Raw genomic sequence first — 57,375 nt, forward strand, 5'->3', positions numbered from 1 at the left:
TGTTGAGGTCTGTTTTCACACGCTGGGTTTAACACCCTCCGCCTCCGATTAACAGCGCCCACGCGGCATCCGCCTAATAGGACTCACTCATCTAGCCGGCATCATCGTGGGAGCTGTCGTCGTGCTGGGCGCCACCTTCGGCGGCGGCGTTCTCGCCGGGTCCGTTCTCGGACACAGTGAGCGCCCCCATTTTCAGCAGGGCCAACGCTTCGGCGGACCTCAGCGTAACGACGGGCAGCAGGGCGACCAACGGAACGGCAACCGGAACGGTCAAGGCAAGACCAACGGCAATCAGAACAACGACGGGCCGAACTCGAACAACAACTAGCGACAGGGTGGGCGACGAGGCAAACAGAATCGAGCTCACAGGCGACGGCGCTAAAATGCAAGGCAGCTAGTGACTCGCGCCGAGACGATCGGTCCGCGAGCCAGGCTCGAAAGATTGGGCCGACACCATGACCGACATCCAGCACCCCGCTGTTCCGAAAGCTCTCCTCTCGCGAATCTCGATCGACCAGGTCGAGCCAGCGAGTGTGTTCCCCGCCTCCCTGATGGCGGCACGGGCAGACCTGGTCCCGAGCAAGGGACAGCTGGCGATCCTCAACGACCGCCTCACGCCGCGTGAGGCGATGATCGAAGATCTGCTCTTCATCCGGCGCGTGCTGGAAGACGCGGATATCGACTACCTCCTGGTGCGTGGGAACGACACCAGGCCAGCGATCGCCGTCGATCGCCGCGCACGCAAGGCGTTGCGTCGTGCGCTCGCCGCGGCGTGCGCGGAGGAGCCCTTCTACTCGAAGCCCGCGGACGGCGTGCTCGGCGCCACCGTTGCTCTCGCCGAGGGCAAACTTGCCGTCGACAAGTCGATGCGCGCCGTCATACTGTTCCGGCCGCGGATAACCTCCAACGGTGAACTGCGCTACGGCGCCGCGTCGGGGGTGCGACTCGAACTCTGGACCTATGACTCCGAATTCATCACCGCCCCCACCGAGAACTCGCTCATGCGACTCGCGCTCCCTCGCGCCGAGGCCGAGCGCGACAGCATTGAGCTCTACGGCGAGACCTGGCCGACGCTGACCGGCATGTTCGATGCACAGGCCAGGGACATCGACTTCGAGATCGACCTGGTCTTCTCCTGGGTCGACGGCGCGGCGATCGAATGGCAGCGCGCGCGGGCACGACGGATGCGCAGCTATGTGATCGGTGAGGGCGACGATTCGCACGCGCGCTTCCGCCAGCTCGACGAACTGAAATATGCCCTGCGCTCCGTCTACCTCTTCGCACCGTGGGTGCGCAACGTCTACGTGGTAACCGATTCGCCGAAACCGGACTGGCTGGCTGAGCATCCGCGGGTCACTTTTGTGACGAGCGAGGAGTTCTTCGCCGACCCCTCTGTTCTGCCCACCCATAACTCGCACGCCGTGGAGAGCCAGCTGCACAACATCCCGGGCCTCAGCGAATATTTCCTCTATTCTAATGACGACATGTTCTTCGGTCGTCCGGTCGGGCCTGACATGTTCTTCTCGCCGGGCGGCATTTCGCGATTCATCGAGGCCACCACCCGCATCGGCATGGGGGATAGCAACATCGAGCGCAGCGGCTTCGAGAATGCCGCGCGTGTCAACCGTCGCCTGTTGCGCGAACGCTTCGGACGGACCATCACCCGACACCTGGAGCACACGGCGGCTCCGTTGCGCAAATCGGTCATGCAGGAGCTCGAGGCCGAATTCCCCGAGGATTTCGCCCGCACGGCCGCCAGCACTTTCCGTGCGGCAACCGACATCTCGGTGACCAACTCTCTCTATCACTACTACGCGCTGCTCACCGGCCGGGCGGTGCTGCAGACCAGGGCGAAGGTGCGCTACGTCGATACGACGATGCGGGTCGGACTCACCGATATGACCCGCCTGCTGAAGCGTCGCGACGTCGACCTGTTCTGCCTCAACGACGGCAGCTTCCCTGAGCTCAGCGTGGAGGAGCGTGCAAGCGCGGTGCGGTCATTCCTGGAGGCGTACTACCCGATCGCTGCCCCGTGGGAGAACCTGCCCGGAACGCTCGTCGCCGAGTAAAAATCGCGGTCTCGAATCGGGCGCGTGCTGTCAGTTGTCACTAGTGGTGGTGCAGTAGGCATCTGGCCACAGTTGGTGACAACTCCCGGCGCAGGGAGCAGGGCGCAGGGAGCAGGTCCCGATCGCGGCGGCCAGGTCCGACGCCATTGACTAGACGGTCGTAAGTTCCCTCGTTGGCGGGTGCAGTTCCTCGTCGGGGGTCAGTGGTGCCGTTCCGCTTTCGGGGATGACCACATTGTTCGCAGCGAGGATCCGCGCGGTCTCCTCTGCCGTCACGTAGGAGATCGGCGAATATTCACCGATCGGCACGACGGAGTGCAGCACCGTGTTCTCGTAGACGTGGATGAGGTTGTAGGCCTGTGCGCCGTCCCGCCCGCGCGTGCCACCGACGGGAACGTTGAGATCCTGCGTGTAACAGGTGGCCGAAGCGACGGACACCGGCACTCCGGCGAAGGTCGCGGTGGTGGAATAGTGCAGGTGTCCGGCGATGATGCCACGCACATCGGATCCGCGAATGACCTCGGCGAGTCCCTTCTGCTCCCGCAACTCCACCAGGACCGCCAGGTCGAGCACACTCGGCACGGGAGGGTGGTGCATGGCGATGATTGTGCCGTGCGGTGCGGGGATCGAGAGCTCCTCAGCGAGCCAGTCGAGCTGGGCATCCGTCACGAGTCCATAGTGTGAACCTGGCACCGTCGAGTCGAGCGCGATGATTCGGAGCCCGTTCACGTGGTGCACGCGGTCGACCGGAGCGTAGGACGGATGCTGGCCGAGCAGCCCTTCACGGAAATGCCCACGGTCGTCGTGGTTGCCCATCACCCAGATGACCTTCGCACCCATGCGCGCCGCCACCGGATCGACGATGGAGCGCAGTTTCGCGTACGCCTCCGGGTCACCGTGGTCGGCGAGATCGCCCGTGAAGACGATCGCCTCCGGCCGTGAGCCAGACGATTCGAGTTCGTTGAAGATCTGACGGAGGTGCCCCTCGCTATCGACTGAGCCGTACAGCGGGTCTTCTCCGGCGACGAAGTGAGTGTCGCTGAAGTGCAGGATGAAATGGTCGGGCCGAGAAAACTGGGCCGTATAACCGGTCATGCACCCATCTCACCACCACAAGCTGGCCAGCGGGTGAACGCAGCACGGCGATCCGCACCCCCAATTAGGAGGCCCGGCTGCGTGCGAAATCGCCTGGAGGGGCCTAAACTGGTTGCAGCACCCGATCAACCCGTTCATCGTCTCGACCCCGGTACTTGAGTAATAACTCAGTATTGAGCTGCTCGAGTCAGGTTTGGTCGAAGCGGGGTTGGTCGAGGCAGCGTAAGCCGCAGCGGCCAGTACACGTTCGCCGACAACCGGTTCTCTCATCCCGAGTGATTCCGTCGCAGCCGGTTCGGTGCCCAGAAGATGCAGGAGAAGCATGGCTCGATCCGGCCAGGGACAATCGGCGCAGGGGCAGTCCGCCCATGGCAAAGCTGCGGGCGGCAAGACGCAGCGCAAGCAGTCGTCGCGCAAGCCGGCGCAGCGCCAGGCGCAACAGCGCCGTTCGCGCGGCACCGACGACGCGGGCGTCATCCCGATTCTCGCTCGCGCCGTGCGTGAGGTGGAGGGCGCTGCGGAACGCGGCAAGGTCGGTCCGTCCAACCGCACCAAGTTCCAAGTGATCGCGTTACTGATGCGCGAGGAGCGTGCCAAGGCGAAGAGCGATAAGGAGATCACGGATGCCGAGCGCACCGAGACCCTCAAGCGACTCGACGGCGTCGCCACCATCCTCGCCAAGACTGCGGCGCGCGATACCTCACTGATCCAGCTGTTGGCCGAGGAGACTGCGGTGACGGATGCCGCCCGTACCCTGCGGCGCGACATGCTCATGGCGGCCGGTACTGAGCTCTCGCCTGACGAGATGATCATCGTGAGGGAGCCGGAACCGGTGGCAGCCGCCACGGAACGCCAGGTCGTTCCCCAGTCCGTTATTGCACGCCAGCTCTCCAATCCTTTCCTCGCCCCGGACTTCAACCAGGCGCCCAAGGCACAGCCGACCAGCCGTCGCCTCGTCAACTGGGAGCTGCTCGAACCGCTGTTCCGTGCCTTCGAATACGGCTCGGGTGGCAACGTCGCCAGCATGGACCTGCCAGAGCCGACAGCCATCGACCGCAGGGTTCCCGACAGCCTCGAGCTTTTCAACCACCAGGCGGCTTTCGTCGCCAGCGCCCGCGAGGGCCACCGCAGCTACCTGCTCGCCGACGAGCCCGGGCTGGGCAAGACCGCGCAGGCATTGCTCGCCGCCCAGGTGTCCAATTCCTACCCGCTGCTCGTCGTCGTCCCCAACGTCGTCAAAATGAACTGGGCGCGCGAGGTCGAGCTCTGGACTCCGAACAAGACCGCGACGGTCATCCACGGTTCCGGCGAGAACCTCGACGCTTTCGCCGATGTCGTCATCGTCAACTACGACGTGCTGGACCGGCACATGGGCTGGCTCGGAACCCTGGGGTTCAAGGGCATGGTCGTCGACGAGGCCCACTTCATCAAGAACCGTGACTCGCAGCGTTCGAAGCACGTGCTGGCCCTGGCCCAGAGCATCCGCGCCCGGTCGCGCAACGCGCTGATGATCGCACTCACCGGTACCCCGCTCATCAACACGATCGAGGACTTCCGTGCGATCTGGCAGTTCCTCGGATGGATCGACGGTGAGAAGCCGACCGCGCTGCTGATGGAGCGGCTCGAAGAAAACGGCCTCACCCCCGCCGACTTTGGCTTTTTCGCGGAGGCGAGGCAGACGGTCATTGACATGGGCATCGTGCGCCGCAAGAAACTGGATGTCGCGGCCGACCTGCCGTCCAAGCGCATCGCCGATCTGCCTGTCGAGCTCGACGACGACCTCGGTCGTTCCATCCGCCAGGCTGAGCACGACCTCGGGATCCGGCTGCTCGCGCGCTACCGGGCGCTGCTCAAGGCGCGCACGGCCATTCCTGCCAGTGAACGCAGCGCGGACATCCCGCATCCGGAACTCGTGCGCATGATAGCGAAGGCCGAGCTCGAGGAGTCCAAGGCCGCCAAGACCGGCGAGAACGTCTTCACCATGGTGCGCAAGATCGGTCAGGCCAAGGCGGTGCTTGCCGCCGACTACACGGCCCAGCTGGCCCGTTCGGTCGGCAAGGTGGTGTTCTTTGCCAAGCACATCGACGTGATGGATATCGCGGAGGAGACCCTCGCCAAGCGTGGGCTCACGACCGTGTCGATCCGCGGTGACCAGACGGCCACTTTCCGCCAGACCCAGGTTGACGCCTTCAACAACGACCCAAATGTCTCAGTCGTCGTCGCCTCGCTCACCGCTGCGGGTGTCGGCCTGAACCTCCAGGCAGCGTCCAACGTCGTGCTGGCGGAGCTCAGCTGGACCAGCGCGGAGCAGACGCAGGCCATCGACCGTGTGCACCGGATCGGCCAGGCCGAGCCGGTGACCGCGTGGCGCATCATCGCCTCGCAGACGATCGACGCGAAGATCGCCGAGCTCATCGACAGCAAAGCGGGCCTTGCCGCTCGCGCGCTGGACGGCGACGACTCGGAGATCACGGCGGAGTCGAGCGTGCAACTCGATGCGCTGGTGCATCTGCTCGAGCAAGCCATCGAAGACGCGCAGTAGCGAGCTCACGAAAGAGCGTCGTCTCGTGCAGTAGCGGTGGCGTGCAGTAGCAGCGTCGTGCAGTTCGAGCGTCTGGTGACAGGGCGGGTCAGCCGACTCGTGAGGCGCGCTCGACCAGTCGCGTGATCGCGGTGGCCGGGATCGAGAGCCAACCGGGCCGGTTGCGTGCCTCGTACACGGCCTCATAGAGCGCCTTGTCGATTTCGAATGCGTCGAGAACGGCGCGGTGCTCACGAAGATCGCGACCCGATTCCTCGATGTAGCCGTCCAGAAACGCGTTGCGACAGTCCGAGGCCCAGTTGCCGGAGGCGTGTTCGCCGCCCGACAGTGCGAAGGACCCTGCGACGTAGTCGAAGGAGCGCAGCATGCCCGCGATATCCCTCAGCGGGATATCGGGCTGTGACCGCTCACGCATCGGACGCAGCGGCTCGCCCTCAAAGTCGAGCACGACCCAACCGCGTCCCGGCACGGCGAGGACCTGGCCGAGGTGGAAGTCGCCATGCACTCGCTGAAGCGGCGGCCACGGGCTCGCCTGGGCCCGCCGATACACCTCTTCGAGCGCATCCCCGTGCTCGGCGAGCGACGGCACTTCCCTTGCGGCCAGTTCAAAGCGCTGCCGCATACTCAAGATGACCTCGGCCATATCGGCCGGAGTGGTCTCGCGCGAAGGGAGAGCAGCAGCCAGGGTTCGGTGCATCACCGCTGTCGTCCGGCCGAGCGCCTGGGCTCGCTCGCTGAAATCTTCGTCGGCAGCGATGGCTCGAAGCGCAACCCGCCATGCGTCCTCCACGCCGGTGAGAAATTCCTGGGCGAAGGCGAGATGCCCCGTGGCGACCCCCTGCACGATGCCGTTATCCCGCCACTGCCCCGTCACGTGACCGATGGCTCTCGGTACCACGGAGGAGCCGGCGGCTCCCAGGACGGCGGTGAGCACGACATCCGGGTTCTCGCCATCGTGCAGCGCGCGAAACATCTTGCAGATGATGGGGGAGGCGGCCAACCCGTCGGCGGTCGCGATGTCGTAGATGATCGAGGTGTTGGACTGCTCTCCGCCGAGCACGCGGGAGGAGCGGATGACCGCGCCGTCCTCGCCGAGATCGCGACGGCCATGCGCCACGACGCGCCCAGAGCCATCTGCCGCCAGCACCTGACCCTCGTACAGGATGAGGCCCAGCAGCGCGGTCGCGAAAGCCGGATCCTGCGGACCGTCGTAGATCCAGACAGTGCCCGACTCGTCTTCGCGAGTGGACACGAGGGCTCGTTCGCCACCATCGAGCGGAGCGCGGCGTTCGGTGAGAGGAACCTGGTAGAGCAGCGGATGCTCGGCATGATCCAGCACGAAATGAACGGTGATCGAGGCTGGTTCGCTCGTCTCGAGGCGGAAACCGCCAATGAGTTCGAATTGCGGGGCACGGCCTTTGCCGGCATACCAGCGCTGCTGCGTCATCCACTCCGCGAGGTATTCGGGAATCTTGTTCACGGCCACCTCCAGCGGTGAGCGGGATCGACCGCCATCATCACCCTACGCAGCGGTCGGCCGGGGGGACACCCCTTGACAGGCTCGGGCAGCCAACTTTCACGAGACACCCAGCCAGCCCCTCGCTCGGGGGCCACCCTCCCTGGGGGCATACAGGTGGCGTCCAGTTCGCATAGTGTCCTAGATAGCACCACCGGGGGACAGATGGGTGGCGGCGGCTTTGCTGAAGTCGAATGCGGGATACGGGGGTATGCCAGCTTCGTCCGACTGCACACAGAAGCCGCCACCGCCCACCCAGTGCCCACCCCGCGCGCTCCCAGAAGTGCCGGAGATAATGGTCAGATGCTTTCAAGAGATCTCGCACTCGCCCTGCAGGATGCAGGAGTCACCTGGCGTCCCGTGTCGGGGGATGCATTCGTCATCAACCGCGAAGGTTTCGAGGGGGACGTCTTCGTCGTCAGCGACATGACCATCGAGTCGCATGAGTTCGAGACCGGCACCATCCTGGGTTTCAACGGAACCACGGAATGGGCGCTCGACTCCATCGCACTCGAGAAGGCCCTGTGGCTTCCTCACGAGCACCAGTTGCGCGAGCTGCTGGCCGGTACCTTCCGTTCGCTCACCCGCACCGAGAGCGGCTATCGTGTCGACTTCGCCATCAGCGGCGACCCGACTTCCGACGAGGCAGCCGAAGTGGCGGATGCCTACGCCAACGCGCTGCTTCGCCTGGTGCGTGCCGCGCTCTAGACATCGCCATTCGGTGCTGCCGGCGGCGAGCGACCCAGCTAGTCGGTCAGCGCGCGCAGGTAGGCGTTGATGCCCGCAGTGAGCGCCGCATCCATGGGGAACGCTGCGCCGTCGAGTTCGCGGATGGGCGCCGCGAGCCGCAGGCTGGAGACCAGCCACGCGGCATCCGCCTTACCCAGTTCCGGTGCGGTGATCTGCTGGAAGCCGGTCGCGAGACCGAGACTCTCCGCGTAGCGAAAGACGCTCGACTGGGTGGTGCCGTCGAGGATGCCGAGCCCGGTGCCCGGCGTGAACACCGTGTCGCCGACCCGGTAGATGACGCTCGAGGTCGGACCTTCGAGTACGAAGCCGTCGCTGGAGACGAAGATCACGTCATCCGCCCCGCGTCGTTTTGCCTCGCGGAGTACCGAACGGTTGACGGCGTAGCTCAGCGTCTTGGCTCCGGCGAGCAGCCATGGCGAGGTCTGTTCGACGTCGTGCCGGTAGCCGCGGTCGAGAGTGACCACGCGAACACCATCGACACGGAGGCGGGAGTAATCGCCGGAATGACTGGCGTAGACCCATCCGGTCGGCCGTCCGTCGCCCTCGACGCCCCTGGTCAGCACGGTCTTCACCGATGCCTCCTGGGCTGGGCCGAGCTCGTCGATCGCGGCGTGGATGGCTGAGCGCCAGACATCCACATCCGGCGTCGGCAGCTCGAGGGTCGCGGCCGAGTGCACGAAGCGGCGCAGGTGATGCTCGAGAGCCTGCGGCATCGAGTTGCCAACACTGATCGATTCGAAGATGCCGTCGCCGCGGGTGGCGCCGAGGTCGAGCGCGCTCAGCAGTGGAGTGGCGGGATCGATGAAGGCCAACGGAGCAGCGCCCGCGTCGTGGGGCGGTGCATCCGCTGAGGGCTGGTTGAGAATGGCAAGGACCTGTGTTGGCACCTCACCATTCTGCAGGGTGCTGCGCTGTGTGCAGTGATCAGCGTGCAACTCTGTACAGGCGGTGAGGATCTCCGGACCTCAGCTCGAAGACGCCATGCTCAGCCCTGGCGTTGGATCGGGATGCTGGCCGTGTTGCCGTAGTCCTTGCCGCGGCGTGGGATGAAGAAGGCGAGAAGAACGCCGGCAAGCGCCACCGCGGATCCCATAGCGAACACCATCTGGAAGGCCTGGGACGTTGGAATCGGCACCTTTCCGGAGAGGGTGAAGTTGGAGGCGAGGATCACTCCGACGAGCGTCGCCGCCACCGTGGATCCGAGCGTACGCATCACCGAGTTGAGACCGTTGGCAGCGGCCGTCTCGGTCGGCGGCACGGCACGCATAATGAGGGTCGGCATGGCGGCGTAGGCGAAACCCACGCCGAAACCGACGATGGTCGACACCAGGATGACGTGCCAGATCTGGCTGTGCAGCACCACGGCGAGCGCGAAGGCGATGGTGATGATGATGCCGCCGAGAATGAGGCTGGTGCGAGGGCCACGCGTGTTCGACAGCCTCGCTGCTACCGGCGACATGAAGAACATGACAAGGCCGAGAGGCATCAGGCAGAGGCTGGAGATGATGAGAGTCTGGCCGAGTCCGACACCGCTGACCGTCGGCGCTTCGAGCAGAACCGGGAGGGATGCCGTGGTGATGAAGAAAGCGAAGCCCACCGAAATCGAGGCGAGGTTGGTGAGCAGCACCGGTCGACGCGACGCGACGCGCAGGTCGATGAGCGCTTCTTTCGTACGTAACTCGACGAAGCCCCAGATCACCAGAATCACGACGCCGCCGACAAAGAGGCCGAGAGTCAGTGGGCTGGTCCAGCCCCAGGTGCTTCCCTTGGAGACTGCGAGCAGGATGCCGACGAGTCCGAGGCCGAAGCCGATAGCGCCCACGAAATCGAAGTGACCGCCGGCCCGCAGCGTGCTGACCGGGATGATCGTCGCAACCAGTACGACCGCCACGATCGTCAGCAGCGCGGCAAGCCAGAACAGGTAGTGATAGTCGAAGTTCTGTGCGATGACTGCGGCGACGGGCAGTCCGACGGCGCCACCCACGCCGAGAGTCGCACTGACCAGCGCTACCGCGCCGCCGAGGCTCTTCGGATGCAGCACATCGCGGAGGATGCTGATGCCGAGCGAGATCACGCCCAGTCCAACGCCCTGGAAGATCCGCCCGATGACCATGGGGATCAGTGTGTTGGACAGCGCGCAGACGATCGAACCCGCCGCCATGAGGATCAACAGGATGAGCACGACTCGGCGTTTGCCGTACATGTCGCCGAGGCGTCCGCTGATCGGAGTGGAGATCGCGGCGGCAAGAAGTGTGGCTGTCAGGACCCAGGTCGTGTCGGCAGTGGTGGAGTCGAGGAGAGTTGGCAGCTGCGGAATAATCGGTGTGACGAGAGTCTGCATGAAGGCGGCGATGAGACCGGTGAGCGCGAGCGTGGTGGTGGTGGCGCGGTCACTCGGGCGCCGGGTGAGGCGAGCTCTTTCCGCCGCTGTCAGGGGACTCTTTGGCGGTTCTTCGTAAAAATTATCTGCGCTCACCTGTCAACTCTAGGCGCGCCCGATAACACGCGGTGTGTCGCTGGAGGCCCGCGACACTAGCGGGTGAGGGTGTAGATGCCCCAGTCGTCCACGCGCCAGTTGATCCAGCCGTTGACCCTCTGCAGGCTCACCGTCACGTCGTAGGAGTCGCCTGAGCTGCTCTTGGCCGCGCAGCTGAACTGCTGTCCGACGAGTACGGGTGGAATGGCAGGGCAGGTGACGTCGAGTTGTGCGCCGATAATGGAGGCGTCGGATGAGACGGACTGCTGCGCCTCCGTGCTGAAAACGTTCGGAATGGCCGAGATGAGCAACCCGGGAACCACGAGCACCGAACCGATCTGCACCAGGCCGAGCGTCGCCCAGACCAGCAGGGGAGCGAGTCCGAGCCGTCCGATTCTGCTGACGCTCATCGAACGTGCGATGAGGTACACCGGTGCCGTGAGCAGGGCCCACGCCCAGCTGGCTCGGTGCTCGTAGCCCGCGCGCCTGAGCTGGGCGCTGTCGACGATCGCCAGGATGACGACCAGCACGTACGCCCCCGCCCACACCCCGGCAGTGACCATGACTCCGAGGGTGGCTCCGAATCCGAGCAGCAGGAGAAGACTCACGACGAGCAGGAGCAGCGGGATCAGCGCGATGATCCACACCGGCGCGGTGTAGACCGGAAGGCGGTTCGGCGTCGCGGCGCGCCTGGGCTGTGGGGCGGCATCCTGTTCACGCTGTCGTGCGGATGCGGATGCGGATGCGGATGCGGATGCGATGGGGCGGAGACCGCGGTCGCTGCCGAACGCGGAACGAAAGCGGAGACCACCTCTTCGTCGGAGTCGAGAGTGTCTTCATCGATGACATGGGGCTCGACAGGATCCACAACCAGGGTCTCGCCGATCGTCACAGCTGCGGCTGCGGCTGTCTCGGCGGGAACTGCTTCTCGGGCAACAGGCGCCGGTTCCTCGGCTTCGACAGTGGCAGGCAGCGGCGGCTCGAGCTCGCGGAGCGTGACGGTCAGCGGGGCCTGGGCGTTCGCGGCATCCCGCGCTTCGCTCTCGTCGGTGGCGAGTCGTGCGTACTGCTCGTCACGCTCACGCTGTTCGCGCTGCTGCCGGCGGGTCGGCAGTTCCTCGTCGGCGTAGGTGAGACGCGTCGGCTGCTGCATCACCAGGGGCGGACGAGCCTCGGTCGTGAGCTCGGTCCACGCGTGGTTGTTCCACCAGCGCAACTGCGGAAGCCCCATCGGGTCGGGATACCAGCCCGCGGGCACGCTCACATCGTCTTCGAACACGTCCGTCCTTCCGAAAACCTTGCTGTGAAGCCTCAGATTAGTGGGAAACCACCTTCCAGCGCATTCCCCCCTTTCTCGTGCCGTGGCGGGACTTGACGACGAGGTGCTGGCTGGCGCGTTAACCTCCTGCTTGCCTCCCGTTCACCTTCCTGTAAGACTCATCCGCAGTGGACATCTCGCTCATGGTCGCGCTGGTCATCGCACTGGCTCTCCTCTTTGACTTCACCAACGGTTTTCACGACACCGCCAACGCCATGGCCACCCCCATCGCGACGGGCGCGCTGAAGCCCAAGGTGGCCGTTGCCATTGCCGCAGTTCTCAACCTCGTCGGCGCATTCCTCTCGACCGAAGTTGCCAGAACCGTCTCCGGCGGCCTGATCCGTGAAGGCCATAACGGCATCCAGATCACACCGGTGATGATCTTCGCCGGTCTGATCGGCGCGATCCTCTGGAATCTGGTCACCTGGCTGCTCGGCCTACCGTCGAGTTCCAGTCACGCCCTGTTCGGCGGGCTCATCGGCGCGGCCATCGTCGGTGCGGGCTTCGGATCCATCGACCTGTCGGTGCTGCTCTCCAAGATCGTCTTCCCCGCGCTTCTGGCGCCGGTCACGGCTGGGCTGGTGGCGTTCATCGCCACGCGTATCGCCTACTCGGTCACCAAGAAGAAGCAGCGCGGGGGATTCCGCTACGGCCAGATGTTTACCTCATCGCTCGTCTCTCTCGCGCACGGCACCAACGATGCCCAGAAGACCATGGGTGTCATCACCCTCACCCTCATTGCGGCCGGATACCAGGGCACCGGCACCGGGCCGGAACTCTGGGTCATCGTGGTCTGCGCGCTGGCAATCGCACTCGGCACCTATACGGGCGGTTGGCGCATCATCCGCACCCTCGGCAAAGGCCTGACCGAGATCGAGCCCGGCCAGGGTTTCGCCGCCGAGGTCGCGACGACAGCGACGATCCTGGCCTCCACCCACCTCGGCTTCGCCCTCTCTACAACGCAGGTCGCCTCCGGTTCCGTGATCGGCACCGGTATCGGTCGTAAGGGTGCATCCGTGCGATGGAAGACTGCGGGCCGCATCGCTATCGGCTGGCTCATCACCATTCCGGCGGCGATTCTGGTGGGCGCGCTCGCCTCCTGGATCGCTCTCTCCGGCCTTATCGGCATCATCGCGGATGCCGTGGTCGCCGCAGGCGTGATCACCTGGATCTTCGTCTACTCCCGTCGCAATCGCGTCGATGCGACTCATGTGCAGGTCGAGCCGACGGCTTTCGTTCGACCGAAGAAGCGCAAGTCGGCCAGGACCGGAGGTGCTGCGCGATGATCGACTGGCTCAGTTTTCTCACGGTTCTCGTGGTCGCCATCGTTTCGGCCAGCGTCATCGTGTTCCTGTTCTCCGTCGGCCTGCGCTTGGTCGCCGTCGAGGGCGGATGGCATCGTCCGGTCGGAGTCGTGTCGTTTGTTCTGTGCGCGCTGCTGATTCTCTTCGGGGTGTATTTGATCATCCCCGGCCTGCACTGATTCGCTCCGACCTCGCTGCGACTTCTCTGCGACGAATTTCTCTCCGGAATCTCTGCCCGGCATCCATTCAGGGCACGGTGCTCCGCACGAGTAGAGTCGTTGTCGTCACCAAGCCACAAGCGATCTGACCAGGCAGTGGAGCCACAAACACCATGACGAATACCGCACCGAACGCCGTACCAACGACCGCAGAACTGCCCGTCGTCGAATCAACCGCGCGCACCAGGACGGAGAGCGATTCGCTCGGATCGATGGAGATCCCTGCCGACGCCTACTGGGGCGTCCACACGGCGCGTGCGCTGGAGAATTTTCCGATCACGCGTCGGCCGATCTCCGTGTATCGGGACCTCATCCGCGCTCTGGCCAGAGTCAAGCAGGCTGCCGCTCGTGCCAATAAGGAACTGGGTGTTCTCGACCCGGCGAAAGCCGACCTGATCGAACGCGTCTGCGAGGAGATCGTCGGGGGAGCGCTGCACGACGAATTCGCCGTCGGGGTGATCCAGGGCGGCGCAGGCACGTCGACGAACATGAACACCAACGAGGTCATCGCCAATCGCGCTCTCGAAATCCTCGGATACGAGTTCGGCGACTACGAGCACTTCCACCCTATCGACGACGTCAACCGCAGCCAGAGCACGAACGACGTGTATCCCACAGCCATCAAGCTCGCCATGGTTTTCGGCGTCAAGCGACTTCTCGAAGAGCACCGCAAACTGACAGTGTCCTTCGCGAATAAGGGCATCGAGTTCGCCGACGTGCTCAAGGTTGGACGCACCCAGCTCCAGGATGCTGTGCCGATGACCCTCGGGCAGGAGTTCAGCGGTTTCGCCCACACCCTCACCGAAGACTTCGACAGGCTGAGCGAGACCGTCCCGTGGCTCAACGAGATCAACATGGGCGCGACGGCCATCGGCACCGGCATCACCGCCGACCCGCGTTATGCGGAGGCTGTCTGCCGGCACCTCACCGAGATCACCGGAATCCCGATGGAGACAGCACCCGACCTCATCGAGGCGACATCCGACGCCGGAATCTTCATGACGGTGAGCGGAACCCTCAAGCGCGCGGCGGTGAAGCTCTCCAAGATCTGCAATGACCTCCGGTTGCTTTCCAGCGGTCCCCAGGCCGGGTTCGGTGAGATCAACCTTCCCCCGCGCCAGGCCGGGTCGTCGATCATGCCGGGCAAGGTCAACCCGGTGATCCCCGAGGTGGTCAACCAGGTCGCCTTCAGCGTGATCGGGGCGGATGCCACTGTCACGGCCGCAGCGGAAGCCGGCCAGTTGCAGCTCAACGCCTTCGAACCGGTGATTGCGCACATGATCCTGCAGTCGCTCGCCTGGATGACCAACGCCTGCTACACGCTCAGGGTCAACTGTGTCGACGGCATCACCGCCAACACCTCGCGACTCACCGCCCAGGTCGAGTCGTCGGTGGGGGTCGTCACAGCGTTGACGCCGTACATCGGGTACGCGGCATCCGCAGCTCTTGCTCACACCGCTCTGACGACCAATTCTTCGATCGCCGATCTTGTCGTGGCGGCAGAACTGATGACTCCCGAGGAGGTCGCGCGGGTGCTCTCGCCCGGTCGTCTGAGCGGACTGGTGCCGGTCACCGGTGTCATCAACATCGTGCGGCCCGCTCTCACCGACCAGGAGTAGCCGGGATTGTTCCCCGTGGCGGCCACGCGTAGGGTCGTGTGCATGCGGGGTAAATGGATCGTACGTGGCCTCACGACAGTTGTCGCGGCCGTTGCTATTGCGGCCCTGATATCGACTGGTGCAGCAGGTGCCGCGCCGGCGGATATCGGCAGCTATCCGGCCTGGACGAAGACAGCGGCCGGGCAGTTCAGCGGTACGTTTCCGGCTGCCGCCGCTTTCCCGAATGCGACAGTGGCAACGAATGACACGGGAGCTTCGGTGGCATCCGGCAAGTCCGCATTCCTCGGTGCGACGACCGGATGGGGGCAGACTTTCGGATCCAGCCGCCTCCAGCCGTACATCACCATCGCGAGTCTCGGTCAGACCAACGCGTCGACGAGCACCGTCACTTTCGATTCGGCGACGCCTGTCGGGTGGGGATTCGCGGTCGGAGATATCGACGCGGACTACGTCACCATCAGCGCTACCGGACCGGGCGGGCCGCTCGATTCGACGCAACTGGGCGCCCGGAACACGAACAACAACCCCGTTCTCAACTACTGTCTCAATGCTTCGCCCAAACCGAGCACGTGCGGACCGGGGAACAACTTCACCGATGTGCCCGCCTGGTGCCCAGCGACCGCAATGGGCGTGCCATGCGATGGCAAGCCGGCCAACTCCGTCGTGGGGCACTCCCTCGACAGCTCTGGCGCCTACGACTGGTTCGTTCCCACGGTGCCGGTGACGAGTATGACGCTGACCTTCACCCCGCTCAGCGGACTGCCGAACTTCCAGCTCTGGATCGTGGCGCCGACACCCGCGACCACCGTAACGGGAACGATTGTGCTACCCAACGAGCCGGCCCCGCCCGCCGGCACGCAGGTCGCGTTGCTCGACTCGACGGGCGCGGCCGTCCCCAACATCCAGGGCGACCCTGTCAGCAGTCCCGTCGCGCCCGACGGCAGCTTCCGTCTCGACACGGCGAATGGTGACTACGAGCTCGCCGCGGTCGTGCCAACGGGCTTCACCGCTCCGGCTCCTGTTCCGTTTACCGCGAACAGCGTCGACGTCGACCTCGGCACTCTCGCCATCTCGGCGGCACCGGTCGTCGTGCCGCCGGTCGTCGCGCCCGCGGGCGACCCTGAACTCGCGCCCACCGGTGCCAATGCCGTTCCGCTGCTGCTCACCGGATCAGGCGTGATCCTACTCGGTCTGCTTCTGGTTGGGGCTTCCCGACGCCGACGGACTACTCGGCAGTAGCGCTGATCACGAAGGCTTCGCCGCCTGTATAGCGGATCACTGTTCCGTCATCAAGTTCGACGACGGGGTTGCCCTCCAGCCAGGTGAGGGTCCAGCGCCACTGGCTGGTATCCACGTCGAGGAGTTCCGCCTCCACGCCAGCGACCGCATCCACGACAACCTGTGGCAGTTTGGATGGCGCCTCAGCGCCCACCGCCCACCGTGTACCGAGTTGCATGATCTAGTCCTTCTTTTCAGCAAGTGAATGTTCGGTGAGTGAATGTTCGGCGAGTACGACATCCGTCACCGCGATCTGGTCACCCTCGACGAAGTTGAGTTGCGCTATGCGCCCCACGGCTTTGAGGTCGTCCGCCGCAAGCTGCAGCAGGGCGGGACCGGTGATTGTGGCGGATATCACTTCGGCTTTCTGGGAAGCCTTGGCATCGGTCTTCGCCCGACGGATGCCGATGAGGGCTTCCCCGACGACGCCGAGCAGTCCGCTCGGTTCCGTCTCGATCGCCACTGTCGGCCACGCTGCTGTGTGCACAGAACCTTCGTGGGTCCATGACCAGACCTCTTCGGTTGCGAACGGAATGAACGGTGCGAACAGGCGCAGCATGGTGTCGATGCCGCTGCGGAGGGCGTGCACAGCCGAGGACTGCTCGGCTGGCGTCGCGGCTCCGTAGGCGCGTTCTTTCACGAGTTCGAGGTAGTCGTCGCAGAAAGTCCAGAAGAACTTCTCCGTCGTCTCCAGCGCGCGCGCATGGTCGAATTCGTCGAGGGCGCTGGTGGCGGCGGCGACGACTCGGTCGAGTTCAGCGAGCACGTCTACATCCAGCGGATTGGTTATTGAGGTTATCGAACCGGCCGCGTTGTGGTCGTGCCCGTCGATGGGCTCGCTCCCGTCGGTGCCCTCGCTCCTTTCGACTGGCTCAGGGAGCGGGAAGGAGTATACGAACTTCGCCGCGTTGAGTACCTTGATGGCAAGGCGACGCCCGATCTTGATCTGCTTCGGGTTCTGCGGATCGAAGGCCGCATCTGTGCCAAGCCGACTGGACGCCGCCCAGTAGCGCACGGCATCCGAGCCATGGTCGTCAAGCATTGCGGCCGGCGTGACCACGTTGCCCTTGGACTTCGACATCTTCTTGCGGTCGGGGTCGACGATGAAGCCAGAGATGCCGGCGTTCTTCCACGGGATCGTGCCGTGCTCGAGCTCCGCGCGCAGCACGGTGGAGAACAGCCAGGTGCGGATGATGTCCTGCCCCTGGCTTCGCAGGGAGTAGGGAAACACCAGGTCGAAGAGTTCAGGGTCGCGCTCCCAGCCGCCAGCGATCTGGGGAGTCAGGGAGGAGGTGGCCCAGGTGTCCATGATGTCGACCTCGCCGACGAAGCCGCCTGTCGCGCCGCGCTGGCTTTCATCGTAGCCGGGAGGGGTCGCGGAGGAAGGGTCGATCGGGAGTGCGTCCTCCGACGGCACGATCACCGCGCCTTTCTCGCCCTCGGAATCGAGTTCGTACCAGACCGGGATCGGCACGCCGAAGAATCGCTGACGGGAGATCAGCCAGTCGCCGGTGAGGCCGCCGACCCAGTTGTCGTAGCGTACCCGCATGAAATCGGGGGCGAAATTGATCTCCCGGCCACGCTCCAGCAGGGTTTCGCGCAGCGTGTCGTCCCGTGCACCGTTGCGGATGTACCACTGGCGCGTCGACACGATCTCGAGAGGCTTGTCACCTTTCTCGAAGAACTTCACGGCGTGGGTGATCGGCTTGGGATCGCCGACGAGTTCGCCGCTGGCCTTGAGTAACTCGACCATCTTCGCTTTGGCGCTGAAAACGGTCTTGCCTGCCAGTTCTGCGTAGGCGGCTGTGGCAACATCCGTCACGATCACGGCGGGTGCGTCGACGACGATGCGTCCGTCGCGTCCGATGATTGTGCGGTTGGGCAGATCGAGTTCACGCCACCAGGTGACGTCGGTGATGTCACCGAAGGTGCAAACCATAGCGATGCCCGAACCCTTGTCTTTCTGGGCGAGGTGGTGGGCGAGCACCGGAACCTCGACCCCGAAAATCGGGGTGGTGACTGTGGTGCCGAACAGATGCTGGTAGCGCTCGTCATCCGGATGCGCCACGAGTGCCACACAGGCGGCGAGCAGTTCAGGACGGGTCGTCTCGACGTGGATGTCGCCATCGGGGTTGTCCGGTGTTGGTGCGCCGTGGAAGGCGAGCCGATGGTAGGCGGCCGGCTGGTCTTTGTCTTCGAGTTCGGCCTGGGCGACGGCGGTACGGAAGGTGATGTCCCACAGCGTCGGAGCGTCGGCCTGGTAGGCCTCGCCGCGGGCGAGGTTGCGCAGGAACGCACGCTGGGCCGCTGTTTGTGCTTCGTCGCCGATGGTGCGGTAGGTCTGCGTCCAGTCGACGGAGAGGCCGAGTTTGCGCCAGACATCCTCGAACTGTTTCTCGTCTTCGATTGTGAGACGCTCGCACAGTTCGATGAAGTTGCGACGACTCACCGGCAGCTGGTCGGCGGCTTTGCTGCTGGCGCTGGATCCGTCGGAATTGGCGCCGCCCTCGAGTGGCGGTGTGAAGGACGGGTCGTGGGGCAGCGACGGGTCGCAGCGCACCCCGTAGTAGTTCTGCACGCGACGTTCGGTGGGCAGTCCGTTGTCGTCCCAGCCCATTGGGTAGAAGATGCTCTTGCCGCGCATCCGCTGGTAGCGGGCGATCAGATCCATGTGGGTGTAGCTGAACACGTGTCCGATGTGCAGGCTGCCGGATGCCGTCGGCGGGGGAGTGTCGATGCTGAAGATGTTCTCGCGTACGGCGCTTGCCCGATCGAATCGGTGGGTGCCGTTGGCCTCCCACGCTGCGTCCCATTTGGCTTCGAGCCCTTCGAGGGCGGGCTTTTCTGGGATGGCAGAGGCCATGATGTTCTCCGATTCGATATATGCGGCACCGAGTCGATGAAGAGGTGCCTGAGTGTAGGTTGCTGGCAATTCTACAGCCGGTCGACACTCGGTCGGGAGTTCGTCCACGGCTGATCCGTCTGCGGGGTGAGGACCGGTCTGCGCCGGAACGGACGATTCATCCACCTGGTCAAGCTAAGCCTCGTGCGTCAGACCACCAGCCGCTCGCTGTCCAGTTGGCGCAGAGCAGCACTCCTGGTTGGCATTGCTCGGAGTGCCTGTGTCGGGTCCTCGCTTTTCGGCGGTCTCAGCCAATAGATTCCGCGTTCGCGCAGTATCTGCCAGTGGTTATTGTGTACGAGCATGTGATGATGTCGACAGAGCAATACACCGTCCGCGATGTCGGTTTTTCCCTGGTCCCGATGCCATTGGTCGACGTGGTGGGCTTCGCACCAGGAGGGCGGTCGATCACAGCCGGGGAAGCGGCATCCACCGTCCCTGGCGCTCAGGCCGACGCGCTGGCGCGTTGTGAACAGCCGCTGGTCTCGACCGACATTCACGCACTGGCCATCGTCGTCGAACTGGATACCGATGACTCCGCGATCGCAGATGTGACGTTCGACAGTCTCTAATGACACCGCGTTCGAGTTGCCTTCGATGAATCCGGGTCCGTTTCGGCTCTCAAGCGCCTCTCGGGTCACCAGCACCCGAACCGATGGTTGGCTTGTCCCGAAGAGCGCCCCGTCGTCTGCCGCAGAAGCGATGCGGACCATGTCGACGAGAGCGTCTGCCGACAGCTGCTCATCGCTGCGTGGATCGGTGAGGATCGCGTCAGCTCGAATCTTCTCGGACCGGTCGATGAACCGGGGTCCACCCCGGCGTGGACTGAGGATGGTGTCGAAGGCGGCAAAGACCTGGCGGCCGTTTTCGGGATCGAGCAGCATCGAGGCCTGATACATGCCGTCGGGTCGGATCCATCGCTTCAGATAGCGGTCGTCGTGCTGCTGCTTCTCGCGACGGGCCACGCCGTCGAAATCCAACTCGTCGCGAAGCTGCCGAGCGCGTCGATAGAGCTGGTCAACCGTGAGGGTTGCCGACTCCTCGATAAGCTGTTCGCTCGCCGCAGCGAGCAATTCGGCGGTGACTGCGGCGTCTGGGCTGCCAAGCCCACGGTAAATCGCGTCGGCGGAATCTGCGGACAGCAAACCGTGCAGTAAGGCGGTAGGGATAGGTGAGTGCGATGGCTCGGTTTCGCCGAGCGAATGGGGCGTTCCGGTCGCCAGCCCAGCCTCATGTTCTGCCATCAGCCCGCCCAATCGGACGAGCTTGCTCGCCTCTGCTCGCGTCGATTGAGCCAGCGACTGGACGAGAGCTTCAGGGCTCGAGTACCCCTTGCGTTGGGCAAGACCGGAGTATCCGATCTCGCGACGAGAACGATGCGCGATCTCGCCTGCGATCAGGGCGCCCAGACGATCGGAGATCCGTCGAAGGGTCGTATGCGCTTGCTGTGCGAGGAGGAGTTGCTCGTCGTCGAGTCGCGAAAATGACGTCGCATTCGGACCGAACGCGACGAGTGCCGCAGCCGGTTCGAGGATGTCTATCGAGGTCAATTCCGTACAATAATTCTCTCGTATTCGAACATATATCGGTCTTACGATTTCAGTGAGATGGGGTTAGCCTGATCCCTTTTTCGAGAGGGCTGCTTGTGAGCGATGATATTGTCGCGTGCTCACGCGGTCATCAGTCGGCCCGCGTCGTCCGGGATGGGGTTCAGCGCTCCGGCGGCCGCGAAAAACCGCGGTGGCGATGTGTGCTCCCAGATGGTTCCTATCACCGGTTTCTTGGGGTGATGAGCAGGACACGCGCAACGGATGAAACGTGTGTGGAGTGCGAGAACCACATCGCTCCGCACCAGGGACCTGTCGCGGCGGCGGAGTTCGAGTATCTCGTGAGAGAGATCGCCGGGCGCTGGTCGATTTGGGCCGCGGTCAGACCTACACGGATGCAGCTAAGCGTGTTCGAGCTCGTGCGAACATTGGCAAGACTGCGAAGTGGCGGGACGTCATCAACGGTCAGACTGTCGCTAAGTGGATGGCGGACTTCGTGCCCGTGGTCGCTACGCGGCACCAGCCAACGGAGTGGCCGGCAGTTCTCATCTTGGACTCGTTGACATTCCACTGGACGGATCCGCTCACCGGAAAGAGCCTGGCCTTGTATTGCATATTTGCCGCGTACGGGTACGACAAGGACGGGTCAAACGGGCGGCTGTGGAAGTTCGAGGCAGTTCCCAGCGGAGACGGTGACGCCTGGGCGGAATTCCTTCGCTCCCTCCCCGGCAGACCGGAGTCGATCGTCTGCGACCAGGACAAATCAATCATCTCGGTGTCAACATCAAATGGGGTGAATGGGCCGCGGTGAATCTCATTCACCACTGCGAACACCATCTCAGCGAACGAGTGAAAGCAGCGTTCAAGAGCGACTCGCTCAAGCCAGGAGATCCTGCCCGAGCGGCATTCAGCGGTGCCTTCAAATCACGGGATAAGTGGGACAAGTTCGAAGCTGAAGTGCATGGCCGGCCGGAGCTGCTGAACACGAACTCGTGGCTGGCACGAAATGCAACATGGATGCGAGGCCAGACGCAAGGGCGATCGAGGATCCCACCGGTGTACTCCAACTCAGCGGTCGAGCAACCGCTTCGAGAGCTTCGCCTGATGCTTCGCCCGAGAGCGTTCGTCTTCCGCAACCGGGCGCGGTTGAACCAGCTCCTCGCCCTCATTCGGCAGGCCTACCTGCGGGTCGACAACGTTGCCGACTATGCCACAGACATAAGGGCATACTTGGATCTGCACCACGGTCATCCCGTGCGAACCTACCGCCAGGCCTACGACGCCCGGACGAACGAGGCCGGAAACACGCTCTTGGCGAGCCTGTGGTCAGCCGAGGCTCAGATCTCGATGCGGGACGCACGCCAACGACGGCAGCTTGCCAAATCCATCCAACAGGGGTGACTGATTCGCACTTGGAATATTGGTGCCGCGCACATGTTGTATTAGGTGTGACGTTGCGGACAAGTGTTTGGTCCGCTATTGTTACATCGGAAACAACGGGAACTGGAACGGCGAAAGCCCTATTCAGGACCCGGGCCCCTTAGGTTCAGCTACGGCACCTGGGGGTTGTTTTGTTTAACCACTGTGGACGGTAAAACCGGGCACTCGCTGCCCCGTCGGTCGATAAACAGCTGTGACTCCGGCGAACGGATCAAACCAGTTTTCGTGCTCGATGAGACGCCGCTGGAAGGTCCAAGCCAGGACATCTGCGCCCCAGAGCAAGGGCTCCGCGTCAGATCCAACATCCCGAATCACGAGATTCGGATACATCACCCTCAACGGTCGAGTCGTCTCATCATCGATCTTCTGCTCGAACGGTCGACGGCGCTCGTACAGCACCGAATCAACACCATGCCGCTCCGCAAGAATCCGGACCATCCCGCGCATGCAAATCCTGCGCGCGTCTTCCAAGCCGGATACCGTCGTCGATTTCAGATCAACCTCGACAACGAGGTCGGCCCGCTCGCGACGTATCCAGAGAAAGCGCGTATCTGCTCAGCATCTCGCTCCTGGTATCTATCCGTCGTGTGCCACTTGCGATAGCCAGCAAGGCGAGCAAATTCGGCTCGAACCGTAGCGACCGCAGCCGAGCCGATCATGAATGCGGTCACCGCATAAAACGGATGACGGACGCCGCTCAGGCGATTTGAGAACGTTTCGTCGACGAAGGCGAGCTTCTTCGGCTTACCGCCGTAATGCCGCTCCAGCCACGAATCCGTGGTTCTCTCAAAATCGGGCACCGGCCAAGACTATCGGCTAGCACAGACACTCCATCCCACCCACAAATGGTCTCAGAGGGCGCAGCCGAACTGGCCATTCACTCGCCAAGGGGATTTCAAAAACTGCGATCTATCTCACTGGAATCGTAAGGCCGACATATATTCGAAGAGAAAGCCAGCAGTCTGTTGAAAGGTTGTCGATGATCACCCTGTGGAGGGGTGGAGGGGTGGAGGGGTGGAGGGGTGGAGGGGTGGAGGGGTGGAGGGGTGGAGGGGTGGAGGGGTGGAGGGGTGGAGGGGTGGAGGGGTGGAAGGATCGCACCTCCATGGGCCTCTGTGGGAATCGGTTTCACAAGACGAGTTCGTTCACCGCGCTGGCAGAACATTCTGCCGCTGCCTGCCGAGACCCTCGATGCCGAGCTCCATCACGTCGCCGGACGGCAGCCAGATCGGAGGGGTGAAGCCCATGCCAACCCCGGGCCGGGTGCCGGTGTTGATGAGGTCGCCGGGCTCGAGTACGAGGAATTGCGATAGATAGTGGACGATGAATAACGGATCGAAAATCATTGTTGACGTCGTCCCAGTCTGGCGGCGAATACCGTTTACGGCCAGCCACATGTCAAGGGACAGCACATCGTCGATTTCGTCGGGAGTGACCAGCCAAGGACCAGCCGGTTGAAAGTCTCGGACGATTTTCCTTTTGACCATTGGCCGTTGCGCTCCATTTGAAAGGCACGTTCGCTTACGTCGTTGACAACCGTGTGGCCGGCGATGACTGCGGCGGCCTCCTCCTCCGTGTCGAGATAACTGGCGCGAGTGCCAATTACGATTCCGAGCTCGACCTCCCAGTCGGGTTTGGTCGATCCGCGCGGGATTCGCACGTCATCATTCGGCCCGATTAGCGTGTTCGGGGACTTTGTAAACAGGATCGGCTCCTCGGGCGCGGCCTGCCCCGTCTCCGCCGCATGGTCACGATAGTTGAGACCGATGCAGAGAATTTGGTGCGGTCGCGCGATGGGCGCACCCACCCGCTGTTCCCCGATCTCAAGCACATCCATGCCATTCGTCAGGCGCTCGGCGACGATCGGGCGAAGACGGTCGAGTCCGCTAACTGTGGGGTCAGTTCCGCCGCTAATCCGGCGCACTTCGATCCCTGCCACCTGTCACGCTTGCCGGTTAAACGACGTCCCGGATTGGATATCTCCCCGCTCGCGAGCGAGTCCTTTCGGTCGCGGGTCGATTGAACTACCTGCGTCGCTTAGGCAATGCGGTGGATCATGGTGTTCCCGATTTGGTATCGGTATCCCGCCGCACGGACGGCGGCGTCGTGTCGATCGTTGAGCCCGTACGCGCTGCCATGTAGCCACACAAATGCGGGCGCTGACTGCCCCGTGACGGCGTCCATGCGCCTCTTCGGTTCGAACACCTCGCGTTGGAGATCTTCATCCGAACTCACCTCGTTAATCCCCACATGCGCGGCCGTGTGTGGCGTTACAACGTGCCGGTTGGATAGTGAAGCGATATCGTCCCACGTCATCGCCAGCCGCGGCAGCCCTAGCTCTTCCTGGACCAAACCGATATTGTGCGAACGGGCGAAGAACTCCTGCTCGGCTGGGGGGCAGTCTACAAACGCTGTGCACACGGGAAACCATGCTGTGATCCCCAGCTCGTCGCAGATCGGGGCGGCAACACTAGCGCTGTTCGCATACCCCTCATAGAAGACGGGGATGAAGGCCTCCCGCTCGGACGGCCAGGTGCCATTTTCAAAGAAATTGTCGAGGTCGGCCAGTGAGAGAGTGTCGTACTGCTCGGCGAGGCTCGAAAGTTCGGTGCGTAAAGCGCCAGCGTGACTGATCGGGGTGTTGTGGTAGTTAATCAGGCGCACGAACTGGCCAGCGTTGAGAGCGTCGGTGTGTCTGGTAAATCCGAGATCGGTCATGCCCGCGGCTCCGTGGCCGGGAGGAGTGCAGGGGGGTCGGCGATGTGCGGCGTGATGCCTGCGAGGTCCGAGTGCACTATCGGAGTAAGGTCGTGCGCGGCGACGACGAGCGCATTGATGACCCCTCCGTTGTCGTCCTCACGCATTGACGGCGCGCACTCGCGCCTCGCACTGTCGACACGTGCGGCGAGCAGCGGTCCAGTTGTTCTGCTTGCCGCGTGAACCACCTTTGGCATGACCCCGCGCTCATCCACTAGGGCTACGATCATCGGGATTCCCTCTCTCTCGCTGGCGCGCGACGCTGCCTCCCTTAAAGTGCTCATGGCGCCGGAAACGGGTTGAAGTGACATGGTGGTGCCTTTCGGGGTCGCGGGGGCGGCGTGCGTTTTGGGTCGAAATCAGTCAGACAAGGCGCACATCGACCCCGGCTGCGATGAGCGACTCGACCTCATTGGTCGGTGCCTGCGAATCAGTGATGAGGGTGGTGATCTGCTCTACTTTGGCAAGACGCACCGGACCACGCTGGCGGAATTTGCTGCTATCCACCATGACGACGATGTGCGAGAGCCCACTGAGCATGCGGCGATCCGTGCTTGCCTCGTGTACCGAAGCGCCAGACAGCCCTAGCGACGCGTCGACGCCATATGCGCCGACGAAGGCTTGACTAACATCGAACTCTTCGAGTGTGCGCTCGCCGAGCGGACCAAGCAAGGAGAGTTCACCCGGCCGGAGAATGCCTCCAAGAACAACCACCGTCACCGCTGGTAGCCGGGAGAGCGACAGCGCGATGTTCAGCCCGTTCGTTACGACGGTAAGGCCCTGGTGCGACGCAAGTGCGGGAATCATCGAATCTGTCGTTGTGCCACCGGTAATGAGGATCGTGGAATTGTCGAGCACCAATTCAGCGGCGGCGGCCCCGATTTTCCGCTTCTCTGCTTCGTGCTCGGTAACGCGACTCGAGAACGAGCTCTCGACATCTGAGTCGAGCAGGCTTGCACCGCCATGCACTCGCGTCAGCAGCCCCTGCTCGTCCATCTCCCGCAGGTCACGTCGGATCGTCGACGCGCTTACTCCGATCGCTTCGGCGAGTTCGTTGACTTTCCCCGCACCTCGGGAACGCATCTGCCGCAGCACTTCGCGCTGGCGTTCATACGTCAACATGTTCAGTACCCCTGCGAGCGATCTACGACGTTCATCAGGGGCTGCCCTTCCGTAAACCTGCGCAGGTTTTCCGTTACAAGTTCTATCACCTGTCTCGAGTACTGGGGCGCGAAACCGCTGACGTGCGGGGTGACGAACACTGTGGGTTCGTTCCACCACGGATGCTCCGGGCCGAGGGGCTCGTCGTCGAAAACGTCGAGCACCGCGCCGGCAATTTGTCCTGAGCGCAAGCCCGCCCGCAGAGCCTCCTCGTCGATGATGCCGCCGCGCGCGACATTTACGACGACCGCACCCGGCTTCAGAGCGGTCACGGCGGCGGCGTCGATGAGATTAGCTGTCGCGGCTGTCAGGGGAACCACTATGACAAGGTAGTCGGCGCGCGGCAGCACGCTCATGAGGAGGTCCGTGCCAACAAGTTCAATGTCGGCCTGGCTTGTGTTCGGCGCAAAATCAAAAAATTGGTCAGACTGTTCGGGCGCCGCAACCCCGGTGCGACTGACGCCGACCACGCTCATACCGAGGGTGTCTGCGATGCGGCCGATCTCGCGGCCGATACGGCCATAGCCGACAATCACGAGCGTGGAACCCCGCAGCGGGGCAGGCAGCATCCGACGCCACCGCTCTGACGGAGACGGCCATTGGCGGGTGTCGCGAACTTCGAGCAGTTCCGGCAGGCGGTGTGCCATCCCGAGGATCGACCAGATCACGTATTCCGCAAGTGGCACGGGCGAGATGCCACCGATAGTGGTCAATACGGCGGAAGAGTTCCAGATCGGGTGCGGCCGCACATGGTCGACCCCGGAAGTGTCAAGCTGGATCCACTGCAGTCGCGGCACATATTCGGGACGCGGAAGCACACTCGATGTATGCAAGACGTCAACCTGCGCCCAGACCTCAGGGGGCACATCCGCTGCGTCGTTTGCGGTGATTTGAACAATCTCGACGCTATTCGCAGCCGCTCCAAATTGAGAGAGCACCTCATCGTCGAAGGCAAGGGTCGAGAGATAGTTGATTTTGGCGTTGCCGCTGAACACGTGAGTCTCCTTACTTGATTCCTGAACGCGAGAGACCCTCGACGAAATATTTTTGGAAGGCGATGAAGAGGATCACCACGGGCAAGATCATGAGCAGGTTCATTGCCATGATTGCCCCGTAATTGGACGTGTACTGTCCCTGAAGGTTCGAGACCAGCCCGATCGGCAGGGTGAACAGGTTCTGGTCTCCCGATAATGCGACCAGTGGCCAGCCGAATGCATTCCATTCGCCCATAAAAGTGAGGAGCACGAGCACGGCGATGAGGGGTTTGCACAGCGGCAAGACCACCGAGAGGAAGGTCCGAAAGTGTCCCGCGCCGTCTACTCGGGCCGCTTCGACGAGCTCGTCAGGTATTGCGATGAAGAATTGTCGGGCGAGGAACACCCCGAAGATAACCGCACTTTCCGGCAGGATGACCGACCAGATGTTGCCGTAGAGACCGAGCGCGATCGAGAGCTTGAACTGCGGAACGATGATCGCCTGGGCGGGGATCATCATCGTCGAGAGCAAGATGAGGAAGAGCGGGTTGCGTCCACGGAATCTCAACTTCGCGAACGCATAGCCGGCGAGTAGGTTGCATACGACCGTGATTGCAGTTGTCAGAACGGCGATGACCAGCGAGTTTGAAAACCATTGGCCTACCGGGAATTTGATGAACGGTGCGGTGAAGTTCTCGAACGTGAAGGTGCGCGGGAAAAGGTGGAGGCCCGGGGCGTACATGTCCGCGCGGGTGGAGAAGGCAGTCACGATCATCCAGTAGAGGGGGAAGAACATCACGAGGCTGATGATGATCGCGACCGTAATTTTCAGCGCGGTGAAGTTGCGGCGCCGGCGAGGAATGGGGGGCTGGGTAACCTGCTCATCAGGTGTGGCTGCGGTGTCGAAGGTGTTGGCGAGTGTCATGGTGGGCCTTATGCGTCCGTTTGATCGCGGCTGCGGCTGAATCGCCACTGAACTGCGGTGAAAGCCAAGGTGATGAGGTATATGGCTACGCCGACCGCCGCGCCATATCCGAGCGCCTGCGGTCCATGTTCGTCGAAGCTGAGGCGGTAGGCATAAGAGACCACTGTGGTGGTGGAGTAGCCAGGGCCGCCCCGCGTCATCGCCCAGACTGTATCGAAAACTTGGAAGGAGTAAATCAAATTCATGATCAACAGAAAGAATGTCGATGGCCCAAGCAGCGGGAGGGTCACGTATCTGAATCGCTGCCAATTGGATGCACCATCCACGGTCGCGGCCTCCTGAACGGCAGGATCCACGCCCTGCAAGCCTGCAAGGTAGATCAGCATGTCGAAGCCGACCCGCTGCCAGAGGGTGACGAGAATTATCGACATTAAGGCGAATGGGCCGTTGGACTGCCACTCGGGCGCACCAAGGCCTGTGGATGACAGGAATCGATTGATGAAACCGTTGTTCTGATCGAACATCCATGCGCCAAGCACACCGGTGGCAACCCCCGAAACGACCAGGGGCAGAAAGATGATTGATCGATAGAGGTTGCGGCCCGGTAGCACCCCGTTGAGCAGCACCGCGATCGCCAGTCCTATCGCCATGCCAACTGGCACCGTAAAGAGGGTGAACACCCCCGTGTTAGCCATCGATTGCCAAAAAACGGGGTCGGTGACGAGTTTGACGTAGTTGTCGCCGCCGACGTACTGGCTGCCGCCCAACGAGTTCAACTTCTGGAAGCTGATGATGAAGGCATAAATGAGCGGGAGGATCGTGAAGATCCCCATCAGCACCAGGTTGGGAACAAGGAAAATTCCGGCGGCCGCACTGGTTGCCCGCGTCATTGAGCTACGGCGTTTCGGCGCGCGCCATCGAATTCCGCGGGTAGACCCCCCATTGGGGGACCCGGCGATGGGCTTCGCTTCAGTCACCGTCACGGTGTGCTCCTCTGGTGTGCCCGAGCGCTGGTCGTTGTGGGCTAGGCGGCGAGGGCGGCGTTGATGCCGTCCTCCATCGCTTTAAGCGTGTCTGCAGAACTCTTCCCCTGAAATGCGAGTTCCAGCTGATCCTGAAGCACCGTGTTGATCGCTGAGAATGCCGAAACTGTCGACTCCTTCACAACCGCGTCCGTGATGGTCGCGGCTTGCTTAGTGAAAGTCGCCATAGCATCTGGTCGGATGACGTAGGAGAGGTTTTTCGAAGTGAGTGAGGTGAGGGTGGGCAACTCCATCGCCTGTTCGCAGAAATACTGCATTGCCTTTTCGGAGGCCAGGAATTTGAGGAACGCCGCCGCAAGTTTCGGGTTTTTCGTATCCTTTCGGGCGACGATCGCGTTGCCACCGAGGTCAGATGCTGCCTTCTTGTCCCGAATCATGAAAGTGGTGCCCCACTCCCCGCCCTTGAAGCCATCTTTCACGTCGTTGATGAAGGGAATCTGGAAGTCGCCGACGAAAGTCATGGCGGCGGTACCCGCGACGAAAAGGTTGTCGGAGTAGGTCGCAGTTTTGACGATGTTGTTAGCCGGTACCCACTTCTTCTCGAAGAAACTTTTGGCAAAATTCATCGCCTTGAGGCCTTCTTTGCTGTTTACCGCCGATTTTTTCAGGTCTTTGGTGAGGAGTGAGCCACCTGCTTGGTAGAGGAGGTTCGCCCATCGGAAGGCACCGGCGGCCGTCCAGTTGTAGGCGAACGGATACTTGTTGTCGGGCAGCGAGGCGCGAAGCTTATCGGCGACTTTTGAGAATTCGTCCCAGGTCCAGGCATCCTCGAGTTTGTTCGGGATCGAAGTGATGCCAGCTGCCTCAAGTGCCGATTTGCTGTAAATAATCGCGGTCGTGTCGGTCTGGTGTGGGACACCATATGGCTTGCCGTCAAATTTTATGGCCTCCCACAGCGCTGGCAGGAATGCCTTAGTCTCCGAGTCCGTGAAGTACGGACTGAGATCCATCAGCACGCCAGCCGAACTGTACTTGCCTATCGTCGTGTAGTCGACACGGAAGAGGTCAGGGGCTTTGCCCGCCGTGATTCCGCGGTCGATGCCGGAGAAGAATGACTCATACGGGATGATCTTGAGATCGATTGTCGCGCCGGGGTTCGCTGCCTCGAACTTCGCTTTGGCGTTTTTAAAGCCGGCGGTCTCACCGTCGCTACCTCCCCAGAAAGCGAAACTAATAGTGCCCGTTACCTTGCCGAGGTCGGCCTTCGAGCCGGAATCGCTGGTGGACGCGGTGGGCGAGCAGGCCGACAGGGCAAGCAGGCTCGCTGCGCCGAAACCGCCCATGAGCAGTCCGCGGCGTGATAGTTCGAACTTTTCCATGATGTGACTCCTCAGGGTGCGCAGTGATTTGAGAGGTGCAGGTGACGTCACGATAGGCCAACCGGTCACGTTAGGTCAATAGTGTTCAAATAACCAGTCAAAATCAGTCAGAACTGATTGACTGGCAGAAGTCGCGCGAGTAGCCTCACCGTGACGGATAAGGATTCCTATGCTCGAAACGACATCGTTTGCCATCAACACGGAGCGCGAAATTGGTAGCCAGCCCGAGATGTGGAGACGGGCCATCGAGCAAGCGCGCGCGGGAACACCGCTTCCTGCCGCCGGCGAGAGAGTGCTTTTCCTCGGATGTGGAACCTCTTACTACGTCGGAGACGCCTATGCGCGGCTTCGGAATGAGCTGGGGCTCGGTCGCACAAGGGCCTCCATCCCCTCCGAACTCGACTACGTCGATGACGACGAGGTCGTTATCGTGCTCTCCCGATCGGGCACCACAGGGGATGTCGTTGCGATAGCCAGGGAGCTAGTTGGCTCGCACCGCGTGATAGGCCTCGTTGGCACATCGGGAAGCCCGCTGATCGCCGAGTGCACCGACGTAATCATGCTTGACTATGCCGACGAGGTATCGGTCGTGCAGACCAGATTCGCTACAACCGCGTTCACTCTCTTGCGGGCATCTCTCACCGACGGCGTCGATTTTCTGGTTGATCAGGCTCGCGAAGCCCTTGCTCGAGAATTGCCGTCGGCCCCGGACCACGTCGTATTTTTGGGGCACGGGGTGTCGGTGGGACTAGCTCATGAGGCGGCGTTAAAGTGCCTGGAATCGTCGGGCAGATGGGCCGAGGCTTATCCTGTATTGGAATATCAGCACGGACCGATTTCGGCTGCATCTTCGCCCAACACCCTAGTTTGGCCACTGCTTCCGATTGCCGAGAGTATCGCAGAGGCCATCCGAGCGGCCGGCGCAACTCTCGTCGAACCAAGCCTCGATCCGCAGGCGGAGTTGGTTGCCATCCACCGTTTAGCCGTCAGTATGGCCGCGGCCGCTGGCCGCAATCCCGACGTGCCCCACTTTTTGTCGCGTTCGGTGATCTCGGACTGAAGTGCCTGTCATCACTGTGACGATCGCGGCAAACTCGGGCGTCGATCGAGTTCAACTTCTTGCGGCGCTAAACATTGCCGCGGCGACGGCCCTCGGCCTGGCGCCCAGCGAGGTTCACAGCGTGCTCCTCGAATCCGTCGCGGCGAGCACGGGGCAAGCGGCAATCACGCCGTGGCCGATCGCCATAATGCACGGTCGTCGGCGTGATGAGTCGGCCATGACGGCCGCCGTAGATGGCGTCGCAAATGTGCTGGCTCAATATCTCGGCTGCTCCACCAGTGAAACCTGGGTGCAATGGGTGGCGGCGTGAGGTCGGCCGATTGGGAGACCGTTCTCGGACTCGATGTCGGCGGGACCGCGGTCAAAGGCGTTGTGGTCGGCGCGGACCTCTCGGTCGGCGCTACATATCGCTGGGAGACCGGCCGTGAGAACGGGCCGGATGCTGTCGTTGAGAGGATACTGCTCGCCGCCGAAGAGTTGGTGGCCAGTAATCCGTCGGCGGTCGCGATTGGGCTTGTCGTTCCGGGGTTCGTCGACGATGAAGGCGGGGTTGGGCTGTTCGCGGAGAACATCGGTTGGCGGGATGTCCCATTTCGCGCGCTGCTTGCCGAGCGCACCGATCTTCCTGTTGGTTTCGGGCATGATGTCCGTGCCGGGGGGCTCGCCGAGCATCGGCTGGGGGCAGCGAAAGGCTTCGATGACGCTCTCTTCCTCGCGCTGGGTACTGGTGTCGCCGGCGCGATATTCGTCGATGGTCGACAGGTGATTCGCATGAACGCCGGGGAAATTGGACACATTGATGTCGGCTCTGGCGCGCCGTGCGTCTGCGGCGCTGTCGGCTGTCTCGAAACCGTCTCATCAGGCCCCGCGGTCCTTCGCCGTTTCGTGGAGTCGGGCGGCGTTGGCGCCTCGAGCGCGGCTGAGGTGGTCGCACTGGCGGCAACAGGAGACTCAGCGGCTAGCTCAGCGTGGGAAGGTGCGATCGATGGTCTCGCCCGTGCCCTTGCAACCTACATTTCCCTGCTCGACCCCCAGGTCGTCGTCATCGGTGGAGGACTATCCCACGCGGGACCGGCGCTGTTCGAACCGCTTCGCGAGCGCCTTACAGAGCGTTTGACGTGGCAAAATGTGCCGACGCTGTCGCCGGCGGCGCTCGGAGACCTGGCGGCGGCGATCGGCGCGTCGCTGCTTGCCCGCGGCGCTTGGGGGCTGCGTCGATGAGCCTGGTCGAAACCGGCTCCCTCGTTGCCTCCGGTCGTGGTTCCGGGCGGGGTGACGGCGCATTCAACATCATCACGCTCGAGTATGTCGAGGCGGTGATCGCCGACGCGCAGGCGGCTGGCAGTCCGCGATCATGCTGATCAGTCAGAACGTTGTTCGGTTCCACGGGGGAGCGGTGTTACCGCGCGCGGCGGCGGCTGCCGACGTCCCGATCGCACTGCACCTCGACTATGTCACCGATATCGAGTTGCTTCATCTGGCGGTCGGCGCGGGGTTTTCCTCGCAATGTTTGACGCGGGCGCGCTTGACTTGGATGTGAATGTCGCGGCGACAGCGGCAATAGCTAACCCGTCAACACCAGTCAGTTCGACAAACCGGGCGGCCTCCGCCGCCGCGGTGAGTGCTGGCATCGTAAAAGTGAATGTGCCACCGGGCTCAATATCGCCCACTCCGATGCCCCGCGGGTCTTTCTCGACGCTGAACTTCAGGCCTGTGACCCGCGCGGGTACCTTATGTCTGTCCGGGATGCCGCCGCGTCGGTAGTCCAGAGTGTCCTGCGGGTCATCGCCGACTAAGTAAGAAAATCGTGATGGGTCCGCTGAACCAGAAAACGGCATTATCTCTAAACCCGGAACAGATTCGGCGCGGCCATCCGCCCAGTGATGGCGTCAGCGGCGATACGACCAATCACCGGGGCAAATTTGGCTCCGTGACCGGAACACGGCGAGAGTATGAGCAGCCCGTCCTCCCCATCGACAACGAAATCCTCGGTGGGGGTGTTGGTGAACACGCAAGTTGCCTCGGCGTACGGGTCTGGGATCAAACCGGGAAAGTGGTGCTTCACGTAGGCGATCATCCGCAGTCGATTGGCCGCATCAATTCGGTCGTCGCGATCGGCGGCGGAAGAGAGAACTCGTCCACCATTGAATTCAGCGATCTTCTGCCCACGGAAGTCCGCGTCGCGCCCACCTGGCAGACCATAGGCGTGGATCTCCTCGGTCTGGTGAATAAACGTCGGCCAGCCGAAACCGTCCGAATCGCGCGCTCCCTCGGCCTGGTCGCGATAGGGAAAGTGAAATACTTGCTCCTGGCGCACCTCCAGCCGCGGCATCCGATTCAGAAAACCCTTGCTCAGCGGCAGCCCGGCCAAAAGACCCGGCAGCCAACTACCTGCCGCGACGATCACCCGGTCGGCATTAATGACATTCCTGGCGCGAAGAGAATCCGAAGTGTCCGAAGCCTCTGGGCTGACCTGAAAGCCGAAATCGGTGCGTCGTACCGACCCGACCGCGTAATCTGTGATCACGCGAGCTCCGGCCGCAACTGCTTCGGCCACCATCGCGCGCACCGCGCCCTCGGCGTCGATGACGGCGGCGTCAGGATGCCAGAGCACGTCTCCATCCGAGGCAATGGATGGCCACAGAGCAGCTGCCTGCTCCCGGTCGAACATTTCATGCGTTATTGATGCCTGCCGCAGTGACGTCTGGAGTAGCTTCAGCGGATGTCGCGAACCAAAGTCGAGACATCCCGACGCCGTCAGCAGTTCGATGCCAGCCGCAGCCTCCAGCTCGTCCCATCCCTGTCTGGCTTCGACGACCAAGCGGGTGTAGAGCGGGTTTTCGTAGGCATATCGAAATATGCGGGCGGAACCGTGCGAGCTTCCCCAGGGGTTGGCTGGCGTCGACCGCTCCACGATCGTCACCTGTCGGCCACCCTGGGCAAGCTGCCACGCGGTCGCCGCACCCGCTAGCCCTGCCCCTATTACAAGGAACTCTGTCGAATCGCTTCCTGAACGGGATGAGTTTCCCGTCTTCGTCGAGCTGGCTGCGCTGTCTAAGATCATGGGAGTCTCCGAGTTCGATCTATTTCCGCATCAACAGCTGGCCCGGTGGTAATCCCATCGATCAGCGTCGCATGAATGCCGACATCGACGAGGTCATCGGCGTCGACCTCCACAGGGTTCTTGTCCCAGATGGCGAGATCAGCACGGTATCCGACGGCGATCTCTCCGAGGTCGTCGTCGCCTTGCGCCAGCGCCGCGCCGCGCGTGTATGCCTTCAGGGCTGTCAGGGCGCTGAGTCGCTGATCACCGACAATTACCGGGGCGTTCCGGTCGCCGGGAGTACGTCGAAGGCGCGCCCAAGCCATCACGATCCGCGGATCAAATTGGGCGACCGGCCAGTCTGAGCCCAGGGCGAGCGGGATTCCCGCACGGGAGACATCTCCGGCTCGCCAACCACGACTCGCCCTCTTGTGTCCCAGGCGCAGCCCCCAGGCGTCCGAATTATCCGGCTTGCTCCACTGCAGGTGGGCCGGCTGCATCGAGGCGGTGATACCGGCATCGCCGATTCGGCGCAGGTCGTTGTCACTGAGACTCTCAAGGTGTTCTAGTCGGTGCGGTGCGCCGCGGACCGATCGGACCCCTGTTGCAAGAAAAGCGTCGATGGTTTCCCCGATCGCCCGGTCCCCGATTGCGTGGACGGCGAGTTGAAAGCCCGCTGCGGCATAGTCACGGACGACCTCGCGGAATTCCGCCGGATCGTTCCACAGGCCGTATCCCCCGTCACCGAATGTGTCGGGCTCATAGAGCCAGCCCGTACCCGTGTCGATCACACCGTCGGCATACAGTTTGATCACCCCGCCCCGCCAACGCGCTCCGCATTCATCGCGCATCGCCATTCGCTCGGGAAGCCGATTGCGCTGACCGGGGGCATGGTCGAGCGCTGTGACGATCCGAAGTGGCAACGTCCCTTGTCGATCCATCGCATCCAGGCGGTCGAAGGACGTTCGGTCTCCATCCATCACACATAGCCCGGTGAGGCCCACGGCCGCCATCTTGCGGTAAACCTCCGAGACCTGATTTCGGATTTCTCTCTCGCTCGGGCGCGGTGCTGCGTTGAGGATGAGCGCGATCGCCGATTCTTCGCGCAATTGCCCGGTAGCGCAGCCACTGTCGTCCACCACAATCTCCGATGTGTCGGGGAAGCTCTGGGCGCCGGAAATGCCCGCCTCTGCCAACGCTGCGTGGCTGACGAGCATGGTGTGACCATCGAACAGAAATACAGCGGCAGGACGGCCATTTACCGCAGAATCGATCGCATCTGCCCTCATTGGCATACTGGCGAACACCGCGTAGCTCAGGTTAAATGCGCGCACCCAGGCACCTGGCGGCGTGGCGTCCGCTTCGGCGCGAAGACGAGAAAGCAGGTCGTCAGGGCGGGTCACTCCAGCCAGGTCGGCCCCGATGGTGCGCTCGACCCCGAATGCAGGATGAACGTGGGCATCGATAAGTCCGGGCGTCACCGATCGACCCTCAAGGTCGACAGTCACAGTGTCGGGTCCGCCCATTTCGCTCACGATCTGATCATCACCAACCGCGACGATCCGCCCTCCCGCGATCGCGATCGTCGTCGCGGTCGGGAGTTCCGGGTCGAAGGCCACGATGCGGCCGTTTCTCAGGATGGTGTTCGCGCGCATCGCGGGGTCTCAGAAGTGCGCGCCGCAGCGGCGGACCGCCAGGAGCAGCAGGGATCGGGTGACAGAGATTAGCTCCGCGATATCGACCTGTTCACGCGGCGCATGCGCAAACCGAACATCTCCGGGGCCGTAGTGCAGGGTAGGGATGCCTCCGAAACCGTTATACAAGCGTAGGTCGCTGCCATACGGGGCTGCGCCGCGTGCCGGGGCCGACCTCATCGCCAGATCGGTGACTGCGGAGGACATCTGGTTGATCAGAGGGTGCTCATCGTCGAGTTGTCCACTGGCGAATTGACCACCTGTCCAGGCGACCGAAGGAGGGTTGTCTCCGAGCCACGGATCTGTTGCGCTCGCGTGCTCGATGGTGCGCTCGAACGCTTTTCTCGCGGCATCGGGAGATTCGCCAAGTTGCACGCCAAATCGGCCCTCCGCGACCAGAAGGTCGGGTACGCTGCTTGCCCAGTCGCCCGAAACGAGCCGACCGATCGAAATCGGGTACGGCAGAGATTGACCGCGGAAAAGTGGATCGGGCCGAATGTTTCGCTCCGCCTCGAGCACGCGAATCGCTGCGAACAGGGGCAGAAATGCTTCGATCGCGCTGACGCCCTCCAGGCGGGTGCTGCCGTGTGCGGCTCTCCCGGGAACACGGAGTTCGAATGTCAGCGAGCCGGCGTTCGCCGTGACGATCCGGCCACTCGTTGGTTCGGGCAGCACTGCCGCCTCTCCGCGGTGACCGCGGAGCATCGTGGCAAACGCCCCGAGTCCGCCGTCCTCCTCGCTGATGACTGAATGGATGGCGATCGGGCGTTCGAGCACGGCTCTGGAGGCGACAAGGGTGCGAATCACGGCCAGGTTAGCGGCGACCCCGGCCTTCATGTCGCACGCGCCCCGACCATGAATCGCGCCGTCGATAATCTGGCCGCTGAACGGGTTGCGATCGGCCCACTTGTCGAGATCGCCAGTGGGAACGACGTCGACATGTCCCTGCAGCACGAGCGCGGGTACGGTCGCGCCGCCGAGGCTAGCGACGAGTCCGAAACCTTCGGATCGCTCGGCTTCGGTTCCCGGAAACGCTGGGTGGGCACGAAGTGCTTCCAGGTCGAGAGCCCACGTGTCGACATCCAGCCCCCACTCCGCGAGCGAGGCTGCCTGGTCGTGCTGGAGCTGAGACTCCGCGTCCGTGCCGGTGACGCTAGGAACGGCGACGAGATTCACGAGGCTCTCGACGAGTTGCCCCTCATCAAGTCGCGCGAGAATGGCGGATTCGGCTGCAGTAAGAGAGTTCAAGGGCACCCCTGGGAAGGTTCGGACGATCACAAACGCTAGCACTTTGCGCACTTCTGGCATAGCTTGCGCGAACTTGCTCATTCCTGTTTACGTGCGCTCCGTACGCCAAACTGCGATGCCAGCGCGGGGATGCGGAACTTGCCTCGGCACGGTCGCCCATTCAGAAAAGGCCATCATCGAAAGTGCTTACTGAGCAATCTGCGGAAGTGGGAAGCATACAGAGTGGGGTCATGTCTCTGAATGCAGCGGCAAACGGAGGTGCCGCATCCCCCCGTCCGTTCCGCGCCAGATTAACTCAGTGGAACCGCCATCGCGTGTCGAGATTGAACTGCGGGCGGTACCAGACTGAATATCGTAAATGCCCACAGTGCGTAGTTGTACGTCAGGAGGAATAGACGGTTCCGGAACTAGCAGTTCGGCCAGCGTCGCGCCGAGGTCTGTGGATCGGTCCACCGGCGCCCAAGTGCGACTTGGATATTCATTCGGACCTGCAACAACAAGCCGCAACGTCCCGTCTCGTTCTGTGAGATCGATCAGGAGTGCGCCATCATCCTGTTGGGCCGCGCTGAACGCCGCTACTTCGGATGCGGGATTCTCGGCCCGTCGACGGAAAGCCCATTCGGGCGACCAATACCAGCTCTGGAGTGTGCCGGCGTCGTCCAGGGCGAGCACCTCGAGGTGATTGGGCCCGCGCACGCCTTGAAATATGGCGGCCTGGGTATAGCGTGCATCGCGAGCGAAACGGAGACCAACGCTCCAATGCCCGGCCGGAACCTCGGGGTCAGTTTCGGGATCTCCCGGCAGGTTGGCGTTGAACCAGAAGACCCACAGTCCATCCACGCTGTCGCGAACGACGAGTTCCAAGTTTCCCCGGTGACCATACACGCCCTGAACGAGGGATGCAGCACCGACGGTGGAGCGGTCCGCCCCCGGAATTAGTGAACCAAGTGAGCGTTCAGCTGATGACATCTGCACAGTCTTGCTCATTTGCGCTCATTTGTGAAAGAATCGACTTCAGTGGCTACCTAGCCCGGGTCAGGGCGGTTCGAGGGAGAGCAATGAAAATCGCCCGCGCGTGGCAATGCGTAAATGTCAGCATCGTCACCGACCATGAATGCGGTTTCAGGATCATCGTAGGATTCAGAACGAAAGTTCAGGCATGAGCGCACCGGATCGTCGCGTGCTGACGCTCGTCGGGGCAGGCTCGGCCGTTTTCACCAGAGGATTGCTGGCCGACCTTATCGGCGCAACCGATCTTGGCGCATGGGACATCCGGTTGGTGGATATTGACCCGGTTGCCCTCGATGTCGCGACCAGGCTCGCGCAGACGATGGTCGAGGCGCGACATTCCGGCACTTGGATTTCCGTCAGCTCCAGCACGGACCGACGCGCAATGCTCGCAGGGTCCGACTTCGTCGTCACCTGTGTCGGGGTGGGCGGGCGCCCCGCGTGGCAAATCGATCACGAAGTGGTGCAACGGCACGGCATCTACCAGCCGGTTGGCGACTCAATCATGCCCGGCGGAATTTCCCGACTGCTTCGCACAACCCCGGTGCTTGTAGAGATCGCTCAGGACATCGCGGACCTTGCTCCTGAGGCGTTCTATTTCAATTACGCAAACCCAATGACGGCGAACGTGCAGGCTATCGCACGCCATACCGGTCTCGCCGTCGTGGGGCTGTGCCACGGGGTGCATCATATTCAGCGGGAGCTCGCACAACTTATCGACGCACCGTTCGAGCGCACCTCCACCTTGTATGCGGGCATCAACCACCTGACTTTCATTTATGACTTCCGTCTGGACGGCGCCGATGCGTGGCCGCTGGTTCGAGAGCGGGTCCATCGAGAACTCGCCGAGACAGCGAGCCCAGCCGACATCGGCAACATCTTCTATGACTCGCCGACTGCATGGCATAACCCGTTCGCCTGGGAGCTTTTCGATCGGTACGGCGCCTTCCCTGCGGCAGGCGATCGTCACGTCACCGAATTTTTCCCCGAGCGCTTCGCTTCGGGCGACTACTACGGGAAAAAGCTTGGCATCGACGCGTTCTCACTGCCTGAAATTTTGGAATGGGGTGAGGACCGTTATCAAGGAATGCGTCGGCAGGCCCTCGGCGAGGAACCGCTCGATCAGTCCATCTTCGAGCGCAGCGGAGGCGAGCAGGAACAGCTCATTGCCATCATCCGCTCCATCACGTTTGATACGCGTGAGATGTTCTCGTGCAACGTAATCAATGGCTGTCTCGTGCGGGGCCTCCCCGAGAGCGCGGCAGTGGAGATTCCCGGCGTGGCGACGGGCCGTGGTATCCGCCCCATCGCGGTGCCTGATCTCTCGGTGCCGCTGACGGCGATCCTGAACCGCCGGCTCAGCTCGGTCGATATAGCAGTGGAGGCGGCAATGACGGGAAATCGCGGACTCGTAGTCGAGGCAATGATTGCTGACGGAGCAGTGACGGACGGTTCTGCCGCCGCCTCGCTGACCGACGACCTCATCCAGGCGCAGGCCGAGTTTCTGCCGAGGTTTCGGTGAGCGCGCGTAACCTCGGAGCCGAGGATCGGGCCGCCGCGGCGGCCGGCTCTCACGAATGGGGAGAGGGCTTGCGGAGCCAGCAATGGTTTGGCGCTGAAGGCAAGACGGGGTTCATGCATCGCTCGTGGCTTCGGTCGGAGGGGCTTCCCGATGACTCGTTCCGCGGCCGGCCGGTTATCGGAATCGCCAATAGTTGGTCTGAGCTGACCAGTTGTAATATCCACCTGCGCGGCCTCGCCGACTACGTCAAGCGAGGAGTTTGGCAGGCGGGCGGGGTACCGTTCGAATTCCCGACCACTTCGGCGGGGGAGCCGCTTGTACGCCCCACCGCGATGCTGCTGCGAAATCTGATCTCTATGGACCTGGAGGAAACGCTGCGCGCAAACCCGCTCGACGGCGTTGTGCTGCTTGCCGGGTGTGACAAGACGACACCGGCCTACTTGATGGGAGCGGCGAGCGTCGACCTGCCAACGCTGCTGATAACCGGAGGTCCGATGCTGAATGGCAAATACCGCGGCACAGATATCGGTAGCGGTACCTCGGTGTGGAAATTCACCGAGGCCTACCGGGCGGGCCAGATCGGCGCTGACGAAGTCACCGAAGCCGAAGGCTGCATGGCCCGCAGCCAGGGGCACTGCATGACGATGGGAACGGCCTCGACGATGGCGTGCATCTCCGAGATCATGGGGATGCAACTGCCTGGATCGGCGAGCGTCCCCGCAAACGACTCACGGCGATCGACCCTCGCCCACATCGCAGGGCGTCGGATCGTAGAGATGGTCGAGGAGGACATCCGCCCGTCGTCGATTCTCACCCGTACGGCATTCGAGAACGGGGTGCGGGCCAATGCTGCGCTCGGCGGTTCCACAAACGCTGTCATCCACCTGCTCGCCCTCGCGCGTCGCATCGGAGTGGAACTGACCTTGGATGATTTCGACACCCTCGTTCGTGAGATTCCAACAATCGTCGATCTGATGCCGAGTGGCCGTTTCTTGATGGAAGATTTCGAATACGCGGGCGGCACCGGGGCTCTCGTCGAGACGCTCGGCGACCTGCTGGATCGGGGTGCCCCGTCGATCACCGGCCGCACTCTCGGCGAGAACTATGAGGGTGCCGAGTGCTACAACCGGGAAGTGATCCGGCCTCTGGAAAATCCGGTGAAGCCGGTCGGCAGCGGCATAGCGGTGCTGCGGGGCAACCTGGCGCCGCGAGGTGCGGTAATCAAGCAGTCCGCGGCGTCCACCGAGCTGATGACTCATCGAGGCCGGGCTCTCGTATGGGATTCGCTACCCGAATACCTTATCGCCGCCGACGACCTTGAACTGGATGTCACTGCGGACGACATACTGGTTGTAAGGAACGTTGGACCGAAGGGCTACCCGGGCATGCCGGAGGTTGGCAACCTGCCGATGCCACGCAAGCTGCTCGCGGAAGGGGTGGTTGACATGGTGCGGATTTCCGACGCCCGAATGAGCGGCACCTCGTACGGAACCGTCATTCTGCACGTGGTCCCCGAGGCCGCGGCTGGCGGTCCGCTCGCGTTCGTGCGTACCGGCGACGTGATCTCAGTCAACGTGCCCGCGCGGTCTCTGCACTTGGAAGTTTCGGACGAAGAGCTCGCCGAACGCCGGGAAGGCTGGTCGCCGCGCGCGGTGGCTGGCAGCGAGCGCGGTTGGACCCGTCTGTACATCGAACATGTACTCCAGGCCGACGAGGGCGCGGACCTCGACTTCCTCACTGGGTCAAGCGGTGCTGCCGTCGGCCCACAAGCGTTCTGACTGCGATGCGGGTGCTGGTAGTGGGGGCTACCGGAATCCTTCGTCCGACAGCGGAGCGACTCGTCGCCGCCGGGCATGACGTTACTGGCGTGGCGCGTTCGATCAGCAACATGCCCCTGGACGCGCACGCCATTGCGGTGGATGCTCAAGACCCGGGTGCGCTCGGTGCCGCGCTCGGCGACCGGAGGTGGGACAGCGCCGTCGTATATTCACCCGCCACGAGTCCCGAGTCGCTCGAGCTACTCAGGGACGCCGTACGCGGAACTTTCGTCACCGTCGTGACGAGTGCGGCAGCAGCCTCCGGCTTAGGGAATCGACCACTGCGGCCCGGTGAGCTGGTTCTCGGTTGGTATCCGTCGCCATCTGGCGCGCGGTGGCACACCGCCCGAGAGGTTTCGGATGCAGCCCTTCAGGTTTTGGCAACAAATAAATCCCGCGTGCTCGGCGTACTGAGCCCATGGGGCGATCGCCCGGGCGAACCGGGTCACCAGGTTCGCAGGCGGCAGCACTGAATATGGCGCAGTACTACGACTACCCCAGCCGAATAACCCGCGCCTCCCACGGCCGCAGGAGGTGCGCGACATCCGAACTCTCCGCATAGTTGCCGATCACGAGCGAGCCCGCCAGCGAAACAGGGCTGTCGAGCGTGTTACCGGAGAAGTTGCCCACGACGAGAAGCCTCTCATCGCCGAGCGTGCGCGTGAAGGCGTAGAGGGTCGGATGCTCCGGCTCCAGCATCGCGAAGGCACCGAGCGCCACGACCTCGGAGTCGTGCCGTAGCGCGATCAGCCTTTGGTAGTGGTCGAAGATCGACCGGGGATTCGCGCGATCAGTCGACACATTGATCTCGGTGTGGTTCGGAGTGATCTCGATCCACGGCATTCCGGTGGTGAAGCCGGCAGCCTCTGAGGCATCCCACGGGATCGGCGTGCGCGCGTTGTCTCTGCTGCGGAATCGCAGGGAATCCAGCACGTGCTCCGGTGACTGTCCCGCGGCGACTGCTTCTGCGTAGTAGTTGATGGACTCGATGTCGCGGTACTGGTCGATCGAGGTGAAGCCGACATTGGTCATCCCGATCTCTTCGCCCTGGTAGACGTAGGGTGTGCCGCAATGCAGGTGCAGGATCGTCGCCAGCATGGTCGCCGATTCGTAGCGATAGCGGCCGTCGTCACCGAAGCGGGAGACCGACCGCGGTTGGTCGTGATTGCCGAAGTAGAGGCTGTTCCATCCGGAGCCGGCGAGGCCGTCCTGCCAGCGCCCGAGAGAGCGCTTGAGATTGACCAGCGAGAGCGGCACGGTGTCGAACTTCGTCGCAGGTCCGTGGTCGAGGTCTACATGCTCGAACTGGAATACCATGTCGAGCTCAAGGCGATCCGAACTCGTGAACAGCACCGCGTCATCCACGGTAACCCCCGGCATCTCGCCTACGGTGATGAGGTCGGCCGCGCGACCGGCGAACACCTCGCGGTTCATCTCCTGTAGGTACTCGTGAATCTGCGCACCCATGAGCATGCTCATACTGTCGCCGGAGAGGTCGGCCTGCACCTTGGCGATGTGGTTGATCACATCCATGCGAAAGCCGTCGACCCCGCGGTCGAGCCACCAGTTCATCATGTCGTAGACGGCGGTGCGCACCTGGCGGTTCTCCCAGTTGAGGTCGGGCTGCTTCGCCGCGAACAGGTGCAGGTAGTACTGCCCCGTCGTCTCGTCGAGCGTCCAGGCCGGACCGCTGAAGGCGCTGCGCCACAGGTTGGGCTCGCGGTCGTCGTAGGCGTCGCGCCAGACGTACCAGTCGCGTTTGGCGCTGTCGCGTGACAATTGTGACTCCTCGAACCATGCGTGCTCGTCACTCGTGTGATTGACTACGAGATCCATGACCAGCTTGATGCCGCGGGAGTGCATGTCGGCGAGCAGCAGGTCGAACTCTTCGAGCGATCCGAAGAGCGGATCGATGTTCTGATAGTCGCTGATGTCATAGCCGTTGTCGGCCTGCGGCGACGAGTAGATAGGGGAGAGCCACACCACGTCAACGCCGAGTTGTTCGAGGTGGTCGAGCTTCGAACGGATGCCGCCGAGGTCGCCGATGCCGTCACCATTGGAGTCGGCGAAGCTTCGTGGGTAGATCTGATAGACCACGGCCGTCGTCCACCAGGCCGGCGCTGTCTGCAGTTCGTCGTCATTCACGCAATCGAGCCTGTCATAGTCACCGAGCCGGTGTTAGTCGGTCGAGGGTGCTAGCCGATCCGCGGCGCCGACGCGATGAGTTCCCGGGTGTAGTCGTGCCGCGGCGTGGTGAAGACGTCTTCTGTCGGGCCTGATTCGAGCACCCGACCGTCGCGCATCACCAGGACCTCATCACTCATGTGCCGAACGACACCGAGGTCGTGCGTGATGAAGAGATAGCTGAGCCCATGTCGGCGCTGCAGGTCGTCGAGCAGGTCGAGCACCTGCGCCTGCACGGAGACATCGAGGCTCGACACCGGTTCGTCACAGATGAGGATGTCCGGGCGCGGGGCGATCGCCCGTGCGATCGCGACGCGCTGCTGCTGGCCGCCCGACAGGTGACGCGGGCGCCGTTTCGCCAGCGCCGGATCGATGCCGACCTGGTCGAGAAGCTCCGACACATCGGCGCGTGTCGACCGTCCGCTGGTCAGTGCATCCGACAGGATCTGGCCGACGGTGAGTCGCGGATCGAAGGAGCTCAGCGCATCCTGGTAAATGGCTCCGATGCGTGGGCGACGGGTGCGGCGGTCGGCTTCGGCCGCGGAAGACCATGGTTGTCCGAGCAGGCTGACGCTGCCGGCATCCGGATGCTCCAGCGCGAGTACGAGGCGTGCGACGGTAGTCTTTCCGGAACCCGACTCACCGACCACCCCGAGGGTGCGTCCACGCTGCAGTGTGAAGCTCACGTCGTCGACAGCGAGGCGCGCACCGAAGCGTCGTACAAGGTCGCTGGCCTCGAGCACGACCTCGTCGGGCACATCGACGACCGCTGAGGCCGGCACATCGACGACCGCTGAGGCTGGCACATCCGTGAGCCTGCTGCCGCGAGGGCGATCGGTGGGTACTGCCGCGATCAGTCGGCGGGTGTATGGATGCTGCGGAGCCCCGAGCACCTCCGCCGTCGCCCCCGTCTCCACGATCCGGCCCTTCTCCATCACCGCGATGCGGGAGGCCAGTCTGCTCACGACGGCCAGGTCATGGCTGATCAGCAGGATCGCGGTGCCCTCGGCGCGGAAGCGCTCGAGCAGGTCGAGGATTCCGGCCTGCACCGTCGTATCGAGTGCCGTCGTCGGTTCGTCGGCGATGAGCAGCCGTGGACGTAGCGCGATCGCCGAGGCGATTACTGCACGTTGGCGCAGGCCACCGGAGAGCTCGTCGGGGCGCTGTGAGGCGCGCAGCCCCGGCTCCGGCACTCCCGCCTCGGTGAGCAACTCGACGACACGGGCCTGTCGCTGCTTCGGGGTGAGGGAGGTGTGGATGCGCAGGGCGTCCGCGACCTCGCGACCGACCGGCACCAGTGGGTCGAGCGCGACCATGGCGCCCTGTGAGATCAGGCCGATCTCCCGCCCGCGCAGGCTCCGCAGCCGTCGCGGTGAGGCATCCAGGATGTCGGTTTCGTCGAAACGGAGAGCGGATGCCGCGACCGTGGCGCCGACGCCCGCGAGCCCCAGGATGGTACGCGCCGTCACGCTCTTACCCGAACCAGACTCTCCGACGATCGCCAGACATTCGCCCGGCTCCATGGCGAAGGAGACATCGTCGACGACCAGTGACGAACCGAAGCGCACGGAAAGGTCGCGAACCGTGAGGAGCGGATTCATGACGACCTCAGCCTCTGCTGCAGGCTTCGTCCGAGCAGGGTTGTCACCACGGCGCTCAGCACGATGAAGAGCCCCGGGAAGAAGGTCATCCACCAGAACGAGGTGATGTAGGTGCGCCCGGCGGAGAGCATCGCGCCCCATTCCGCGGCCGGTGGTACCGCGCCGAGGCCGAGGTAGCTGAGCGAGGAGGCCCAGACGATCGACTGCCCGATGCCGAGTGTGACCAGCACGAAGAGCGAACCGGCCACGTTGGGCAGCAGGTGATGGATGACGCGGTTCGTACTACCTCGCCCGAGCACCATGGCCGCCTCCAGGTACGGCGCCCGCCTCACCACGAGTACCTGGCTCCGGATGATGCGTGCATACCCCGGCGCGGTGGCAAGCCCCACGGCGATCGTCGACGTCACCACGCCCGGACCGTAGATGACGATGAACAGCAGCGCGAAGAGGAGGCCGGGAAAAGCGAACAGCACCTCGAGAAAACGGGTGGTGCCGAAATCGAGCCAGCGCGGGCCGAGGCCGGCGAGGAGTCCGAAGATCATCGCCAGGATGACCCCGATCGCTGTGGCTGCCAGCCCGATCAGGAGTGACGCGCCTGTTCCATGGATGACGCGGGTGTAGATGTCCCGCCCCGATTCGTCGGTGCCGAACAGGTGCGCGAAAGATGGCGCGCGGAAACTCTGCAGCGGATGGATGGCGAGTGGATCGCCGGGCGCCAGCACCGACGGCGCGAGCGCCGCGACCACGAGGAGCGCGATCACGACGACGGAGAACACTTCGATCGGCCTGATTCGCCTCATCGATCAGCTCTCCGCAGTCGAGGATCGATGAGCCTGTCGGCGAGGTCGGTGAGCGTGGTCACCAGCATGTAGGCCAGCGCGACCACGATCACCACACCAACCACCAGTGGTACGTCGCGCTGTTGGACGGCCGAGAGCAGGCTGCGGCCGATACCTGGCCTCGCGAAGATCGTTTCGACCACCACGGCGCCGCTGATCAGGGCTCCGAAGGCCCAGCCGGCCAGTCCGATCGCCGGAATCGCGGCGTGGCGGAGCGCATGCAACCAGAAGACCTCGTTCTCGCTCTCACCGCGGGCGCGTGCCGAGAGCACGAAGGGCGATGCCATGGCGTCGAGCATCGACTCGCGCATGACCTGTCCGAGAAAGCCGGAGAGCGGCAGGGCGAGGGTAAGCACCGGCAGCACGAGTCCAACCGGGCCAGGCACGCTCACCGGTGGCAGCCATCCGAGTATCGAACTGAACAGCAGGATGAGGGAGATCGCGAGCCAGAAGTGCGGAACGGCGGCCGCGACGATCTCCAGAACCGAGCTGATGCCGGCTGCGATCCGGCCGCCCCGCGTGGACCAGGCCGCGAGTCCGAGCGCGATCAGGCTCGCGACGACCAGGGACATGATCGCGAGCAGCAGCGTTCCGCCGAGATTCTGGCCGATAACGCTCAGCACGGAGTCGTGCAGCGCGTAGGAGCGCCCGAGGTCACCCATCACCAGGCGCCCGAGAAAACGGAGGTACTGCAGGATGAGCGGCTGATCGAGGCCGTAGTCCGCGCGGGCCTGCGCGAGGGCCTCAGCACTCGCCTGCGATCCAGGCCCCCCGAGGATTGCCTCGGCCGGGTCGCCGGGAATGAGCCGAATTGCGAAGAAGGTCAGGGTCGCGACGGCCCAGAGCACGAAGACGACGCCACCCAACCGCAGCAGCAGCCACGGAAGCCAGCGGCGTCGTCTCGTGGTTCGAGGCGGAGCCTCTCCTCCTATCAGTGCTGCAGCCACGTGTCGTAGAGCGTCGGCGTCGACACCGTCGGCAGTGCCCTGAGCCCTTTCACGTCGGAGCGCAGGAGATAGTGGTTCTGCTGGTCGTAGAGCGGCAGGATGTAGTACCCGCCGAGCACGATGCCTTGCGCCTTCTTGTAGAGCGATGCGCGCTCGTTCGGATCGGAGACCTGGCCGGCCTTGACCAGCAGGGCATCCAGTGCGGGATCCTTGACCTGCGCATGATTGGCGAAGTAGCCACTGGGCGCGGGCTTGGTGCCGGCCGAGTTGAACAGGATGTTCAGCACATCAGGACCCACCTTCGTATACGGCGCGCTCACCAGGTTGTATTGGTTTTTGCCGAGGGCCGCGTACCAGCTCGACAGGTCGAGTGGATGGAGGTTTACCTTGAAACCCGCCTCCTTTGTCGTGGCCTGCAGCTGCTCGAAGAGCGACTGCTCCGCAGGGATCGACTGGTTGGTGCTCACCGGGAAGTCGAGTTCGAGAGTCTTGCCGTCTTTGACCCGGTAGCCATTAGCATCTTTCTGCGTCCACCCTGCCTCGTCGAGGAGTTGGGCGGCCGCCTTCTGGTCGTAGCCGAAGAGTTTGGGCTCTGAGACGCCGAGCGCTTCAACGCTGGAGAGCGCGGAGTATGAGCGCTTCGCGGTGCCGAAGAAGAGACTCTTCACCGCGTCGTTCACGTTTGCGGACCGGATGAAGGCCTCCCGAACGCGCTCGTCGTCAAAGGGCGCGATGCTCGAGTTGAGTTCGATCCGGTTGGATGCCCCAGGACGAGGTGCGTCGATCTGCTGGATACCCTTGCTGTTTTTCGCCGCCACGATCGTGTCCGGCTGCACGTTGTCGATCACGTCGACGGTTCCGGCCTGGAGCGCGGCATAGCGGGAGGCGGAGTCGGGCAGGAAGCGCCACTCGATGGACGAGAGGTAGGCCTTGCCCTTGTGGGCGGCATCCGCTGGCGGCGAGTTGTAGTCGTTGTTGCGCACCAGGGTCACCGACTGCTGGCGATCCCACTTCTTCACGATGAAAGGGCCGGTACCGACGGGGGACTCGCAGTTCACATCCTGGCTGCGCTTCAGGGCTGTCGGCGACTCGATGGCCAGCCAGGTCTGGGAGAAAGAGTCGAGCAGGGAGCTGTCCGGGCTGCTCAGAGTGATACGGGCAGTGTGCTCGTCGACCGAGGTCACCCCGGTGACCTTGGCGAGGGCGAGGTAGCCGGTCGAAGAGGCGGTGGCTGGGTTCTGCAGATGGGCGACGTTGGCCGCGACGGCATTGGCCGTGAGCGCCGTGCCGTCGGTGAACTTCACATTGTCGCGCAGGGTGAAGTCCCAGCTGAGGCCGTCCTTGGCCTCCGACCACTTGGTCGCGAGCCACGGGATGATGTCGCCCTTCTTGTTCTTGGAGACGAGCGACTCGAGGTACTGAGTGGCCACGAGCGCCTGAGGGTAGTTGCCTCCGACGTGAGGATCGAGGCAGGTGGGCTCAGCATCCCCGGTGGCATAGACGAGTGTGCCGCCGGAGACGGGCGTGCTGCTCCCGGCGGGCGCAGCCGAACTGCAGCCTGCGACGAGCAACGCGATCGAGGCAATGGCGATGAGGGGGGTGATGATGCGTTTCACTGTCGGCTCTCTGCTGTTCCGGCCACGCGGGTGGCTATTATTGGACTCAGTACAGTATTACAACACGGAGGAGGCAATCATTCCCGCCAGGTCGAATGCCGCCGGACGAGCCTCCGCCCCACGTGCCTCGACCGGGCACCCTGCTGTCGGGCGGCCGAGAACCTCCTCGCGGTCGATGCTCGAAGATGCTGCCGCCGAACTGTTCCTAGAGACCGGATACGCCGCCACCACGATCGACCAGATCGCCCAGCGCGCGGGAGTGAGTCGCAACACCTTCTTCAACTACTTCGCCGCCAAGAGCGACCTGCTGTGGGTCGAACTGGATGCCGGAATCGATCGCCTGGCAGTCGAATTGCAGAATGCTCCGGCCGACTCGCCGGCGCTCGCCGCACTGCATGAGGCGATCGTGCGGGCGGTGCGCGAGATCGGCGTGGACCGGGTGCCGCTCGCCCTCACCCAGGACGACGTCATGGAAACACGGGAGGAGACCCGATCATCGGGCCTCGCGCGCCTCGCACGGCGTTCCGACCTGATCGCGGACTTCCTGGCAGGCCACCTCGGTCGTCCGGCCGACGACCTGCTCGTGCTCTCCGCCGCGAACGCCCTGTCTGGCGCTATCTCTGCGGCCTGGACCGTGTGGGCGCGCGACGGCATCGGGCGGGGGCCACTCGTCGACTACATGTCAGCCGCATTCACTGTGGTGTCGTCAGGACTCGATCACTCGCTGTCCTAGCCGCCAGTTTTCGCTGGGACCAGCGACGGCTCGTCGGGCATGGCAAGGGTGAGAACAGCTTCCTCCACGTGCTCGTTGAGTTGGATCTCATCCGCGAGCCGACGGAGCACCACCGCGACCTGGGTTTCCGGGTCGTTGCCCCGGAGGTCGACGGCCGCCACCAGGAAGATTTGTCCTGGACCCACGAACTCGAGGTGCAGATAGGTGACGCGATCAATCTCTGGGCGGGCGAGCATGCCGACCAGTACCTCGTTGCGGAGCCGGGCATCCGGGTTCTCGCCGACCAGGAAGCGGCGGTTGCGATCGATCAGCACGACGGCCACGATGGCGAGCAGTACCCCGACCAGGATCGAGCCGAGCGAGTCGAAGGCCGCGAGCCCTGTCACCTGGTGCAGAAGGATGCCGACGAAAGCGATCAGGAGGCCGAGGAGAGCAGCGGCGTCCTCGGCGAACACGGCACGCAGCGTCGCATGGGAACTGGTCAGTGCGTAGCGGCCGGAGCTGATGCCACGTTCCCTGCCTCCGGCGCGCGCCTGCCGGAACGCCTGCAGGAAGGAGAACCCCTCGAGCAGGAATGAGATGGCGAGCACGACGTAAGCGATCGCGAAGTTGCTCGCGTCCTCCGGCGTGAACAGCTCCTGGATGCCGTGCGCGATCGAAACGACAGCACCGGCGGTGAAGATTCCGAAGGCCGCGATCATCGACCAGACATAGGCTTCGCGACCGTAACCGAGAGGATGTGGATCGTCGCGCTTCTTCGCCGAGCGACGGTCGGCCACCAGCAGGAAGATCTCGTTGCCGAAGTCCGCCCAGGAGTGTGCGGCCTCGGCCACCAGTGACGCAGATCCGGTGAGAGCGGCGGCGACGGATTTGGCGATGGCCACGAGCAGATTGGTGCCCAGTGCGATGATGACGGTCAGCGATCCGTCGGCCGGTGACTTCACCTCGATCTCGCTCATCGTTTCTAGTCTGGCATGTCGCCGTGGCATCCCGTCGACAGGGTCGACCACGCCGCTATGCACCGTTGGTCCGGTAGCTCGCGACATCCTCAGCCCGGGTGAGATTAGAATTGTTGGCATAGACAGCGATCCGGCCATCACCGGGGAGTCCTCGGAAGAGCGGTCCGAATCCCGAAAGTGATTGGATCGGGTAGAACCGAGCGGGCAGGCCCGTCACAGCCGTGAAGAGCGGTCGGTCGCAAGATCGGCAAGCGAGGTGGTACCGCGGCGTCAGTCGTCCTCGTCTGTGATGACGACCTGGAGACACATGAGTTATCCCCGTTACGAAGACGCAAGCCCGCTCTCGTCGAGCCCGAGCTTCCCGGCGGTCGAGGAACGCATCCTCGACTTCTGGAAGAAGGACGGCACCTTCCAGGCATCGATTGACCAGCGCGATGGCGCCCCGGAGTGGGTCTTCTACGACGGACCGCCGTTCGCCAACGGACTGCCGCACTACGGACATCTCCTCACCGGCTATGCGAAGGACCTCTTCCCGCGCTACCAGACGATGCGTGGCCGGCAGGTGCACCGCCGCTTCGGCTGGGATACCCACGGTCTCCCGGCCGAGCTCGAGGCCATGCGCCAGCTCGGTATCACGGAAAAAGCGCAGATCGAAGACATGGGTATCGCCGTCTTCAACTCGAAGGCACGGGAGTCGGTGCTCGAGTACACCCGTGAGTGGCAGGAGTATGTGACACGCCAGGCGCGCTGGGTGGACTTCGAGAACGATTACAAAACTCTCGACATCACCTACATGGAGTCGGTGATCTGGGCCTTCAAACAGCTGCACGACAAGGGCCTGGCCTATGAGGGCTTTCGCGTGCTGCCCTACTGCTGGCATGACGAGACGCCGCTCTCCAATCATGAGCTGCGGATGGATGACGACGTCTACAAGATGCGCCAGGACCAGTCGGTCACCGTCACTTTTCCCCTCGACGGGGCGAAAGCGGAGAGTCTCCATCTCACCGGCGTCAAGGCTCTCGCCTGGACGACGACGCCGTGGACCCTTCCCACCAACCTCGCACTCGCCGTGGGCCCGGCTATCGAATACGCGGTCGTGCCAAGCGGACCGCTCGGGGCCTCCGACGCTTCGACAGGCTCAACGCATGCGGCTGATTTCAGTTCGGAGTTCCTGCTGGCCACCGACACGGTTGCCGCCTACGCGAAGGACCTCGGATACGCATCACCGGCAGAAGCGGTCGCGGCGGTGTCGCGTACTATCCTCGGCTCGGAGCTCGAGGGAGTTAGCTACGACCGGCTGTGGGACTACTACGCGGATGAGGCGGCCTGGGGCACCCAGCACGCCTGGCAGATCCTCGTGGCTGACTACGTTGCGACCGGTGAAGGCACCGGCATCGTGCACCAGGCACCCGCCTACGGCGAAGACGACCAGATCACCTGTGCCGCCGCCGGAATCCCGGTGATCATCTCCGTCGACGAGGGCGGGAAGTTTCTGCCGCTCATCTCCGATGTCGCCGGCCTCCAGGTCTTCGACGCCAACAAGCCACTGGTTCAGAAGCTGCGCACCGACGGCCGGCTGCTGCGCGTCGCAAGTTACGAGCACAGCTACCCGCACTGCTGGCGCTGTCGCAACCCGCTCATCTACAAGGCGGTGTCCAGCTGGTTCGTGCGTGTCACCGAGATCCGCGATCGCATGGGCGAACTCAACCAGCAGATCAACTGGGTGCCAGACAACGTCAAGGACGGCCAGTTCGGCAAGTGGGTTGCCAACGCGCGCGACTGGTCTATCTCGCGCAATCGGTACTGGGGCTCCCCGATCCCGGTCTGGAAGAGCGACAACCCGGAGTATCCGCGTGTCGATGTCTACGGCTCCCTTGACGAACTGGAGCGCGATTTCGGTGATCTGCCAAGGAATGCGGCGGGCCAAACCGACCTGCACCGACCATTTATTGACGAGCTCACCCGTCCGAACCCCGACGATCCGACTGGCCAGTCGACGATGCGACGCATCGAGGACGTGCTCGACGTGTGGTTCGACTCTGGATCGATGCCGTTCGCGCAGTTGCACTATCCCTTCGAGAACGCTGAGTTCTTCGAAAAACACAACCCTGCCGACTTCATTGTCGAGTACATCGGGCAGACGCGCGGTTGGTTCTACCTGCTGCATGTCATGTCGACCGCGCTGTTCGATCGGCCCGCCTTCACGAACGTGATCAGCCACGGCATCGTGCTCGGCAGCGACGGCAAGAAACTATCGAAGAGCCTGCGTAATTATCCCAACGTCAGCGAAGTCTTCGACAGGGACGGCGCGGATGCGATGCGCTGGTTCCTGATGTCGTCTTCCGTCATCCGCGGCGGCAACCTCATCGTCACCGAGGAGGGTATCCGCGAAGGCGTGCGGCAGCTCATGCTGCCGCTGTGGAACAGCTACTACTTCTTCAGCCTGTACGCGAATGCGAGCGGCTACACCGCGAGCTGGCGCACCGACTCGACAGACGTGCTCGACCGCTACCTGCTGGCGAAGACCCGGCGGCTGATCGTCGATGTCACCACGCACCTCGACAATCTGGATAGCCCGCTCGCAGCCAACGCCCTGCGTGACTTCGCCGACGTGCTCACCAACTGGTACGTGCGTCGCAGCCGCGACCGCTTCTGGTCGGGTGACACTGCGTCTGTCGGAGGACGCGAAGCCTTCGACACGCTCTACACCGTGCTCGAGACGGTGACCCGTGTGGCGGCGCCGCTGCTCCCGCTCGTCTCCGAGGAGATCTGGCGTGGTCTCACCGGCGGGCGCAGCGTGCACCTTGAGGACTGGCCAGATGCGGCATCCTTTCCAGAAGACGACGAACTGGTGACGGCCATGGACCGCGTTCGCGAGATCGCCTCCTCCGGTCTCGGACTGCGTAAAGCCACCGGCCTGCGCGTGCGTCTGCCGCTTGCCGAGTTGACGGTGGTCAGCGAGAAGTCATCCGCTCTTGCGGCGTTCTCCGACATCCTGCGCGATGAGTTGAATGTGAAGGCGGTTATTCTCCGTGAGCTCGCCGAGCAGAGCCTCGGCGACTTCGGCATCACCCGCAGGCTGACTGTCAACGCGCGTGCCGCAGGCCCGCGAATCGGAAAGCAGGTGCAGGCGGTCATCCAGGCATCGAAGGCCGGAGACTGGCAGCCGAGCGGTGACAGCGTGATCGTCGGTGGCATCGAGTTGCTGCCCGGCGAGTTTGAACTCGAGCTCCAGGCGGCAGACGACAGCCAGGCGATCACCTTCCTGCCTGGCGGAGGATTCGTGCTGCTCGACACCCGGACCACCTGGGAACTCGAGGCAGAGGGGCTCGCACGCGACCTCATCCGTGCCGTGCAGGATACCCGGAAAGCGGCTAACTTCAAGGTCAGTGACCGGATTTCGCTGGCTCTCTACTTCGCCTCCGACTCCGAGCGCGGAGGGGTCGAGCCGTTCAGCGAAACCATCGCGCAGGAGACCCTCGCCCTTGACATCCGCTTCGTCGACACCGAAGAAGAGAATGTCGAGGTCTTCGCGGCGGTGCACGGCAGGGTCGGCGCTTTTCGCTCACTCGTCGTCGCCGGCCGCTACGCCAACAGCGGCGACGTTCTCGTCGAGGTAACGATCCATGGAGCAGGAGCAGATGTCTAACGATCACGATGCGCACGACCCAGAGCTGAGCGACGACGCCTTCTTCCAGAAGGATGCCGACTGGGTTTACGACGAACTGCTCGCCCGCGTCGGCGAGGCCAACCCGCAGCCGAGGCTGAAGCCCACCAGGCGCGTGGTCGAACTGCTCGGCGACCCGCAGCGGGCCTACCCGATCATCCACATCACCGGTACCAACGGTAAGACCAGTACCAGCCGTATCGCGGAGAGCATCCTGCGGGCTTATGGCCTGCGTGCTGGGCTGCTCACGAGCCCGCATCTGGTGCGGGTCAACGAGCGTATCGTGATCGACGGCGCACCCATCTCGAACGAGGCTTTCGTGGCGAACTATCGCGACATCGAACCCTACCTGAAGCTGGTGGATGTCGAACTCGAGGCGGCGGGGGAACTCCCGCTGACCTTCTTCGAAGCCTTCACCGCCCTGGCTTTCGCCAGCTTTTCGGACGCACCGGTGGATGTCGCGGTGATCGAGGTTGGCCTCGGTGGCGAGTGGGATTCCACCAACGTTGGCGATGGTGTGGTCGCCGTCTTCACGCCGATCTCCCTTGATCACATGGCACGGCTGGGGAACACCGTCGCACAGATCGCTGCCACCAAGTCGGGCATCATCAAGCCGGCGTCGTCAGTCGTGACCGCCAGGCAGCCAGAAACCGCGCTGGCCGAGCTCGAGCGCGCCGCCGACCTGACCGAGTCCAGCATCGCCGTGCAGGGTGCGGCCTTCGACCTCGTGAGTAACACCATCGCTGTCGGCGGCCAGCTGATCTCGGTGCGCGGTCTCGCCGGAACCTACAGTGACCTGTTCCTGCCGCTTTTCGGCGACCACCAGGCGCAGAACGCCGCTGTGGCAATCGCCGCTGTCGAGTCCTTCCTCGGCGGCGGGGAACAGATGTTGGTTGGCGACGTGCTCGCAGAGGGCCTCGCGACAGCATCCTCGCCCGGCCGCCTGCAGGTGATCGGAATCGAGCCGACAGTGATCATCGACGCGGCGCACAACCCCGATGGCGCAGAGTCCCTCGCCAAGGCGATCACGAGCTACTTCACCTTCGACGGGGTCGCCCTGGTGATCGGGGTGCTCGCCGACAAGGATGCCCGCGGCATCATCGACGCGCTCGTGCCGGTTACCGAGCGGTTCCATGTGACGGCGTCGAGCTCTGACCGCGCGGTCCCCGTCGACGAGCTCGCGGAGATCGTGCTCGAGCGCTCCCACGAGGATGCGACCTACCAGTTCGACACGCTGCAGCACGCTGTCGAGTCGGCCAGGTCCTGGGCATCCGAAGCTCCTCGTCGCGGTGTGGTCATCACCGGTTCCATCACCCTCATCGGAGACGCGCTGGTGCTCGCTGAGCAGGAGGGATGGAAACGGTGACTGAACCGAGGATGCGTGCTCCTCGCAGACAGCGCTCGGCGACGGAGTCTCTGCTGTCGATCGCGCTGCTGCTCGAGGCGATCCTCGTATTCTTCGTCACCATCACCGTCTTCGGGCTGAAAGTTCTGCCTGCCGGCCTGGCTTTCGGCGGGGGAGCGGTGCTCGTGGTCATCCTGCTTCTCGATGGCCGCCTCGTGCGCTATCCCTTCGGCGTCTGGCTCGGCTGGGTGTTGCAGGTGGTTCTCATCGCCGTCGGGCTGCTCGTGCCGCTGATGTACTTCGTCGGAGCGCTCTTCCTCGCCATCTGGATTTACTGCTTCGTCACCGGTCGTCGACTCGATCGCCGCAATGCCCACCTACGTTCCGAGACAACAACAACAACTACCGAGGAGTCCCCATGAGCACCGTCGAAGAAACCCTTGTTTTGGTCAAGCCGGATGGCGTGTCCCGCAACCTGACCGGAGAGATCCTGCGCCGCATCGAGGCGAAGGGGTACCAGCTGGTCGACGTGAAGCTGGTGCAGGCCTCCCGCGAACTGCTCTCCCAGCACTACGAGGAGCACCAGGGCAAGCCATTCTACGAGCCTCTCGTCGAGTTCATGGAGAGCGGGGCCGTCGTAGTCCTGCGCATCGCGGGTGAGCGTGTGATCGAGGGTTTCCGCTCCCTCGCGGGCACGACGGATCCGACCACTGCGGCACCCGGCACGATCCGTGGCGATCTCGGTCGCGACTGGGGTCTCAAGGTGCAGCAGAACCTGGTGCACGGCTCGGACTCGCCGGAGTCCGCCGCCCGCGAACTCGCACTCTGGTTCGACTGAGCGGTGTGTCCGCGCTGGTTTGACTGGACTGTGCGTCCGCGCGCTGGTTTGTTATCTGCGCCCAGGTTGCAACCTCCGCGCTGATAACAAACCAGCGCGGACATCAAGCCGCGCGGTGACGATCAAGCCGCGCGGTGACGATCAAGCCGCGCGGCGATCCGGCGCCGTTCGTCGCCTAGTTGGAGGGCGAGGGGCTCGGTGACGGCGAGCCGACCAGGCTCGGGACCGCTGAGGCGATGAAGGTCGGGAAGTCCGTCGAATTGTCCCAGCGCTTGCCGTTGACGAAGACAGTCGGCGTGCCCAGACTTCCATCGGCGGGATTGACCAGCGACTGCGTGGATGTCGTCTTCTTCGTCATGCTGCTCACCCATGACTTGAAGGTCTCCTTCGTGATGCAAGAGGTGATCTTCGGGTCGTCGATCCCGGCATTCTTGAGCAGTGAGATCATCGCCTGGTTGGTGAGACCGGACGACCCCTCGGCCGGCTGGTGGTCGTAGAAGGCTGTCTGGGCATCCAGAAACTTTGTCGGAGCGAAGTTGGCAACGCAGGCCGCGGCATTGGCTGCGCGACTCGAATAGCGGCTTCCGGGATAGTTATTGTCGAGGATCGCTATCGGATGCACTTCGAGTGTTGCGGAACCGCTGGCAACGAGCTGAGCGATCTGCGTTGCATAGCTCGATTCGAAGGTTTTGCAGACCGGGCAGGCCCAGTCGACGTAGGTCGTGATGTGCGCGACATTCTTGCTCGAGAGTTTGGTCGGTGTCGCGGCGCCATCCGCAGGTGCCCCCGCGGTCTTGGTGGGGGTCACGGCTCCACTCTTACCGGTGAACAGGATGCCCTGGCTCGCCATGTTGAGCGGGCCTGGTGCCCCCGGCTGGTTGAGGTTGACCAGCACCAGCGCGATGATGGCGATGACGACCAGCACGCCGAGTCCGATGCCGCCCTGTAGGAAGACCTTGTTGCGCCTATCGCGCTTCTTCTGGGCCTCACGCTCCAGTCGC

The 57,375-nt window shown here is 63.3% G+C and carries 52 protein-coding genes and 1 pseudogene (1 of these 53 only partly in view); 23 read left to right on the top strand and 30 right to left on the bottom strand.

The window, feature by feature from the left end; translation table 11 throughout:
• Positions 1-106: 106 nt before the first annotated feature.
• Positions 107-328, top strand: a complete 222-nt coding sequence (locus ABIB56_RS02540; RefSeq protein ID WP_354567287.1) for a hypothetical protein — start codon at positions 107-109, stop codon at positions 326-328.
• Positions 329-455: 127 nt separating this feature from the next.
• Complete coding sequence (locus ABIB56_RS02545) at positions 456-2,069, top strand: stealth family protein (protein WP_502917535.1); 1,614 nt, start codon at positions 456-458, stop codon at positions 2,067-2,069.
• A gap of 150 nt (positions 2,070-2,219) precedes the next feature.
• Here ABIB56_RS02545 and ABIB56_RS02550 read toward each other — a convergent pair whose 3' ends face one another.
• Positions 2,220-3,164, bottom strand: a complete 945-nt coding sequence (locus tag ABIB56_RS02550) for a phosphodiesterase (RefSeq protein WP_354567288.1) — start codon at positions 3,162-3,164, stop codon at positions 2,220-2,222.
• Between the two features lie 322 nt (positions 3,165-3,486).
• Between ABIB56_RS02550 and ABIB56_RS02555 the strand changes: the two genes are divergently transcribed.
• Positions 3,487-5,706, top strand: coding sequence for a DEAD/DEAH box helicase (locus tag ABIB56_RS02555; protein WP_354567289.1), 2,220 nt, complete (start codon positions 3,487-3,489; stop codon positions 5,704-5,706).
• 88 nt (positions 5,707-5,794) lie between these two features.
• Here the strand turns inward: ABIB56_RS02555 and ABIB56_RS02560 are convergent, their stop codons facing one another.
• Positions 5,795-7,186: a maltokinase N-terminal cap-like domain-containing protein gene (locus ABIB56_RS02560; protein WP_354567291.1), complete on the bottom strand. Its 1,392-nt coding sequence runs from the start codon at positions 7,184-7,186 to the stop codon at positions 5,795-5,797.
• A gap of 339 nt (positions 7,187-7,525) precedes the next feature.
• Between ABIB56_RS02560 and ABIB56_RS02565 the strand changes: the two genes are divergently transcribed.
• Positions 7,526-7,930, top strand: coding sequence for a hypothetical protein (locus ABIB56_RS02565; RefSeq protein WP_354567292.1), 405 nt, complete (start codon positions 7,526-7,528; stop codon positions 7,928-7,930).
• Positions 7,931-7,968: 38 nt separating this feature from the next.
• On the opposite strand, the gene ABIB56_RS02570 is transcribed toward ABIB56_RS02565, so the two are convergent.
• From ABIB56_RS02570 to ABIB56_RS02585, 4 genes are all read right to left on the bottom strand, one after another.
• Entirely contained in the window at positions 7,969-8,859 is an 891-nt protein-coding gene (locus ABIB56_RS02570) for an aminodeoxychorismate lyase (protein ID WP_354567294.1), read from the bottom strand.
• A 98-nt stretch (positions 8,860-8,957) separates the two neighbouring features.
• Positions 8,958-10,448, bottom strand: a complete 1,491-nt coding sequence (locus ABIB56_RS02575) for an MFS transporter (protein ID WP_354567295.1) — start codon at positions 10,446-10,448, stop codon at positions 8,958-8,960.
• Between the two features lie 56 nt (positions 10,449-10,504).
• Positions 10,505-11,095, bottom strand: a complete 591-nt coding sequence (locus ABIB56_RS02580; RefSeq protein WP_354567296.1) for a DUF4333 domain-containing protein — start codon at positions 11,093-11,095, stop codon at positions 10,505-10,507.
• Positions 11,077-11,727 (bottom strand): DUF2510 domain-containing protein, encoded by a 651-nt coding sequence (locus ABIB56_RS02585; RefSeq protein WP_354567297.1) that lies wholly within the window; start codon positions 11,725-11,727, stop codon positions 11,077-11,079. The genes ABIB56_RS02580 and ABIB56_RS02585 overlap by 19 nt, the downstream gene beginning before the upstream one ends.
• A gap of 167 nt (positions 11,728-11,894) precedes the next feature.
• Here ABIB56_RS02585 and ABIB56_RS02590 point away from each other — a divergent pair, with 167 nt between their 5' ends.
• The 4 genes from ABIB56_RS02590 to ABIB56_RS02605 all read left to right on the top strand — a co-directional run bounded on the left by ABIB56_RS02590 (position 11,895) and on the right by ABIB56_RS02605 (position 16,146).
• On the top strand, positions 11,895-13,052 hold the full coding sequence (locus tag ABIB56_RS02590; protein ID WP_354567299.1) for an inorganic phosphate transporter: 1,158 nt from the start codon (positions 11,895-11,897) through the stop codon (positions 13,050-13,052).
• Positions 13,049-13,249, top strand: a complete 201-nt coding sequence (locus tag ABIB56_RS02595) for a hypothetical protein (protein ID WP_354567301.1) — start codon at positions 13,049-13,051, stop codon at positions 13,247-13,249. The genes ABIB56_RS02590 and ABIB56_RS02595 overlap by 4 nt, the downstream gene beginning before the upstream one ends.
• A 152-nt stretch (positions 13,250-13,401) precedes the next feature.
• Positions 13,402-14,907 (top strand): aspartate ammonia-lyase, encoded by a 1,506-nt coding sequence (locus ABIB56_RS02600; RefSeq protein WP_354567302.1) that lies wholly within the window; start codon positions 13,402-13,404, stop codon positions 14,905-14,907.
• 42 nt (positions 14,908-14,949) lie between these two features.
• Positions 14,950-16,146 (top strand): hypothetical protein, encoded by a 1,197-nt coding sequence (locus ABIB56_RS02605; protein ID WP_354567304.1) that lies wholly within the window; start codon positions 14,950-14,952, stop codon positions 16,144-16,146.
• Here the strand turns inward: ABIB56_RS02605 and ABIB56_RS02610 are convergent.
• The 3 genes from ABIB56_RS02610 to ABIB56_RS02620 all read right to left on the bottom strand — a co-directional run bounded on the left by ABIB56_RS02610 (position 16,133) and on the right by ABIB56_RS02620 (position 20,637).
• A complete protein-coding gene (locus tag ABIB56_RS02610) occupies positions 16,133-16,363 on the bottom strand; it encodes a hypothetical protein (RefSeq protein WP_354567305.1) in 231 nt (76 codons plus the stop codon). The two genes, ABIB56_RS02605 and ABIB56_RS02610, sit on opposite strands and share 14 nt — an antisense overlap.
• Positions 16,364-16,366: 3 nt before the next feature.
• Positions 16,367-19,048 (bottom strand): valine--tRNA ligase, encoded by a 2,682-nt coding sequence (gene valS, locus ABIB56_RS02615; protein ID WP_354567307.1) that lies wholly within the window; start codon positions 19,046-19,048, stop codon positions 16,367-16,369.
• A 188-nt stretch (positions 19,049-19,236) separates the two neighbouring features.
• Positions 19,237-20,637 (bottom strand): HNH endonuclease signature motif containing protein, encoded by a 1,401-nt coding sequence (locus tag ABIB56_RS02620; RefSeq protein WP_354567308.1) that lies wholly within the window; start codon positions 20,635-20,637, stop codon positions 19,237-19,239.
• A gap of 481 nt (positions 20,638-21,118) precedes the next feature.
• Between ABIB56_RS02620 and ABIB56_RS02625 the strand changes: the two genes are divergently transcribed.
• Positions 21,119-21,445 carry a hypothetical protein gene (locus tag ABIB56_RS02625; RefSeq protein WP_354567309.1) on the top strand — a complete coding sequence of 109 codons (327 nt, stop codon included), beginning with the start codon at positions 21,119-21,121 and terminating at the stop codon, positions 21,443-21,445.
• Positions 21,446-21,690: 245 nt separating this feature from the next.
• Entirely contained in the window at positions 21,691-22,035 is a 345-nt protein-coding gene (locus tag ABIB56_RS02630) for a hypothetical protein (RefSeq protein ID WP_354567310.1), read from the top strand.
• A gap of 174 nt (positions 22,036-22,209) precedes the next feature.
• On the opposite strand, the gene ABIB56_RS02635 is transcribed toward ABIB56_RS02630, so the two are convergent.
• From ABIB56_RS02635 to ABIB56_RS02680, 10 genes and pseudogenes are all read right to left on the bottom strand, one after another.
• Positions 22,210-22,545, bottom strand: coding sequence for a hypothetical protein (locus tag ABIB56_RS02635; RefSeq protein ID WP_354567312.1), 336 nt, complete (start codon positions 22,543-22,545; stop codon positions 22,210-22,212).
• Between the two features lie 20 nt (positions 22,546-22,565).
• Complete coding sequence (locus ABIB56_RS02640; protein WP_354567313.1) at positions 22,566-22,874, bottom strand: hypothetical protein; 309 nt, start codon at positions 22,872-22,874, stop codon at positions 22,566-22,568.
• Positions 22,875-23,219: 345 nt separating this feature from the next.
• Positions 23,220-23,911, bottom strand: a pseudogene (locus tag ABIB56_RS02645) (fumarylacetoacetate hydrolase family protein).
• 200 nt (positions 23,912-24,111) lie between these two features.
• The gene (locus ABIB56_RS02650; RefSeq protein WP_354567314.1) at positions 24,112-24,792 is read right to left on the bottom strand and encodes a polysaccharide deacetylase family protein; all 681 of its coding nucleotides are present in this window, start codon (positions 24,790-24,792) and stop codon (positions 24,112-24,114) included.
• Entirely contained in the window at positions 24,789-25,061 is a 273-nt protein-coding gene (locus ABIB56_RS02655) for a hypothetical protein (RefSeq protein WP_354567315.1), read from the bottom strand. The genes ABIB56_RS02650 and ABIB56_RS02655 overlap by 4 nt, the downstream gene beginning before the upstream one ends.
• Before the next feature lie 133 nt (positions 25,062-25,194).
• Complete coding sequence (locus ABIB56_RS02660) at positions 25,195-25,953, bottom strand: DeoR/GlpR family DNA-binding transcription regulator (RefSeq protein ID WP_354567316.1); 759 nt, start codon at positions 25,951-25,953, stop codon at positions 25,195-25,197.
• Between the two features lie 2 nt (positions 25,954-25,955).
• Positions 25,956-26,987 carry a D-2-hydroxyacid dehydrogenase gene (locus tag ABIB56_RS02665; RefSeq protein WP_354567317.1) on the bottom strand — a complete coding sequence of 344 codons (1,032 nt, stop codon included), beginning with the start codon at positions 26,985-26,987 and terminating at the stop codon, positions 25,956-25,958.
• A gap of 10 nt (positions 26,988-26,997) precedes the next feature.
• The gene (locus ABIB56_RS02670) at positions 26,998-27,891 is read right to left on the bottom strand and encodes a carbohydrate ABC transporter permease (protein ID WP_354567318.1); all 894 of its coding nucleotides are present in this window, start codon (positions 27,889-27,891) and stop codon (positions 26,998-27,000) included.
• Positions 27,892-27,899: 8 nt separating this feature from the next.
• Entirely contained in the window at positions 27,900-28,874 is a 975-nt protein-coding gene (locus ABIB56_RS02675; protein WP_354567320.1) for a carbohydrate ABC transporter permease, read from the bottom strand.
• A 41-nt stretch (positions 28,875-28,915) separates the two neighbouring features.
• A complete protein-coding gene (locus ABIB56_RS02680) occupies positions 28,916-30,253 on the bottom strand; it encodes an ABC transporter substrate-binding protein (RefSeq protein ID WP_354567322.1) in 1,338 nt (445 codons plus the stop codon).
• A 169-nt stretch (positions 30,254-30,422) separates the two neighbouring features.
• On the opposite strand from ABIB56_RS02680, the gene ABIB56_RS02685 reads away from it, so the two are divergent.
• From ABIB56_RS02685 to ABIB56_RS02705, 5 genes are read left to right on the top strand one after another with little or no spacing between them, the layout of a single operon-like run.
• A complete protein-coding gene (locus tag ABIB56_RS02685) occupies positions 30,423-31,313 on the top strand; it encodes an SIS domain-containing protein (protein WP_354567324.1) in 891 nt (296 codons plus the stop codon).
• 1 nt (position 31,314) lies between these two features.
• Positions 31,315-31,623 carry a hypothetical protein gene (locus ABIB56_RS02690; protein WP_354567325.1) on the top strand — a complete coding sequence of 103 codons (309 nt, stop codon included), beginning with the start codon at positions 31,315-31,317 and terminating at the stop codon, positions 31,621-31,623.
• Positions 31,620-32,534, top strand: a complete 915-nt coding sequence (locus tag ABIB56_RS02695) for an ROK family protein (RefSeq protein WP_354567326.1) — start codon at positions 31,620-31,622, stop codon at positions 32,532-32,534. The genes ABIB56_RS02690 and ABIB56_RS02695 overlap by 4 nt, the downstream gene beginning before the upstream one ends.
• A complete protein-coding gene (locus tag ABIB56_RS02700; RefSeq protein ID WP_354567327.1) occupies positions 32,531-32,674 on the top strand; it encodes a hypothetical protein in 144 nt (47 codons plus the stop codon). The genes ABIB56_RS02695 and ABIB56_RS02700 overlap by 4 nt, the downstream gene beginning before the upstream one ends.
• Entirely contained in the window at positions 32,668-32,853 is a 186-nt protein-coding gene (locus ABIB56_RS02705) for a hypothetical protein (protein ID WP_354567328.1), read from the top strand. The genes ABIB56_RS02700 and ABIB56_RS02705 overlap by 7 nt, the downstream gene beginning before the upstream one ends.
• Before the next feature lie 303 nt (positions 32,854-33,156).
• Here the strand turns inward: ABIB56_RS02705 and ABIB56_RS02710 are convergent, their stop codons facing one another.
• The 4 genes from ABIB56_RS02710 to ABIB56_RS02725 form a co-directional block, all read right to left on the bottom strand.
• Positions 33,157-34,377 carry an FAD-dependent oxidoreductase gene (locus tag ABIB56_RS02710; RefSeq protein ID WP_354567329.1) on the bottom strand — a complete coding sequence of 407 codons (1,221 nt, stop codon included), beginning with the start codon at positions 34,375-34,377 and terminating at the stop codon, positions 33,157-33,159.
• The gene (locus tag ABIB56_RS02715; RefSeq protein ID WP_354567330.1) at positions 34,374-36,011 is read right to left on the bottom strand and encodes an amidohydrolase; all 1,638 of its coding nucleotides are present in this window, start codon (positions 36,009-36,011) and stop codon (positions 34,374-34,376) included. Before ABIB56_RS02715 ends, ABIB56_RS02710 begins: the two co-directional genes overlap by 4 nt.
• Before the next feature lie 9 nt (positions 36,012-36,020).
• Positions 36,021-37,298, bottom strand: coding sequence for an ArgE/DapE family deacylase (locus ABIB56_RS02720; RefSeq protein WP_354567332.1), 1,278 nt, complete (start codon positions 37,296-37,298; stop codon positions 36,021-36,023).
• Between the two features lie 228 nt (positions 37,299-37,526).
• Positions 37,527-38,285 carry a hypothetical protein gene (locus ABIB56_RS02725; RefSeq protein ID WP_354567333.1) on the bottom strand — a complete coding sequence of 253 codons (759 nt, stop codon included), beginning with the start codon at positions 38,283-38,285 and terminating at the stop codon, positions 37,527-37,529.
• Between the two features lie 172 nt (positions 38,286-38,457).
• Here ABIB56_RS02725 and ABIB56_RS02730 point away from each other — a divergent pair, with 172 nt between their 5' ends.
• The 3 genes from ABIB56_RS02730 to ABIB56_RS02740 are packed head-to-tail and all read left to right on the top strand — an operon-like array spanning position 38,458 to position 42,118.
• The gene (locus tag ABIB56_RS02730; RefSeq protein ID WP_354567335.1) at positions 38,458-39,828 is read left to right on the top strand and encodes a family 4 glycosyl hydrolase; all 1,371 of its coding nucleotides are present in this window, start codon (positions 38,458-38,460) and stop codon (positions 39,826-39,828) included.
• Complete coding sequence (locus tag ABIB56_RS02735) at positions 39,825-41,606, top strand: IlvD/Edd family dehydratase (RefSeq protein ID WP_354567336.1); 1,782 nt, start codon at positions 39,825-39,827, stop codon at positions 41,604-41,606. Before ABIB56_RS02730 ends, ABIB56_RS02735 begins: the two co-directional genes overlap by 4 nt.
• A 5-nt stretch (positions 41,607-41,611) precedes the next feature.
• Positions 41,612-42,118 carry a Rossmann-fold NAD(P)-binding domain-containing protein gene (locus ABIB56_RS02740; RefSeq protein WP_354567338.1) on the top strand — a complete coding sequence of 169 codons (507 nt, stop codon included), beginning with the start codon at positions 41,612-41,614 and terminating at the stop codon, positions 42,116-42,118.
• A 19-nt stretch (positions 42,119-42,137) separates the two neighbouring features.
• Here ABIB56_RS02740 and ABIB56_RS02745 read toward each other — a convergent pair whose 3' ends face one another.
• Genes ABIB56_RS02745 through ABIB56_RS02765 form a run of 5 tightly spaced genes read right to left on the bottom strand, consistent with a single transcriptional unit; the run spans position 42,138 to position 48,832 of the window.
• Positions 42,138-43,790, bottom strand: coding sequence for a glycoside hydrolase family 13 protein (locus ABIB56_RS02745; RefSeq protein ID WP_354567339.1), 1,653 nt, complete (start codon positions 43,788-43,790; stop codon positions 42,138-42,140).
• A gap of 50 nt (positions 43,791-43,840) precedes the next feature.
• Complete coding sequence (locus ABIB56_RS02750; RefSeq protein WP_354567340.1) at positions 43,841-45,430, bottom strand: dipeptide ABC transporter ATP-binding protein; 1,590 nt, start codon at positions 45,428-45,430, stop codon at positions 43,841-43,843.
• Positions 45,427-46,230: an ABC transporter permease gene (locus ABIB56_RS02755; RefSeq protein ID WP_354567341.1), complete on the bottom strand. Its 804-nt coding sequence runs from the start codon at positions 46,228-46,230 to the stop codon at positions 45,427-45,429. Before ABIB56_RS02755 ends, ABIB56_RS02750 begins: the two co-directional genes overlap by 4 nt.
• Positions 46,227-47,216 carry an ABC transporter permease gene (locus ABIB56_RS02760; RefSeq protein WP_502917536.1) on the bottom strand — a complete coding sequence of 330 codons (990 nt, stop codon included), beginning with the start codon at positions 47,214-47,216 and terminating at the stop codon, positions 46,227-46,229. Before ABIB56_RS02760 ends, ABIB56_RS02755 begins: the two co-directional genes overlap by 4 nt.
• Complete coding sequence (locus ABIB56_RS02765) at positions 47,201-48,832, bottom strand: ABC transporter substrate-binding protein (protein WP_354567342.1); 1,632 nt, start codon at positions 48,830-48,832, stop codon at positions 47,201-47,203. Before ABIB56_RS02765 ends, ABIB56_RS02760 begins: the two co-directional genes overlap by 16 nt.
• Positions 48,833-48,872: 40 nt before the next feature.
• Between ABIB56_RS02765 and ABIB56_RS02770 the strand changes: the two genes are divergently transcribed.
• Complete coding sequence (locus tag ABIB56_RS02770) at positions 48,873-49,565, top strand: TetR/AcrR family transcriptional regulator (RefSeq protein WP_354567343.1); 693 nt, start codon at positions 48,873-48,875, stop codon at positions 49,563-49,565.
• Here the strand turns inward: ABIB56_RS02770 and ABIB56_RS02775 are convergent.
• Positions 49,562-50,524 carry a cation diffusion facilitator family transporter gene (locus ABIB56_RS02775; protein WP_354567345.1) on the bottom strand — a complete coding sequence of 321 codons (963 nt, stop codon included), beginning with the start codon at positions 50,522-50,524 and terminating at the stop codon, positions 49,562-49,564. The two genes, ABIB56_RS02770 and ABIB56_RS02775, sit on opposite strands and share 4 nt — an antisense overlap.
• A gap of 307 nt (positions 50,525-50,831) precedes the next feature.
• On the opposite strand from ABIB56_RS02775, the gene ileS reads away from it, so the two are divergent.
• From ileS to ndk, 4 genes are read left to right on the top strand one after another with little or no spacing between them, the layout of a single operon-like run.
• Positions 50,832-54,173 carry an isoleucine--tRNA ligase gene (ileS, locus tag ABIB56_RS02780; protein WP_354567347.1) on the top strand — a complete coding sequence of 1,114 codons (3,342 nt, stop codon included), beginning with the start codon at positions 50,832-50,834 and terminating at the stop codon, positions 54,171-54,173.
• A complete protein-coding gene (locus ABIB56_RS02785; protein ID WP_354567348.1) occupies positions 54,166-55,557 on the top strand; it encodes a bifunctional folylpolyglutamate synthase/dihydrofolate synthase in 1,392 nt (463 codons plus the stop codon). Before ileS ends, ABIB56_RS02785 begins: the two co-directional genes overlap by 8 nt.
• Positions 55,554-55,958 (top strand): DUF4233 domain-containing protein, encoded by a 405-nt coding sequence (locus ABIB56_RS02790; protein ID WP_354567349.1) that lies wholly within the window; start codon positions 55,554-55,556, stop codon positions 55,956-55,958. The genes ABIB56_RS02785 and ABIB56_RS02790 overlap by 4 nt, the downstream gene beginning before the upstream one ends.
• Positions 55,955-56,374, top strand: coding sequence for a nucleoside-diphosphate kinase (ndk, locus tag ABIB56_RS02795; RefSeq protein WP_354567350.1), 420 nt, complete (start codon positions 55,955-55,957; stop codon positions 56,372-56,374). The genes ABIB56_RS02790 and ndk overlap by 4 nt, the downstream gene beginning before the upstream one ends.
• Positions 56,375-56,549: 175 nt before the next feature.
• Here the strand turns inward: ndk and ABIB56_RS02800 are convergent, their stop codons facing one another.
• Positions 56,550-57,375: the 3' portion of a DsbA family protein gene (locus ABIB56_RS02800; RefSeq protein ID WP_354567351.1), read on the bottom strand. Its footprint extends 68 nt past the window's final position; 826 of the gene's 894 nt are visible here — the last part of the coding sequence; its start codon lies off the right edge, out of view; it ends in the stop codon at positions 56,550-56,552.

Source organism: Glaciihabitans sp. UYNi722 (assembly GCF_040549465.1).
Taxonomy (GTDB): domain Bacteria; phylum Actinomycetota; class Actinomycetes; order Actinomycetales; family Microbacteriaceae; genus Lacisediminihabitans.

What these genes read in the sequence shown, in the direction of transcription:
- ABIB56_RS02550 (WP_354567288.1), bottom strand. Translation starts at nt 3,164, where the DNA reads ATGACCGGTTATACGGCCCAGTTTTCTCGGCCCGACCATTTCATCCTG.
- ABIB56_RS02755 (WP_354567341.1), bottom strand. Translation starts at nt 46,230, where the DNA reads ATGAGGCGAATCAGGCCGATCGAAGTGTTCTCCGTCGTCGTGATCGCG.
- ABIB56_RS02740 (WP_354567338.1), top strand. Translation starts at nt 41,612, where the DNA reads ATGCGGGTGCTGGTAGTGGGGGCTACCGGAATCCTTCGTCCGACAGCG.
- ABIB56_RS02655 (WP_354567315.1), bottom strand. Translation starts at nt 25,061, where the DNA reads ATGATCGTAGCCCTAGTGGATGAGCGCGGGGTCATGCCAAAGGTGGTT.
- ABIB56_RS02545 (WP_502917535.1), top strand. Translation starts at nt 456, where the DNA reads ATGACCGACATCCAGCACCCCGCTGTTCCGAAAGCTCTCCTCTCGCGA.
- ABIB56_RS02785 (WP_354567348.1), top strand. Translation starts at nt 54,166, where the DNA reads ATGTCTAACGATCACGATGCGCACGACCCAGAGCTGAGCGACGACGCC.
- ABIB56_RS02715 (WP_354567330.1), bottom strand. Translation starts at nt 36,011, where the DNA reads ATGCGCGCGAACACCATCCTGAGAAACGGCCGCATCGTGGCCTTCGAC.
- ABIB56_RS02610 (WP_354567305.1), bottom strand. Translation starts at nt 16,363, where the DNA reads ATGCAACTCGGTACACGGTGGGCGGTGGGCGCTGAGGCGCCATCCAAA.
- ABIB56_RS02750 (WP_354567340.1), bottom strand. Translation starts at nt 45,430, where the DNA reads ATGAATCCGCTCCTCACGGTTCGCGACCTTTCCGTGCGCTTCGGTTCG.
- ABIB56_RS02685 (WP_354567324.1), top strand. Translation starts at nt 30,423, where the DNA reads ATGCTCGAAACGACATCGTTTGCCATCAACACGGAGCGCGAAATTGGT.
- ABIB56_RS02605 (WP_354567304.1), top strand. Translation starts at nt 14,950, where the DNA reads ATGCGGGGTAAATGGATCGTACGTGGCCTCACGACAGTTGTCGCGGCC.
- ABIB56_RS02555 (WP_354567289.1), top strand. Translation starts at nt 3,487, where the DNA reads ATGGCTCGATCCGGCCAGGGACAATCGGCGCAGGGGCAGTCCGCCCAT.
- ABIB56_RS02775 (WP_354567345.1), bottom strand. Translation starts at nt 50,524, where the DNA reads ATGAGCGAGATCGAGGTGAAGTCACCGGCCGACGGATCGCTGACCGTC.
- ABIB56_RS02710 (WP_354567329.1), bottom strand. Translation starts at nt 34,377, where the DNA reads ATGATCTTAGACAGCGCAGCCAGCTCGACGAAGACGGGAAACTCATCC.
- ABIB56_RS02565 (WP_354567292.1), top strand. Translation starts at nt 7,526, where the DNA reads ATGCTTTCAAGAGATCTCGCACTCGCCCTGCAGGATGCAGGAGTCACC.
- ABIB56_RS02670 (WP_354567318.1), bottom strand. Translation starts at nt 27,891, where the DNA reads ATGACACTCGCCAACACCTTCGACACCGCAGCCACACCTGATGAGCAG.
- ABIB56_RS02625 (WP_354567309.1), top strand. Translation starts at nt 21,119, where the DNA reads ATGGCGGACTTCGTGCCCGTGGTCGCTACGCGGCACCAGCCAACGGAG.
- ABIB56_RS02730 (WP_354567335.1), top strand. Translation starts at nt 38,458, where the DNA reads ATGAGCGCACCGGATCGTCGCGTGCTGACGCTCGTCGGGGCAGGCTCG.
- ABIB56_RS02700 (WP_354567327.1), top strand. Translation starts at nt 32,531, where the DNA reads ATGAGCCTGGTCGAAACCGGCTCCCTCGTTGCCTCCGGTCGTGGTTCC.
- ABIB56_RS02650 (WP_354567314.1), bottom strand. Translation starts at nt 24,792, where the DNA reads ATGACCGATCTCGGATTTACCAGACACACCGACGCTCTCAACGCTGGC.
- ABIB56_RS02680 (WP_354567322.1), bottom strand. Translation starts at nt 30,253, where the DNA reads ATGGAAAAGTTCGAACTATCACGCCGCGGACTGCTCATGGGCGGTTTC.
- ABIB56_RS02705 (WP_354567328.1), top strand. Translation starts at nt 32,668, where the DNA reads ATGCTGATCAGTCAGAACGTTGTTCGGTTCCACGGGGGAGCGGTGTTA.
- ABIB56_RS02725 (WP_354567333.1), bottom strand. Translation starts at nt 38,285, where the DNA reads ATGAGCAAGACTGTGCAGATGTCATCAGCTGAACGCTCACTTGGTTCA.
- ABIB56_RS02595 (WP_354567301.1), top strand. Translation starts at nt 13,049, where the DNA reads ATGATCGACTGGCTCAGTTTTCTCACGGTTCTCGTGGTCGCCATCGTT.
- ndk (WP_354567350.1), top strand. Translation starts at nt 55,955, where the DNA reads ATGAGCACCGTCGAAGAAACCCTTGTTTTGGTCAAGCCGGATGGCGTG.
- valS (WP_354567307.1), bottom strand. Translation starts at nt 19,048, where the DNA reads ATGGCCTCTGCCATCCCAGAAAAGCCCGCCCTCGAAGGGCTCGAAGCC.
- ileS (WP_354567347.1), top strand. Translation starts at nt 50,832, where the DNA reads ATGAGTTATCCCCGTTACGAAGACGCAAGCCCGCTCTCGTCGAGCCCG.
- ABIB56_RS02600 (WP_354567302.1), top strand. Translation starts at nt 13,402, where the DNA reads ATGACGAATACCGCACCGAACGCCGTACCAACGACCGCAGAACTGCCC.
- ABIB56_RS02660 (WP_354567316.1), bottom strand. Translation starts at nt 25,953, where the DNA reads ATGTTGACGTATGAACGCCAGCGCGAAGTGCTGCGGCAGATGCGTTCC.